Origin of the sequence: Streptomyces sp. NPDC001822 (assembly GCF_042892135.1) — a bacterium.
GTDB lineage: Bacteria > Actinomycetota > Actinomycetes > Streptomycetales > Streptomycetaceae > Streptomyces.
The window spans coordinates 56729-112697 of sequence record NZ_JBIATW010000016.1 but is presented as its reverse complement, the minus strand read 5'-3'; the positions used below and the strand labels follow the sequence as shown (position 1 = coordinate 112697).

Sequence of the window (55969 nt, the reverse complement as noted above, 5' to 3'; positions counted from 1 at the left end):
CCGGTGGCGAACACCACCACGTCGGCGTCCAGGACGGTCTCCTCGCCCGTGACGAGGGACTTCACGGTGGCCCGGGCCTTCTCCGGCGTCTCCTCGACGGCGACGAGCCGGGACACGTTGAGGAAGCGCAGCCGCTCGGTGCCGAGGACCTTCTCCTGGTACATCTGCCGGTAGAGGTCATCGATGAGATCGATGTCGACCACGGAGTAGTTGGTGTTGCCGTGGTAGTCCATCAGTCTGCGCTTGACGTCCTGGGGGGCCTCGTAGAACTCGTCGACGGCCCCCGGGTCGAAGATCCGGTTGGCGAAGCTGCTGTCGTCGGCGGGGCTGTAGCCGTACCGGCTGAAGACCGCGCAGACCTCGGCGTCGGGGAAGCGGCGGTGCAGGTACGCGACGTTCTCGGCGGCGCTCTGCCCCGCGCCCACGACGACGAACCGGGACGGTGAGGCCCCCTCCAGCTCGCCGACCCGCGTCAGGAGCTCGGAGTTGTGCCACACCCGGTCGCCGCGCTCGATGCCCCCGGGCACGAGCGGGCGCAGTCCGGTGCCGATGACGAGGTTGCGGGCCCGGTGGACGGCGAGCCCCTCCGCCGAGCGGACGGTCACGTCCAGGTACTCCACGGCCCCGTCCCGGACGAACGGCGTGACGCCGACGACCTCGTGGCCGTAGGAGACCATGTCGTCGACCTTGGCCGCGGCCCATTCGAGGTAGTCGTGGAACTCCACCCGCAGGGGGAAGAGGTTCTTGTGGTTGATGAAGTCGACCAGCCGGTCCTTGCTCTTCAGGTACGAGAGGAAGCTGAACTCGCTGGTCGGGTTCCTGAGTGTGACCAGGTCCTTGAGGAAGGACACCTGCATCGTCGCGTCGTCGATCAGCATGCCGCGGTGCCAGCCGAAGCGGGGCTGCTGTTCGAAGAAGTGGGCGGTGACCGTCTCGTGCGGGCCGGTGCGCGCGTTGTGCTCGTTGAGCGCGATGGCCATGGCCACATTGGACGGCCCGAAACCGATGCCGATGAGGTCGTGGACCGGTCGGATGTCGCCGGGCTGAACCTGTGACATGTCACTCCCATTCGTGCGGGGCAGGCGCCTGTCAGGCGTGGGGGATCGAGCAAGACCTGGGCGCGCCGATGGAGCGGCCCGCTGAAACTTAGGTGAGCCTAAGCTAATCTTGCGGAGCTGTCGATAGGGCGGCCGAAAGCGGGCGCCGCTCAACTGGGCGACATCGCGACCCCGTTGCAAAGTTAGGCAAGGCTCGCTTTACTGGGCACTGATCAGCCCCTGCTCTGAGGAGGAACCCCATGCGGGTCGTCATGTTCGGATACCAGACCTGGGGCCACCGCACCCTGCAAGCCCTCCTGGACTCCGAGCACGACGTGGTGATGGTCGTGACGCATCCCAAGAGCGAGCACGCGTACGAGAAGATCTGGAGCGACTCCGTCGCCGACCTCGCCGAGGAGCACGGCGTCCCGGTACTGATCCGCAACCGCCCCGACGACGAGGAGTTGTTCGAGCGCCTCCAGGAGGCGGACCCGGACATCATCGTGGCCAACAACTGGCGCACCTGGATCCCGCCGCGCATCTTCGCCCTCCCGCGCCACGGCACGCTGAACATCCACGACTCGCTGCTCCCGAAGTACGCCGGTTTCTCGCCGCTGATCTGGGCCCTGATCAACGGCGAGCCCGAGGTGGGCGTGACCGCGCACATGATGAACGACGAGCTCGACGCCGGCGACATCGTCCGGCAGGAGGCGGTGCGGGTCGGTCCGAAGGACACGACCACCGACCTGTTCCACAAGACGGTCGACCTGATCGGTCCCGTCACCACCGGCGCACTCGACCTGATCGCCTCGGGACGGACCGACTTCACCAAGCAGGACCGCTCCCGGGCGAGCTTCTTCCACAAGCGGTCCGACGAGGACATCCGCATCGACTGGAACTGGCCGGCCGAGGACCTCGAACGCCTGATCCGCGCGCAGTCCGAGCCGTACCCGAGCGCTTTCACCTTCCACCGCGGCAAGCGGCTCGAGGTGCTCGCCGCCGTGGTGTCCGAGGGGCGCTACGGCGGCACGCCCGGGCGCATCTTCTACCGCGAGGGTGAGGGTGTGGCGATCGTCGCGGGAGCGGACGCCCGCACCGGACGCAACCACGGCCTGGCCATCACGCGGGTGCGCACCGAGGACGGCCGGGAACTGGGCGCCACGGAGTACTTCACCTCCATGGGCGGCTACCTGACCGGCCGCCCCTGAACGAACGGCCGCGGTCCACCGTCCGGAGCGTGTCACGCCCCGGACCGGCGCGCGGAGACGGCCCCGGGGGGGGGGGGGGCCCGGGGGGGGGGGGGCCCCCGGGGGGGGGGGGGGCCCGCGCCGCGGGGGGCCGGGGCCACCGGGGGTCGAGCGCCCCGGCGGGGGGCGCCGCCCCCCCCGCCGCCCCGCGCCCCCCCCCCCCCCCGCCGCCCCCCCCCCCCCCCGCCCCCCCCGCCGCCGGCCCCCCCCCCCCCCCCGGGGCCCGCGGCGGTTCTCAGCCCGCGTACGCGGCGAGAACCCGGGTGAAGTCCCACGGCTGCTGGGAGACACCCGAGCAGGTGTCGGCCCCGCCGCCGGTGCAGGGCCGGTCCCGGTTGACGGACCAGAACGTCAGCCGAGCGATGTGGCGCTGCTGGGCGTAGGCGAGGATGGTGCGGAAGTCGGCCACGGTGACCGTCTCCCCGTTGTCCGTGATGCCGTTCATCGAGGAGATCCCGGTGTGCCGGTAGGCCTGGTCGTCCGAGTACCCGTAGGCGTTCTTGACCGCGGTCTTCAGGCCTTCGGCGGCACGGACGGTGAGGGTGCCCATGTTCTGGCCGGCGCCGCCGAAGTTGAACGGCATGATGGTCCAGCTGTCCACGGTGAGCCCGGAGGCCGCGGCCTTGCTGATGAGACTGTTGTCCGGGCCGTTCTGGCCCGTGCCGAAGGTCACGTACAGCTTGATTCCGGGGTTGTTGGCCCGGACGGTCTTCAGCGCGTCCACCGTGCGCTGCTGGACGACCGGACTGTCGTACGCCGCCGCCTCGATGTCGATGTCGATCGCCTTGAGACCGTAGGCGTTGATGACCTTCTGGTACGCCGAGGCCAGTTCACCGGCGCTGGAGCACGAGCTCTCCAGCTTGTTGCCGCTCCAGCCCCCGAAGGACGGGATGACGTCACCGCCCGCGGCGCGCACGGTGTTCACCGTCTGCTGGTCGACGCCGCCGGTCAGCGGCCGTCCCCCGTCCCACTGGGGGTTGCAGTAGCCGTTGCTGAGGACGAAGGCGAGGGTGAACCACTTGACGCCGGTCGCGTTCATGACGGTGGTGGGGCTGGGCGGGCTGCCCCAGCCGTTGTAGAGGTACGGTGCCACCGCCATGGCTCCGGGCCCCGGGGTCTCGCCGCCGCCGGCGGCGGGCGCCGTCCACTTCTGGTTGGCGGAGCCGGTGCAGGTCCAGATCTGCAGCCGCGTGCCGTTGGCGCTGCTTCCGCCCGTCACGTCCAGACACTTGTTCGCCTGCGGGTTCACGATGTCCCGGGCCGCCGGCGTCGCCCACTGCTGCGCCGCCGAACCATTGCAGTCCCACAACTGCACCTTCGTACCGTCCGCGGTGCCCGCCGACGCCACATCCAGACACTTGCCCAGCGCACGGATCGTCCCGTCGGCACCCACCGTCCACTGCTGCGCCGCCGAACCGTTGCAGTCGTACAACTGCACCGCGGTACCGTTCACCGCCGAACCGGCCGCCACATCCACACACTTGCCCGCCAGACCGGTGATCTGTCCGGTGGCCGCGGCGGCCCCGCTCGCGGGTGTGGCGGTCAGACCGGTCAGGATCGCCGCAGTCGCGGCCACCGTGCTCAGCAGGCCCCGCACCAGCGGTCTCGCGAAGGGTGTCGTGGTCATCGGGTCACCGTCCACTTCTGGTTGGCGGAGCCGGTGCAGGTCCAGATCTGCAGCCGCGTGCCGTTGGCGCTGCTTCCGCCCGTCACGTCCAGACACTTGTTCGCCTGCGGGTTCACGATGTCCCGGGCCGCCGGCGTCGCCCACTGCTGCGCCGCCGAACCATTGCAGTCCCACAACTGCACCTTCGTACCGTCCGCGGTGCCCGCCGACGCCACATCCAGACACTTGCCCAGCGCACGGATCGTCCCGTCGGCACCCACCGTCCACTGCTGCGCCGCCGAACCGTTGCAGTCGTACAACTGCACCGCGGTACCGTTCACCGCCGAACCGGCCGCCACATCCACACACTTGCCCGCCAGACCGGTGATGGGGCCGCCACCGCCCGGCTGTCCGCCGTCGGAGGTCACGCGGACGTAGTCGACGAGGAGCTGCTGCGGGAAGACGGTGCTTCCGTCGGGGTCGCCCGGCCAGTAGCCGCCGACGGCGAGGTTCAGGATGACGAAGAACGGCTTGTTGAAGACCCACTGCTTCCCGCCCAGGTCGGCGGGGGTGCGCCGCTGGTAGACGGTGCCGTCGACGGACCAGGTGATCGCGTTCGGGCTCCAGTCGACCGCGAAGGTGTGGAACGCGTCGGCGAAGGCCTGCCCGCCCGGCAGGGAGTACCCGGCGCCGATGCCCGCGCTTCCGGAGTAGCCGGGGCCGTGCAGGGTGCCGTGGACCGTGCCGGGTTCGTAGCCGACGTTCTCCATGATGTCGATCTCACCGCTGTTGGGCCAGCCCACGTCGCCGATGTCGCTGCCCAGCATCCAGAAGGCGGGCCAGATGCCCTGCCCGCGCGGGATCTTCATCCTGGCCTCGACGCGGCCGTAGGTGGTGGTGAACTTGCCGGACGTGTTCAGTCGGGCCGAGGTGTACTCGCACCGCCCGTACCAGCACTGGTAGTTGCCGGGGTTCTCCTTGCGTGCGGTGATGACGAGATTGCCCTGGCCGTCGAGCGTGGCGTTGCGGTTCCCGGCGGTGTAGTACTGCCGCTCGTGGTTGTTGACGTTGTCGCCGGTCTCGACCTGCCACTTGCCGCCGTCGACGGCCGATCCGGCGGGCCCGTCGAAGTCGTCGGAGAACGTGACGGCGGCCGCGGCGGCGGCGGCGGTGTCGGCGGTCTGCACGGCGGAGCTGGTCGCAGGGGCGGGCGCGCTCTGCGCCAGTCCGGTGGACAGGGTGGCGAGGCCGAGCGTCATGACGAGGGACAGGATCAGGTGCCGAGGCAAGCGTGGGGATCTCATGCCTCTCCCTTCGGGGGAGGTGACGTACTGACACGAACATGTCAGTTCCGGGCGGGCGGGAGGGTGCGGCCCTCCCGCCTGGACGGGGGGAGGGTGCGGGGAAGCACTTAGTTCACATCGTGATTTAAGAAATGAACGCTGCCCCTGTCAAGGCTTTGGTATAGACCGGAGAAGGGTGCACCTCGTGGAGTCGGGGCCGGTGGCTGAAAGGGCCGGGGCACCGGTCGGCCGCGCCTCGCCGTCGTGGAGGGCGGAGGGGCAACCGCCCTCTCGCCCTCGGGGGCGGGATACGGGCCCCGCACCGCGCCGGACCGCCCCCCGCACGGTTGGCTCATTCTCGACCCGCGTCGGACGCCCGCCCTCGCACGGGCTCCCGTGCCTCCCGCTACTGACCGCCGGGCACGGCCGTTCCGGCCCGCGTCGCGTCCGCGCCCCAGCTGGCCAGCAGGCGCAAGGCCTCCGCCGAGTCCGACTCCGGCTCGGCGTGATAGGTGACCATCGACTGTTCGGCGTCGTCGGGCAGCATGAACGTCTCGAACGAGAGTGACAGGTCGCCCACCAGCGGATGGCACAGCCGCTTCACGCCGTGGCTCTTCTCCTTGACGTCGTGCCGGGCCCACAGCCGCCGGAAGTCCTGGCTCTTCACGGACAGTTCACCGACCAGGGCGGAGAGCCGGGCGTCGTCGGGCCGGCAGCCCGCGTCCATGCGCAGATAGGCGACGATGTCCGACGCCTTCTGGTCCCATTCCACGAAGAGGTCGCGGTAGTCGGGCTTCAGGAACACCAGACGCGCCCAGTTGCGCTCCTGCGCGGGCAGTTCCGACCAGTCGCCGAAGACGGCGGCGGCCATCCGGTTCCAGGCGAGGATCTCCGCACGGCGCCCGACGACGTACGCCGGCACACCCTCCATGCTGTCGAGCAGCCGGCACAGGGCGCCGCGCGCACGCTGCTGCTGCCGCGCCGAGGGCTTCTTCCTGTGCCTCCTCGGCTCCGCGAGGTGCGACAGGTGCGCGCTCTCGGCGTCCGTCAGCCTCAGGGCGGACGCGATCGCGTCCAGGATCTCCGCGGAGACGTTCTGTCCGTTGCCCTGTTCGAGCCGCGTGTAGTACGCCACGGAGACACCGGCCAGCTGGGCCAGTTCCTCTCGGCGCAGCCCGGGAACCCTGCGGTGCCGCCCGAAGTCGGGGAGCCCCACGTCGTCCGGCTTCAGCCGGGCGCGGCGGCTGCGGAGGAATTCGCTGAGCTCGGCGCGCCGGTCGAGGGCGGGCCCCGCCCCTTCACCGGGAGCGCCGCCCTGGGGCCGCAGGTCGGATTCGGGCTGGTCGTCCATGCGTCCCAGTATCCACGGACGTACGACCGTCATCCTGACCCCGCCAGTAGTAGGACCACTGGTCGTACGCAGAACCGTGGGCTGGGTGAAGTGCGCGAGCCGGGGCAGGCTTGACCCGTGCCCGGACCCGAAGGCCGCCGGGCACAGGACCACTCCCTAGGAGAACTCCGGCATGACCACTGTCCCTGCGTACGCCGCCCCCTCCGCGAAGGCTCCGCTGGAGCGCACCACCATCGAGCGTCGCGCGGTCGGCGAGTTCGACGTCCTGATCGACATCAAGTTCGCCGGCATCTGCCACTCGGACATCCACCAGGCCCGCGACGGCTGGCACGAGGGCATCTTCCCGATGGTGCCGGGCCACGAGATCGCCGGCATCGTCACCGAGACCGGACCCGGCGTCACGAAGTTCGCCGTGGGCGACCGCGTCGGCGTCGGCTGCATGGTCGACTCCTGCCGCGAATGCGACAACTGCAAGGCCGGCCTGGAGCAGTACTGCCTCGAAGGCAACACGGGCACCTACAACGCCCTGGACAAGAACGGTGACCCCACCTACGGGGGCTACTCCACCCACATCGTCGTCGACGAGAACTACACCGTCCGCATCCCCGAGGGCCTGGCCCTGGACGAGGCCGCGCCGCTGCTGTGCGCGGGCATCACCACCTACTCCCCGCTGAAGCACTGGAAGGCGGGCCCGGGCAAGAAGGTCGCCGTCGTGGGCATGGGCGGCCTCGGGCACGTGGGTGTCAAGATCGCGCACGCGCTCGGCGCCGAGGTCACCGTGCTCTCACAGACCCTGAAGAAGCGGGACGACGGTCTGAAGCTGGGCGCGGACCACTACTACGCGACCGGCGACCCGAAGACCTTCGAGGACCTGGCCGGCACGTTCGACGTCATCCTGAACACGGTGTCGGCGCCGCTGAACATCGACGCCTACCTCTCCCTCCTGCGGACGGACGGCGCGCTGGTGAACGTCGGCGCTCCGGAGGAGCCGGTCTCCCTCAACGTGTTCTCGCTGCTCGGGGGCCGCAAGTCCTTCTCGGGCTCGGGCATCGGCGGCATCCGGGAGACGCAGGAGATGCTGGACTTCTGCGCCGAGCACGGATTCGGCGCGGAGATCGAGCTGATCGCCGCCTCGGAGATCAACGAGGCGTACGAGCGTGTGCTGAACAGTGATGTGCGGTACCGGTTCGTGATCGACACCGCCACGATCTGACGGACGGGCGGGCGAGCACGCACGGCCCGCACCGCGAAGCGCGGACGCCTCCCCGGCGGAGTCCCGCCGGGGAGGCGTCCGGCACTCACCCCGCGTCCGTGCGGGCGCCGTCCGCCTCCTCGATGGCCGCCGGGCGCAGCTGGGCCGCGCGGACGCGGCCGACGTCCAGCTTGGTGCCGCGGTCGAAGCGGTAGATGCCGTTCTGCTCCTGGAAGACGTCCGTCAGCTGGGTGTAGCAGTAGCCGAACATCGCGGGATCGCCGAGCAGCACACCGGTGAGCCCGCTGAAGCGGGCGTGGAACTCATCCTCGTCGCGGACGCGTTCCCCGTAGCCCCAGGAGGCGGTGCGGTCCTCGCCGGACTGGGCCGCGGCCGCCTCGGGGTCCCACCAGATCCCGCCGAACTCGCTGACGAAGTAGGGCTGTCCGCGGTACGGCTGCGAGTAGGCGTTGCCGTTCTCGTAGGCGTTGACGAAGGGCCGGTCCTCGGCCAGCCCCGCCATGAGCTTCCCGAAGGCGGCGGGGTCCTGCTCGTAGCTGTGGGAGTCGTAGACGTCGGTCTCGGCGACCCGGTGGGCGTAGCCGGACGCGTCGATCACCGGACGGGTGGTGTCCATCGCCTTGGTGGCGAGGAACATCGCCCGGGTGACGGCGTCGAGCTGGGTGATGCGGTCGTGCAGCTTCTGGTACGTCTCGTTGAGGGGGCACCAGCCGACGATCGAGGGGTGCGAGTAGTCGCGCTCCACGGCTTCGAGCCACTGCCCGACGTACGAGGCGTCCGGCTGCTGGTTGTCGCCCGACGAGCCCCCCGTCTCGCAGCCCCAGTCCCCGAACTCGCCCCACACGAGGTAGCCGAGCCGGTCCGCGTGGTAGAGGAAGCGCTCCTCGAAGACCTTCTGGTGCAGCCGGGCCCCGTTGAAGCCGGCCTCCATGGACAGCTCGATGTCACGCACCAGCGCCTCGTCGGTCGGGGCCGTCATCAGCCCGTCGGGGTACCACCCCTGGTCGAGCACGAGCCGCTGGAAGAGCGGGCGTCCGTTGAGGGTGACGGCCTTGCCGCGCATGCCGACCGCGCGCAGGCCCGCGTAGCTCTCCACCCGGTCGAGCACCTCGCCCGATGCGTCGACGAGTTCGAGGACCAGTCCGTAGAGGTGGGGGTCCTCCGGGCCCCACTCGCGGCGCCGGGCGGCCGGCACGGGGAGGTGCAGGCGGGGGGCGAGATCGAGGTCGGCCCGCACCTCGGCGCGTCCCACCTCCCCGTCGGCGTCGGTGAGGACGGCACGGACGAGGTGGCCCGGCCGGTTGCCGGAGAGGGGCAGCTCGACGTGGAACGCGGAGCCGGCGAGGTCGGGGGTGATCCGCGGGCGCCGGAGGTGCGTCTCGGACACCGGCTCGGCCCAGACGGTCTGCCAGATACCGGTCACACGCGTGTAGTTGCAGTCGTGGTTGGCGTACTGGACGGCCTGCTTGCCGCGCGCCTGCGGGCCGGAGCGGGGGTCTCGGGCCCTGACGGTGACGACCACGTCCTCGCCGCTGCCCGCGATGTCCCCGAGGTCCGCGGTGAACGGCGTGAAGCCGCCCCGGTGCCGCGCGACCTCGGTGCCGTCGGCCCACACGGTCGTGTCGTAGTCGACGGCGCCGAAGTGCAGGAGCACGCGCCGGCCCGCCCAGGACGGGGGCAGGGAGAGAGTCCGCCGGTACCACACGGCCTCCAGGAAGTCCGTCTCCCCGATGCCGGAGAGTTCGGACTCCGGCGGGAACGGGACGAGGATCTCCCGCTCCAGCTCACGCGTCAGCAGGCCGCGTTCCAGCCCGCTGTCCCCCTGGTCCGTCTCGAACTGCCAGACACCGTTCAGGTTCAGCCAGTCGCTGCGGACGAACTGCGGACGGGGGTACTCCGGGCGGGGTGCGGGGTGAGTGGACACACGTGCTCCAGTCGTTCGGCGGGGCGGCGGGGAGCCGCTCCCGGTGGTACGGAGGGGGTGGGGCGGGGTCGCGCGGTCAGGAACCGCCGAGACCCGTGGTGGCGACCGAGTCGACGATGCGCCGCTGGAAGAGGAGGAAGACCGCGATCAGCGGCAGAGCGGCCAGCAGGGCGGAGGCCATGCCCTGCGCGTACTGGATGCCGAAGGCGTCCTTGACGGTGGCCAGGCCGACCGGCAGCGTCATCAGGTCGGGGTCGTTGGTGACGATGAAGGGCCACATGAAGTTGTTCCAGGCCCCGATGAAGACGAAGATCGCCACGGCGGCCACGATCGGCCGGGACAGGGGCAGCACGATCGACGTGAAGACCCGGAGTTCGGACGCGCCGTCGATGCGGGCCGCGTCCTCCAGCTCGCGCGGGATGGCGTCGAAGAACCGCTTGAGGATGAACACCATCATCGGCGCGACGACCTGGGGCAGGATCACGGCCGCGTAGGTGTCCACGAGGTCGAAGAGGAGCATCTGCTTGAAGAGCGGCACCACGAGCAGCTGGGGCGGAACCATGATCGCGGCGACGGTGACCGCGAGGAGGACCTTCCTGCCGCGGAAGGTCCCACGGGCCAGCCCGTAGGCGGCCAGGGTGGAAACGCCCACGGTGAGGAGCGTGACGAGCCCCGCGATCAGGAAGCTGTTGAACGCCCAGAGCACGACGTTGCCACGCTCCAGGATCTGTTCGTACGACCCGAGGGTGAGTGCGCCCTTGAACGGTGACAGGCCGGGGGTGGAGACGTCCTGTTCGCTCTGCAGCGAGGTGGCGACCGCCCAGACGAACGGCACGAGCCAGACGGCGGCGAGGACGGCGAGCGCGGCCCCGGCCAGCACGCGCGGGGTGCGTCCGTGCCCCAGGAGCAGCGGTGAACCCGTCGCTCCGCGCGGTGGACGACGGCGCCGGCGGGGTGCGGTGGCGGCGACGGACATGGTCAGCCCTCCTTGCGGAAGAAGCGGAGCTGCGCGATGGAGACGATGATCACGAGCGCGAAGAAGAGGTAGGAGACCGCCGAGGCGTAGCCCAGCCGGTAGCCCGTGAACCCGATGTCGTAGACGTATTCGAGGACCGGCCTGGTGGATCCGTTGGGGCCGCCCTTGGTGAGGATGTAGATCTGGTCGAACACCTTGAGCGAGGCGAGGACCTGGAGCATGCCGACCAGCACGGTGGTCCGGCGCAGCTGGGGCAGGGTGATCGACCACAGGCGGCGCCAGGCGCCGGCGCCGTCGAGCGCCGCGGCCTCGTCGTAGGTCTCCGGCAGGGACTGCAGTGCGGCGAGGTAGAGCAGGAAGTTGAAGCCCACCGTCCACCAGACGGTGACGGCGGCGACGGACCACATGGCGACGGCTTCGTCGGACAGCCAGCCGACCGGCTCCATCCCGAGCCTGCCGAGCAGCTGGTTCCCCAGCCCCAGGTCCGGCTGGTAGAGCCAGGTCCAGATCAGGGTCACCACGGTGACGGGAAGCAGGTACGGCGCGAAGAAGGCCAGCCGCCAGACCCACTGCCCCGCCAGGCCGCTGTGCACCAGGAGCGCCATGGCCAGGGCCACCAGGACGAGCGGCACGGACGAGAGGGCGGTGAAGAGGGCCGTGTTGCCGAGACTGCTCCAGACGTCGGGGTCGCCGAACGCCTCGGTGTAGTTGTCGAACCCGACGAAGCTCGTGTCACGGAGTGCGAGCGAGGTGTCGGTGAAGCTCATCCAGAGGCCGTGCACGACCGGCCACACGAGGAAGAGCGCGAAGACGGTCAGGAAGGGCAGGACGAAGAGCAGTCCGTTGCCCGGCCGGCTGCCGCCCGGAGCCCCGGGGCCGTCGGGCCCGGGGGAGGACGTGCCGGCGGGCACGCCGGCACCTATGGGTGCGGTGGTGGTCACGGGATGACTCCTTCGGCTCTCGGTCAGGCCACCGGGTTGGGCTGCCGCAGCAGCGAGTCCGCTTCACGGACCATCTGGCGCACCGCCTTCTCGGCGGTGGTGTTGCCCAGCAGGGCCGCCTGGAGCGGCTGGCACATCCGGTTCTGGAAGTTCGATCCCGCGCCGACGAACCAGTTCGGCGGGTCGAGCACGGCGACCTCGCCGGCGTCGGCGTACGACGACTGCGGTTTCAGGGCGGCGTACTCCGGCTCGGCGAGCACCGGCTGGTACGCGGGGATGTGGCCGGCGCTCGCCCAGGTCAGGCTCTGCTTGACGATCTGCGCGATGTAGCGGTGTGCTTCGCGTCGCCGGTCCGGATCGGGATCCTTCTGGTGCGGGAGGACGAAGCTGTGCGAGTCCGTGTAGACGGCCGGACGCTCGAAGACCTGGGGGAAGGGCGCGGCGCCCAGCGGGACACCGGACTTCTTCAGGGTCGGCAGCTCCCATTCCCCGAGCATGACCATGCCGCCGCGGCCGGCCGCGAAGTTGGCGATCGCGCCGTTGTAGTCGAGGTTGTTGGGATTCGTCCTGCCGTCGAAGAGCTGCTGCATGAAGTCCACGACCCGCACGGCCGCGTCGACGTCGATCTGGGGCGGGCCGCCGTCCGGCAGGGTGAAGGCGGCCCCGGTCTGCGCGTAGAGAGCGGCGAACTGCCGCCAGTTCTGCGCCGTGTCGGTGACGTGGCCGAAGAGGATGCCCGCTTCGCCCGTGGCTTCGGCGAGCGCCTTGCCGGCGTCCAGCAGTGCCTGCGGCGAACCCATGGGCGCGAGGGCACCGTCCGAGTCGAGGAGTCCGGCCTTGTCCGCCGCCTCGCTGTCGTAGAAGACGATGAAGGGGTGCACGTCCAGCGGTATCGCGTACACCGTCCCCGCGTGCTGGGTCCTGGACCACACGGCGGGCGTGAAGTCCTTCTCCGCCACGCCGAACTCGGCGAGCTGGTCGAGGTCGAAGGGGTCGAGCAGTCCTCCGGGGGCGTAGCCGGCCAGCCGGGAGAGGTGCAGGACGGCGACGTCCGAGGCCCTGCCTCCGGCCGCCGACATGGCGAGCTTCGTGTAGTAGGACGGGCCCCAGTCGAGGATGGTCCGGTCGACCGAGAAGCCGTCGGGACCGGCGGACACGGCTTCGATCATCTCGTCCATCAGCATGCCGTCACCGCCCTGGAAGAGGTCCCAGACGCTCAGGTCGGAGGCACCGGACGCGGAGGCGGGCGAGGCGCAGCCCGCGAGCGGGCCCGTCGCCAGCAACGCGCCGGCGCCCGCGAGTCCGGAACGCAGGATCCCGCGTCGGGTGACACCGTGCGCCGGGCCCGGTGCGGTCGCGTGGCGCACCGGGCGGGCGGGGAACGAAGAACTCATCGCGGACCTTTCGACGGCCGGACGTCCATGCCGGACCGGCGGTGGACCCCCGGCTCAAGGGGCCCACCGCAGACGGCAGATGGTTGCCGCACCTGGCTGAAACAATGCGGTGGCATGTTTTTACATCGATGTACATTCGCTGTAAAGGGTTCGGTGCAGACCTCTGCTCCGCGGATCTCCGCCGCACCGGTCCCCCGGCACCCTCAGGAGCACGGCAGAAAGGCCGGGCATAGACTCGGCGGCGCGCGGGAGCAGGGGAGATGGCGATGGCACGGCCCAGGATCAAGGACGTCGCCCGGCACGCAGGCGTGTCGGAGAAGACGGTGTCCAACGTGATCAACGACTACACCCATGTCTCCGACCGCACCCGGCGGCTGGTCCAGGAGTCCATCGCGCATCTCGGGTACCGGGTGAACCTGGCGGGCCGCCACCTGCGCAAGGGCAGTACGGGCATCATCGCCCTGGTCGTACCGGAGTTGGACGTCCCGTACTTCGCGGAGCTCGCCCGCCACGTCGTGCGCGAGGCCGGGCAGCGCTCCCTCACCGTGCTCATCCACCAGTCGGGCGCGGACCGCGAGCACGAGCTGGCCGCGCTCGCCGGGTTCGGGTCCGACTTCGTCGACGGCATCATCCTCAGCCCCCTCGCCCTCACCGCCGACGACCTTCGCGAGCGTGCGGGCGCGCCGCCCACCGTCCTGCTCGGGGAACTGCTGGAGGAGGGAGCGGACCACGTCGCCATCGACAACGAACTGGCGGCGCGCGAGGCCACCGCCCATCTGATAGCCATGGGCCGGCGTTCCGTGCTGGCCGTCGGCGGGCGGGACGACGTCGGCCTCGGCACCGCCGAGGCACGCACCCGTGGCTACCGGGCGGCCCTGGACGAGGCGGGCATCGCCTACGACCCGTCCGCGCTGCTGCCCGTGGGGTCCTTCCGCATGTCCGACGGCGCCGCGGCGGTGACCGACGCGCTGGAGCGGGGTGCGCGACCCGACGCGCTGCTCTGCTTCAACGACCAGCTGGCCCTGGGCGCTCTGCGCGCACTGCACGAACACGGCGTGCGCGTGCCCGAGGAGGTCGCCGTGATCGGCTTCGACGACGTGGAGGGCGGACGGTTCAGCGTGCCGACCCTCAGCACGGTGGCGCCCGACAAGGCGGCGGTGGCCAGGACGGCGGTCCAGCTCCTCCAGCGCCGCATCGACGAGGCGTCGGGCTCACCGTCGGACGGTGCGGCGGTCCCGGGCGTCCTGTCCCCGCAGGACCGGGTGGTGGCGCACCGCCTGGTCCTGCGCGAGAGCACCGAGGGCCGCGCGGCCACGGCGTGACGGGCGGGACCGCGGGCAGGGACGCGGCCTCCATGCGGAGTCTCCCCCGATCGGGGGCCCGTCGCCGTACCGTCAGTCCCGGTCCTCCCGGATCATGTCGGCACACTTCTCGCCGATCATCATCGTGGTGATGCAGGGGTTGACGGCGGGGAGGAAGGGCATCACGGACGCGTCGGCCACCCGCAGACCCCGCACCCCTTTCACCCGCAGCCGGGGATCGAGGACGGCCTCGGGGTCGTCGACGGCGCCCATCCGCACGGTGCCTGCGGGGTGGTAGACCGTGTTGTGGGTCTTCCGGATGTAGTCGAGCAGCTCCTCGTCGGTGGTCGCTCCGGTCCCGGGTGCCAGCTCACGGCCCGCCCAGGACGCCATCGGCGCCCGCGAGACGATGTCGCGGGCGAGCCGCAGGCCGTAGGTCATCACCCGTACGTCGTGCTCGTCGGTGAAATAGCGCGGGTCGACCCGGGGCTTGTCCCGGAAGTCGCGGGTACGCAGCCGCACGGTGCCCGTCGAACGCGCGCGGGTGACGTTGGGCGTGAGGCAGAAGGCGTTCTCGGAGGTGGGGTATCCACGCCGGTAGGTGTTCATGTCGAACGGCACGGACCCGTAGTGGAACATGAGGTCCGGGCGGTCGAGGCCGCCTTCGGTGTCGGCGAAGATGCCGATCTCCCACCACTGGGTGGAGGTGGTCACCATGGGCTGCCGCGCCTCCCACATGATCACCCCCTCGGGGTGGTCCTGGAGATGGGCTCCGACGGCCGGCGAGTCGACCTCGACCTCGATCCCCGTCTCGCGCAGGTGTTCCGCGGGGCCGATCCCCGAGAGCATGAGCAGCTTCGGCCCGTCGATCGCACCGCAGGCCACCACGACCTCGCGGCGCGCACCGACGGTGCGCGAGTGGATGAGGTCGGGCGTCAGGTACTCGACCCCGGTGCAGCGCCGCCCGCCGTCGAGGACGAGGCGTTTGGCCTGCAGCCCCGTGCGCACCTCCAGGTTGGGCCGCTTCCCGATGACCGGATGGAGGTACGACACGGACGCGGACGAACGGGTGCCGTCGGCACGGGCGTTGATCTGGAACCAGTGCGCACCGCGGGTCACCGTCGTGCCGGTGTTGAAGGGGGTGGTGGGGATTCCGGCGTCCGCACAGGCCTCCAGCAGGGCCGCGCCGCACGGGTCGTTCGGCGGGATCGTGCGGATCGTCACCGGACCGCCGCGGCCGTGGTGGTCGCCGGGCGCGTCGTTGGTCTCCAGCCGCTTGTAGAGGGGGAAGCAGTCCGCGGCGCTCCAGCCCTCGCACCCCAGGGCGCCCCATTCGTCGAGGTCCTCGGCGGGCGCCCAGAAGGCGATGCAGGAGTTGTGGGACGAGCAGCCGCCGAGGACCTTCGCCCGGGCGTGCCGCATGAAGCTGTTGCCGTTGTCCTGAGGCTCGACCGGATAGTCCCAGTCGTAGCCGGACTCCAGGAGCCCCATCCACCGGTCGAGCCTCAGGACGTTCTCGTCACCGACGTCGGAGGGACCGGCCTCCAGCACGCACACGGTGACGGAGGGGTCCTCGGACAGCCGGGCGGCGACGACCGCGCCGGCCGTGCCCCCGCCCACCACCACGTAGTCGAATTCGTCCCTCTGCGGGCTCTCAGCGGACATCGGTGTCTCTCCAGGGATCAGGGGGGTACGGGCAGGGTCAGGCGGACGGCGGTGCGGGCTCCGCCGGGTCCTTCACCTCGGAGCGGTGGCTCTCCAGCACCCCGGTCCTGTGCCGCTGGACGAACCAGTAGTAGGTGAACCCGCCGAGACCGACGATGCCGACGAAGACGAAGGCACCCCAGCGCAGGTACCAGTGCTGCGGCCCCGTCGCGTTGTAGACCTCGGCGCGTGGCCACGCGAGGTTGAGTGCCATCCCCGCGCCCCACAGCACGGCGAGGATGTTGACCGGCAGCCCGAAGCGCCCCAGGGTGAAGTTGCCCTCGGCGCACCGCCAGTCGCCCTTCAGCCGGCGGACCAGCATGGGTGTCGTGACCAGCAGGTAGGCCACGTAGATCATGATGACGGCGATGCTGGTGATCACCGAGAAGATCTGCGGCTGGTTGATGTTGATCACCAGGATGACGACGCCCACCACACCGATCAGGACGGCGGGGACGACGGGCGTCTTGAAGCGGGGGCTGACCCGGGCCAGGACGGAGCCGGCGGGCAGGTTGTTGTCCCGCGCCATGGCGAACATCAGCCGGATCCCGGCGGCCTGCACGGCGAGCACGCACACCGTGATCGCGACGACGACGCACCACAGGAAGATCTCGCCGATGGTCGAGCCGAGCGTCTGCAGCACGACGTACTGCAGACCGCCCGTGGACAGTTCCTTCGCGGCCAGGTCGGGGACCGCCAGCAGCGCGAAGAGCAGGATCAGACCGCCGATGAGGAACGAGGCGATGAGTGCCCGCAGGATCGCGCGCGGTGCGTTCCGGCTCGGGTGGTGCGACTCCTCACCGAGCGACGACGCCGTGTCGAAGCCGTACATCACGTACGCGGACGCGAGTGACGCGGTGAGGAATGCGCCGAAGTAGCCGAGGGTGCGCCCCTCACCGAGTCCGTACGTGTCCGTCAGGACGCTGCTGGGGCCACGGGTGATGTGCGCGGCCAGGAAGATGATCAGCGCGACGGCGGCGATCAGCTCGATGAACACGCCCGCGGAGTTGATCCGCGCCATCAGCTTGACGCCGAACGCGTTGATGAGCGTGGAGAACAGGATCAGTACCGTGCCCAGGAGCACCGCGTTCTTCGCCGCGTCGTTCTTGCCGCTGCCGTCACCGACGAACTGGAACCAGTCGTCGATCTGCGGAAGCGTGATCTGGTAGGCGAGGGCCACCGCGGACAGCGACACCATGGTGGCGGTCATCATCATCCAGCCGCCGAGCCAGCCTACGTGCGGACCGCCCATGGTCTTGGCCCAGTTGTAGACCGAGCCGGCCACGGGGTAGCGGGCCGCGAGTTCGCAGAAGCAGAGGGCGACCATCAGCTGGCCGACGAACACCATGGGCCAGGACCACCAGTAGGCCGGTCCTCCGAAGCTCACGCCGAAGTAGAACAGCTGGAAGGTGCCCGTCAGGATCGAGATGTAGCTGATGCCCGCGGCGAACGTGTGGAAGTTTCCCAGGGTCCGCTTGAGTTCGGGCTTGTACCCGAGTTCGGCGAGCGAGTCGTCGTCGTGCGTGCCGTCGGCCCGGGTGCCGGGGGGAGGCGCGCCCGCCGGTTCGGGGCTCGTGGGGCCGGACGCGCTCATTCGAACCACCTCTGGGGACGGGCCGCGGTGTTGCGCCAGATGTGCTTGGCCTCCTGGTACTCGGCGAGCCCGGCCGGTCCCAGCTCACGTCCCACGCCCGACTGCTTCATGCCGCCCCATTCGGCCTGCGGCACGTAGGGGTGGAAGTCGTTGATCCACACCGTGCCCGCGCGCAGCCCCGAGGCCACGCGGTGGGCGCGCTCGCCGTCCTGCGTCCAGACGGCCCCTGCCAGCCCGTAGACGGTGTCGTTGGCCAGGGCGACGGCCTCGGCCTCCTCCCTGAACCGCTCGACGGTGAGGACGGGCCCGAAGGACTCGTCCCTCACGACGGACATGTCCGGGGTGCACTCGTCCAGGACGGTCGGCAGGTAGTAGAAGCCCCGCTGCAGCGCCGGATCGTCCGGACGGGCGCCGCCGCAGCGCAGCACCGCGCCCTCCGCGAGGCCGGCGGCCACGTAGGTCTCCACCTTGTCGCGGTGGGCGGCCGAGATCAGCGGCCCGCTGCGCGACTGCTCGTCGAAGGGCCCGCCGAGCCGGATGTCGCGGGCGCGGCGTACGAGCTCGTCGACGAAGTCGTCGTGCAACCCGTCCTGGACGAGGAGCCGGGCACCGGCCGAGCAGACCTGTCCCGCGTGCAGGAAGACGGCCATCAGCGCGTAGTCGACCGCGGTGTCGAACTCGGCGTCGGCGAAGACGATGTTGGGGTTCTTGCCGCCCAGCTCCAGTGCGATCTTCTTCACGGTGGGTGCGGCGGCCGCCATGATGAGCCGTCCGGTGGCCAGGCCGCCGGTGAAGGAGACCATGTCCACCCGCGGGTCCGAGGTCAGGGGCTCCCCCACGGCCGCTCCGGACCCGAGCACCAGATTCGCGGCCCCGGGCGGCAGTCCGGCCTCGGTGAGCGTCTTCATCAGGAGGATGGCGGTGTGCGGGGTCAGCTCGCTCGGCTTGAGGACGAAGGTGTTGCCCGCTGCGAGCGCGGGGGCGACCTTCCAGGCGGTCTGCAGCAGCGGGTAGTTCCACGGTGTGATCAGTGAGCACACGCCCACCGGTTCGTGCACCACCCGGCTGTCGATGGCGGGGTCACCCGTGTCCACGACCCGGTCGGTGCCCCCGGCCGCGGCGAGATTCCCGAAGTACCGGAAGCAGTTGGCGATGTCGTCCATGTCGTACTCGCTCTCCACGAGCCGCTTCCCCGTGTCCAGGGTCTCGGCTCTGGCGAACGCGTCCTTGTCCCGTTCCAGCAGATCGGCGACGCGCAGCAGCAGCCGGCCGCGCTCCGCGACCGGTGTGCGCGGCCAGTCCCCTCCGTCGAACGCCTCGCGCGCCGCGGCCACCGCGGCGGCGGCGTCCCGCGGTCCCGCCTCGTCGACGGCGCCGACCAGTTCGCCGTCGGCCGGGCAGCGGATCTCCCGCGTCCCGCCCGCGACGGCGGCGCTCCATCGGCCACCGATGAACAGCTCAGGCATGGATTCCTCCGGGCTCGGTCCGGGCTCGCACGGATGGGTGGAGGCCGAAGCCGAACGTGCCGAGCCCGCCACCCAAAGTAAGCGCCCGGCGGTGGCCCCGCGCGCCGAGCGACAGGTCCGCCCGACGCACCCGCCGTTCCGGAATCACCCGCTCCCTCCGGGCAGGGACGGCGAGCCCCGGTGGCGGAGAGGCCGGGCGGTGGAGAGGTCGGGTGACGGAGAGGTCGGAGGCGCCGGTTTCCGGCCGAAGACATGATTCTCTTGCGGGAACCAATTCGACATCCCGGCAGGTCAGACGGTAGTTCTGGGTTGTACTATTGCAATTCGTCCACATGCCGGACAGGTGTCACCCGGTCGGCGCACCGCGTCCGAGCTGGCCGAACGGCCATTCGGTCGGCCCGTCACACGGGGGCTGGGCCGGAAAACACTGATCGATGTGCGCTCACTGCCCGCAGGCGCAAGACTCCCGACCGCAATCACGCCCCCAAGTGAAGGAGTTTCACCAATGCGTCACAACCTCGGCAGGATCGGCGTCATCATCACGGCTTCCGCACTCGCCGTGGGCGGCTCCGCGGCCATGAGCGTGGCGGAGGCCGGGCCCGTCCGGTCCGCCGGCCTCTACGCCCCGTCGGCCCTCGTCCTCTCGGTCGGCAAGGGAGACGCCCCCTCGGTCACCGTCCAGCGGGCGGTCACGCTGAGCTGCGCACCGCGCCCCGGCGGCACGCACCCCGCTCCGGCGGCCGCCTGTTCGGAGCTGCGCGCCGTCGAGGGCGAGTTCGCGCAGCTGGCCGGGCCGCAGTCGCAGGGCAACTGCACGCGCCAGTGGGACCCCCTCGTGCTCGGCGCGACCGGAGTGTGGCAGGGCCGCAACGTCTCCTGGTCCGCCACCTTCGCCAACGAGTGCGAGATGCGGGCGAGCCTGGCCGAGGGCGCGGTCTTCTCGTTCTGACCGGCGCACGGCTGCCGCAGCACGGCGTGAACGCCCCCGGTACGACGGACGGCCGTCGTACCGGGGGCGTTCCGCTCACGAGCCGGTGACCCGCGGGCCCGGAGCGCACCGTGCGCGGCCTCCGGCCGGGGGCCGCCCCGTTCGGCCTGATCCGTTACGGCGGCGGTGCGGGGCCGCGTGACCGGGCCGGGGTCCAGGCCGCCCGCGGACCTCGGACGGCGAGGCGTCGGACGCACTCAGCCCGTGGCGGCGTTGAGGAGGTCCAGGACGCTCTGCTGGCAGCCGTAGCCGGTCGTGCCGCCGCCTCCGCTCCAGTGCGGGCCGTACTGGTCGAGCGCGTTGCGGTCGCGGTCGTAGGCACTGTTCGCCCAGCGGGTCAGGGCCGGTGCGTAAGGGTGGTCGGACAGCCGGCGGTTGAGGGCGCCGAGCCCGCGTACGTAGGCGCCCTTGAAGCTCGGGCCGTCCCCCGTGCAGCCGTCGCCCTCGCCGGGTTCGCGCAGGACACCGCCCACCTGCAGCCGGACGGTGGACGCGTCGGCCAGGCCGCGTGCGGTCGTCAGGAGCCCGGAGTCTCCGGTCGCCCTGTGGAACTCGGTCAACGCGCCCAGGATGACACCCTGGTTGTAGGTCCATGCCGTCTGACCGTTGTTGACGCACGCGTCGTCGAGGCCGTCGTTGATCATGCGGTCGCCGTTGATCATGCCGCTGCCCTGGAACCAGCGCCATTCGCTCTTCGCACGGTCCAGGTAGACGGTGTCACCCGGAATGCGGTTGTGCAGGGCTGAAGTGAGCTGGAGGAAGAGCTCGTTGGTGATGGCGTTCTTGTAGTTGCCGTTGGTGCTCCAGCGGACGCCGCCACCGCAGGTGCTGTTCCAGTTCGCGTACATGTGGTCCGCGTCCGCCCGGGCGGTGTCGAGGTACCTGCGGTCACCGGTCAGGTCGTACGCGGCGATCCAGGCCAGGCCCCACCACCCGGTGTCGTCGAGGTACTCGTTGCGGAACTGGCCTCCCTGCGCGCCGAGGTTCTTCTCGTACGTCTCGGCGATGGCATAGGTGTAGCTGCCCATGCCGCTGATCCGGATGTTGTCGATGACGGCGGTCAGCGCGTTGGCGCCGGTCCACCAGCCGTTGCCGCCGAAGAGTTTGGTGCCTCGGTCGAACGACATCATCAGCGCCGTGGCGGCGGCCGTGCTCCTGCTGCCGGCGTTCCAGGTGGTGCGCGCCCAGGACGTACACGCGATGGAGCCTCCGGCCGGCTGGCCGCAGGCCCGGAGTGCGCCGACGCCCCGGGCGTTCCAGTCGTCGACGTTGTACATCTGGGTGCGCCACCCCCGGCCCCCGGAGGGCACCGAGGTGTCGCCGAGCCGGCTGCCCGAGTCCCAGGTCCGGCCGCCGTCCATGGAACGGTCCAGCCAGACGCGGTCGCCGGGTCCACCGTTGTCGATGGACGCCCAGCCCATCGCGTCGGCGTCGTCGAAGTGCAGGGCTATCGACCGCGAGGAGACCGCGGCGGTGACGGGGACGCGGTCCTGGGGACTCAGCCCCGGATCCCGGGCGTCGCAGTACGCGTTGCACACGACCGCCGGCGCTGCGGCGGCGGGGGACGACGCCCCGCCCGCCACCAAAGTCGACAACGTTGTCATCATGGCGAGGAATGTGAGGGATGAGGATCTCAGTGGCTTCACGGAGGAGACTCCCGAAACGTCTGGTCACGGTGCCGGATGCGCCGCCCGCTGCACGAGAGTGCACGAGAGCGCTCTCCGACGCTAGCTTGAGGTCATGTACGCGTCAATAGTCGGAATCGATCGGGCGGGTTGGACGGGTGCCGCGACTGCCGTGACAGCCCGCGGCGCCCCGCGAACACCATGAACTGCGGTCCGGGCCGAAGCCGCTGACGAGCACGCCAGATACACCCGCACCCTGGCCCGGATCCCAGCCCGGCACCACCACCAGGGAACGGACCTGCCAGATCACTTCGTCGCCCCCGAGCGGCCAGGAATGAAGTCGGTGGATCTTCGCCTCGCCGTCGGCCGGCGGCCTCTCGACAAGCAGTGTGCCGATGTCGGCCTCGGGCACGCCCGGGAGCTTCGTGACCACTTCAACCGCCGGCGGATGCGCTGCCGTGCCCCGAGGCACCGAGCCCGTGGACACGATCGCGGGGCGTTGATAGCGGCCGGAGGTTCAGGAACCAGCCACGTCTGTGGGCGCGGTCCAGCCCGTAGCTCGGATCCACCCGACCAGGTCCAGGGTGGCCGGCTCGATCGAGCGCGCCACCGCGAGGTCCGAAGTGTTTTCCGCCGCCTTCGCGAACTCGCGGAACATCGCCTGGTCGAGGTCGTTGGGAAGCACGCTCAACGGGAGAACCTCGTAGCGTGCCGGGAGCCCGGCGCGCGCGCCGAACGCCGCGGCGATCCGGGGGCCCGTCAGCTCGTCGCCGACGAGCTCGACGACTCCACCGGGCGCCTCCGCGGTGTCGAGCAGGAGCGCGGCGGCGACCCGGCCGATGTCCCTGACCGAGATCATCTTCAGGGCGACGTCCTCCGGCAGCGGCAGCCTCAGCACGATCTCCCCATGCTCCAGGCTCGGTGCCATCACGCTCGCGAAGTTCTCCATGAAGGCGGTCGCGCGCACCATCGTGGCCCTGAGGCCGGACTTCCTCAGGTGCTCCTCGATCCAGTGCTTCGAGTCGTGGTGCGGCACACCCGACTCCCGGTCCGCCCCGAAGACCGAGTTGAACACGACGTGTGGGACGCCCGCCTCGACCGCCGCGTCGACGAGCGCGGTACCGATGCGGATCTCCGCCTCGACCTCTTCGAGGCTGTTCGCCTCCGGGGTCATGAAGTAGAACCCCTCGACCGTCGCCAGCGCGGCGGCCAGCGACGCCGGGTCGTCGGCCCGGATGGCCGCCAGCTCGACGCCGCGAGCGGCCAGCGCCTGAGCCCGGTCGGACTGCGGGTCGCGGACCAGGGCCCGCACCCGCGCCTTGTGGTCCAGCAGCGCGTCGACCACCGCCCCACCCTGTCGCCCCGTCGCGCCGAAGACCGCGATCGTGCCGGTCGTCTGTGTGCTCATCACTGCCACCCTTCACTAGTTCACGGCGTGAACAAAACTAGTTCACGGCATGAACTACGTCAAGGCATGGGTGTAGCGGGACCTCAGGGCGTGATGGGTCAGTCCGAGGTGGGCGAAGAGAGGTCCGAGGTGTCCACGATGGCGGTGGCCACACGCTCGAAGGTGCTCTGGTCGTCGACGTCGAGGTTCCTCGCGATCTCGGGCAGGCGCTTCGCGACCTCGGCGTACAGGGCCTCGGCGAGCACCTTCCCCGTGGGCGTCACACTGAGCATGACGACCCGTCGGTCCTGCTCCGAACCCTCCCGGCCGACCAGCTCGCGCCGCGCGGTGCGATCGACCAGCTGGCTCAATGCGTTCTTGGTCATGCCCAACGACGCCGCGAGGTCAGCCATCCGCCGCGGCTCGTTCCTGATTGCGCAGAGCAGCGTGGCCTGCGAGGGGGTCAGGTCGAACTCGGCGCAGATCTGCGCGTACTTGCGTTGAATCACGACCGAGAGCCAGAAGAGCTTGTCGCCATAGTCCACGCCGACCTCCCCGGTCCGATGAAACGATCAGCCTACTCGTCGCGGGCCGGCAGCCTGCACCGGGCGGCCTTCCGGCTCGGCCATTGGTATTCGGCCCACCATGTGGATGATGACGGTACCGCTAACCTCGAATCACGCCCGAACAACGCAACTCGGACAGCGTCCGGCCTGGCCTCGTCGAGGCTCCTCCGCAGACCCCGGCGCCGGCTCCATGGTGGGCGCGCGCACTCCCGCACCTGGAACTGTGGTGTCCCACCACATACGCCCCTGATCTGCACCTTCCTACGGTATGGCGACACGGAAACGTCCCCGCCAACTGTCCGGAAGTGGTATCCATGGCCGCCCCAGCAACCGCTCCCCCGCCGCCGTCCAACCTCCGCCGCATCGTCGCCGCGAGCCTCGTCGGGACGACGGTGGAGTGGTACGACTTCTTCCTCTACGGATCGGCCGCAGCGCTGGTCTTCAACAAGCTGTTCTTCCCCGAATCCGACCCGCTCGTCGGCACCCTTCTCTCCTTCCTCACCTACGCGGTGGGCTTCGCCGCCCGCCCGATCGGCGCCCTGGTGTTCGGGCACTACGGGGACCGGCTGGGGCGCAAGAAGCTCCTGGTCCTGAGCCTGCTGATGATGGGCGGCGCCACCTTCGCCATCGGCCTCCTGCCGACCCACGCCACGATCGGATCCGCCGCGCCGGTCCTGCTGACCGTCCTGCGCCTCGTGCAGGGTTTCGCTCTCGGCGGTGAGTGGGGCGGCGCGGTCCTGCTCGTCTCGGAACACGGCGACGCGAAGCGGCGGGGCTTCTGGGCCTCGTGGCCCCAGACGGGAGCGCCTGCGGGCCAGTTGCTCGCCACCGGTGTGCTCTCCGCCCTGACGGCCCTCATGTCGGATTCGGCGTTCGAGTCCTGGGGCTGGCGCATACCCTTCCTGCTCTCGGGGGTTCTCGTGATCCTCGGTCTGTGGATCCGCCTCTCAGTCGACGAGTCGCCGGTCTTCAAGGAGGCGCTGCTCCAGGCCGAGCGGCGCAAGGCCGCCGCCGGGGCCGCGGAGAAGATGCCCCTCGTCGCCGTGCTCCGGCACCACTGGCGCGACGTGATCATCGCGATGGGTGCGCGGATGGCCGAGAACATCAGCTACTACGTGATCACCGCGTTCATCCTCGTGTACGCGACGACCGCCGTGGACCTGAGCAAGCAGACGGCGCTCAACGCCGTACTCGTCGCCTCCGCCGTGCACTTCGCCGTGATCCCCCTGTGGGGCGCGCTGTCCGACCGGATCGGGCGCAGGCCGGTCTACCTGATCGGTGCCATCGGTGTGGGACTGTGGATGTTCCCGTTCTTCGCGCTGATCGACAGCCGGAGCTTCGGGAGCCTGCTGCTGGCCGTCACGGTCGGTCTGATCTTCCACGGTGCGATGTACGCGCCCCAGGCCGCCTTCTTCGCGGAGATGTTCGCGACCCGGATGCGCTACTCGGGGGCGTCGATCGGCGCCCAGTTCTCGTCGGTCGCCGCGGGGGCCCCCGCCCCGCTCATCGCCACGGCGCTGCTCGCCGACTTCGGCACCTCGACCCCGATCTCCCTGTACGTCATCGCGGCAGCTCTGATCACCGTGCTTGCCATCGTCTGCGCCAAGGAGACCAGGAGCAGGGACCTCGCGGACATCGAGCCGGGGGCCGGGCAGCAGGCCACGGACGCCGAGGAGCTTCCCGCAGACGCGCGTACCGCCTGAAGCGCCGGTCCCCGAGGGGGACGCGAGACCCGTCCCCGTCACCGCCCTGCGGTGCGGGGCGGGCCTCGGGGTGCTTCCGGCCCGTCACCGCGCCGTGCCCGACGGACGGGGAGCCGGCCCGCGGAAACCCGTGTCCGCCGGCTTCCCGTCGCGATCCGTCGGCATTCCCGCTGCCGGTCCGGTTTGGTTCCGGGATTCCGGGTGAGACGCATCTACGGTCGCACCACGGCGCGTGAGCTCCTGCCGACGCCACGGAAAGCGGTCGTCCCATGGACCTGGGGAGGTCACCGGGACACCGCCGCCCGTGTCACCGGCATGCCGCGTGCCGCTCCGTCGGCGACGGGTCAGGCCCCGGGGGTCGGTTCGAACCAGGTGGGGCCGTCCGTGAGGGCCTGCTTGATACGGAACAGCGAGAACTCGCTCAGCGGCGGCAGAGCGTCCACGTCGAACCACGCGACTTCGAGCGACTCGTCGTCGTTCACGCGTGCCTCCCCTCCGGTGGCACGGCAGCGGAAGGTGATGTCGAGGTACTGGCAGCGGTCGCCGTTGGCGTACTGCACGGGCTTGAGGGCCTGGGTGAGCACCACTCGTTCCGCGACGCAGCGCACGGCCGTCTCCTCGTACACCTCGCGCTCCGCCGTCGCCGCCGGCTCCTCGCCGGGCTCGCAGATGCCGCCGACGACCGACCAGTCACCCGTGTCGGACCGTCGGCCGAGCAGCAGCCTGCCCTCGTCGTCGAAGACGACGGCGGTGACTCCGGGCAGCAGGAGCAGTTGGTGGCCTGCGGTCGCACGGATGTCACGGATGAAGTCAGGAGTAGCCATGGAGCGAGCCTACGTGGCGGCTCCCGCGGTCTCCCGGCCGGCCGAGGCGTCCTTCCGGGCCGCCCTCGTGCGCGCGGAGCGGACCGCGGCCCAGCCGAGGCCGGCGACGGCGAGCAGTGCGAGGATGCCCTCCGGGAGCGCCCCCATGCGCGTGGCCGGTGTGAGCGAGGATCGCAGGGGCACCTCGTCGACCAGGGCGTCCGGGGTGAACATCTTCGTCTTCTTCACGACGGTGCCGTCCGGCCGGATCACCGCGCTGACGCCGCTGGTGACCGGCACGACGACGGACCGGCCGTGCTCGACCGCCCGCACCTGGCTCATCGCGAGCTGCTGGTAGGTCATCTCGCTGCGTCCGAACGTCGCGTTGTTGCTCGGTACGGCGATGAGCCGGCCGCCGTGCTTCACGGTGTCCCGCACGGCGTCGTCGAACGCGGCCTCGTAGCAGGTCACGAGCCCCACCCGCGTGCCCGCCAGATCGAACACCCCGACCTTCGTGCCGGGGCCGAAGTCACGCTGCACCCGGTCGACGTCCTTGCTGAAGAGGCGTACGAAGGACCGCATCGGCATGTACTCACCGAACGGCTGGATGTGCCGCTTGTCGTAGGTGGCGACGGGTCCGCTCTTCGGGTCCCACTGGATCAGGGTGTTGCGGAGCGGACCGGTGTCGGGCTCGACGACCGCACCGACGACCGTGGGGGCTCCGATGGCCCGCACGGCCTCGTCGATGACCTGACGGGCGTCGGGGTTGCGGTACGGGTCGAGGTCGGAGGAGTTCTCGGGCCAGAGGACGAAGTCGGGCTGCGGCACCTTGCCCGACTTCACGTCTCGGGCGAGCTGCTCCGTGCGGGCGGCGTGGTTGTCGAGGACCGCACGGCGCTGCGCGTTGAAGTCGAGCCCCAGTCGCGGCACGTTGCCCTGGATCGCGGCGACCGTGGCCGTGCCGGCCTCGGGCGAGTCGTCGACGAGCGGGAGGGTGGCGAGCGCGGCGGCGACGGGAGTCGCGACGGCGACCGCCGCGGCCACCACCGCGGCGCGGGGCACGGTGCCGGTGGCACGGTACCGGCGTACCTGGCGGGCGGCGTCGAGCAATCCGAAGCCGCAGAGCACGACCGCGAAGGACAGCAGCGGGGTGCCGCCCAGCGCGGCGAGCGGCAGGAACGCGCCGTCGGCCTGGCCGAAGGCGATCCTGCCCCAGGGGAAGCCCCCGAACGGGACCCGCGCCCGGAGCGCCTCGTCCAGGGTCCAGACGGCCGCTCCCCACACGGGCGCGTACGGCAGCCGGGAGACCGCGGCGATTCCCATGCAGCCGACGGCGATGAACAGCGCCTCGGCGAACGCGAGGGCGAGCCACGGGACGGGGCCGACCTCCTCACCCGTCCAGTGCAGCAGGGGAAGCATGAAGCCCAGTCCCGCGAGGAGACCGAGTCCGAACGCGGCGCGCGGCCGGCGGGCGGTCAGGACCCATCCCAGCAGGGCGAAGCCGGGAAGTACCAGCCACCAGAGGGGCCGGGGCGGGAAGCTCGCGTAGAGCAGCGCACCGGACAGCACGGCGGCGGCCGGCCGGACGAGCCGCGGCCACGGCTTCCTGCTGCGGGACACGGGGACGGGCGGTTCGGCGGTGGTGATGGTGGCGCTCACCCGGCGGAGTCTACGGTGGACGGCCGTGCGACCGGCAGCCGCTCCGGCAGTGGGTCACGCGGGCCGGCGACCGGGGCCCGACGGACGCGTGCCGGGGCCGGTGGAGCGGGCGCGACCCGGCGGCGCGAGGTGACCGGGACGGGCTCAGGAGCCCGAGCGGCCGGTGACCTTTCCGGCGGACGCGAGGTGCAGCCGGTCGCGGATGAAGCACACGGCTGCCTCCGCGTTGTCCACGGTGACGGTGAAGGTCCTGCCGTCCCCCAGCCGGAGCACCAGTGCCTCGCCCCGGCGCACGACCACGGCGGTGCCCTTCTCGGGTCGCCAGCGGTAGCCCCAGCCGCCCCACTGACGCGGGGTGACCTTGGGTGCGAAGTCGGCACCCACCACGTGGGTGAGCAGGATCCGGCGCCTGGGCAGTCCGGCGTGCCCGCAGCGTACTTCCAGCGCGTCCCCGTCGACCTTGACGGCAACGTGGACGAAGGCGAGGGTCCCGAAGAGGATCAGCAGCCCCGCGAGGACGCATCCGATGACGGACATGAGCAGGGGGACGATCCCGGCGCTCCAGGCCGAGCCGACGGCGAGCTGGACGCCGAGCGCCAGGAAACCGGCGCCCACGGCCGCGAGCAGCCACTGGAAGCGGTTGGTGGCCCGTCCCGTCCAGACCATGGTCGGGGCCTGGCTGGAACCGTGCCTCGCGTTGGCGGGGTGGTCCGTCATGCCGAGCAGCGTACCCACGATCCGCACGCCGGGGAGAGGCCCCGCGAGCCCTCCGGAGCGACGAATCGGTCACACGGCGGGGCTGACCGCCTTTAGCAGCAGGCCCTCGGCGTAGGCCAGAGCGGGTTCGGGCAGCGCCGCGGCGCGTCCGGCGAGGAGCACGGTGAGGATTCCGGCCGGTTCGGCCGACGGAGCGGGCGTCGCTCCGATCCGTCGCAGTGCCTGTGCGGCCACCGCCTCGGCGGAGCCGTGCAGCACGAGGGGCGGACGTCCGGGCCGCTTGCGCTCCACGGCGGCACGGATGCGGTCGGCCACCAGCTCGTAGTGGGTGCAGCCGAGCACGACGTCCGTCACGTCGGCCGGGGTGAGTGCGGCGGCAGCCGCGACCGCCCTGTCGATGGACTCATCGTCGGCGTGCTCCACCGCGTCGGCGAGACCCGGGCAGGGCACCTCGGTCACGTCCGCCGTCCGGGCGAAGTCGTTGATCAGACCCCGCTGGTAGGGGCTGCCGGTGGTGGCGGGGGTGGCCCAGATGGCGAATGGGCCGCCGCCCGCGGCGGCGGGCTTGATCGCGGGCACGGTGCCGATGACCGGGAGTGCGGGTTCCAGCTCGGCTCGGAGCGCCGGGAGTGCGTGGACGGAGGCGGTGTTGCAGGCGACGATCAGGGCGTCCGGACGGTGGGCCGCGGCCGCTCGCGCGACGGCGAGCGCGCGCTGGGTCACGTCCTCCGGCGTACGGGGCCCCCAGGGCATGGAGCCGGGGTCGGAGGACAGCACCAGATCGGCGTCCGGCCGTAGCCGGCGTACCGCGGTCGCTGCCGCGAGCAGGCCGATTCCCGAGTCCATGAGTGCGATCTTCACCCGGTCACCATAGTCGACAGCCCCTGCGGCACCGCGGGAGTGGGGCACACTTCGCGGATGAGCGCCGTTGCCTGGATCGCCGTGGGTTCACTGACCGTGTGGGTCTGGCTGCTGCTGGGCCAGGGTTTCTTCTGGAGGACCGACCAGCGGCTCCCCGCCCGCAAGGACCCCGCGCGCTGGCCTTCGGTGGCCGTGGTCGTGCCCGCGAGGGACGAGGCGGAGGTCCTGCCGGTGAGTCTGACGTCGCTGCTCGCCCAGGACTACCCGGGGGAAGCGGAGATCTTCCTGGTCGACGACTGCAGCGAGGACGGCACCGGCGAACTGGCGCGTGCGCTGTCCGTCCGGTGCGGAGGGCTGCCGCTCACCGTGGTGACACCGGGTGAACCGGAGCGGGGCTGGACCGGAAAGCTGTGGGCCCTGCGGCACGGGATGGCGATGGCCAGGCAGCGCAAAGCGGAGTTCCTGCTCCTCACGGACGCCGACATCGCCCACGAGCCGGACAGCCTCCGTGAACTCGTCGCCGCGGCCGGGCCGGAGGGAGAGGACGGCTTCGACCTGGTCTCGCAGATGGCACGACTGCGGGTGACGAGCGTGTGGGAGCGCCTGGTGGTGCCCGCCTTCGTCTATTTCTTCGCGCAGCTCTATCCCTTCCGCCGGGTGAACCGGAAGGGCGGGCGTACCGCCGCCGCGGCGGGAGGATGCGTCCTGTTGCGGGCCGGCGCCGTCGAGCGGGCCGGTGTCCCGGACTCCATCCGCCAGGCGGTGATCGACGACGTGTCGCTGGCGCGCGCGGTGCGCCGGACCGGCGGCAGGATCTGGCTGGGGCTCGCCGAGCGGGTGGACAGTGTGCGGCCGTATCCGCAGCTGGCGGACCTGTGGCGGATGGTCTCGCGCAGCGCGTACACGCAGCTGCGCCACAGTCCGGTCCTGCTGGCGGGCACGGTCCTCGGGCTCGTCCTGGTCTACGTCGTGCCGCCGGTCACGCTGTGCGCGGGCGTGGCGGCGGGCGACGTGGTGGCCGCGGTGGCCGGGGGAACCGCCTGGGCGGTGATGGCCGGGACGTATCTGCCGATGCTCGGGTACTACCGGCAGTCCTTCTGGCTGGCGCCTCTGCTTCCCTTCACCGCCGTCCTGTACCTGCTGATGACGCTCGATTCCGCGGTGCGGCACCACCGGGGGGCCGGTGCGGCCTGGAAGGGGCGGACGTACGCCCGTCCCGAGGCCGCGCCGGAACCCTGAGCCCGGCGGGCGGCGCCCCGCCGCCGGGGCGCCTGCCGTGGCGTCACTTGCGGCCAGGGGTCCAGTTCATGCCCCAGCCGTAGGCGGCGTCTATGGTCCGCTGCGGACTCACCCCGCGCTGCGGGACGAGATAGCGGGCCTCGCGCTGGACCGTGAGGTCTCCCCCGCCGCCGGTGATCAGTGCGAGCGCGCAGACGGTGGACGGCACGGTGCACTCGTCGAGGGAGAAGTCGATCGCGGCGCCGTTCTGCGGCTGGAGGGTGACCGTGGCGTGCAGATCGGCGAAGCTCCGGGCGCCCTCGTAGATGGTGACGAAGATGAGGACGCGGCGGAGCCGGTCCTTGTGGTCGAGGTTGACCGTGAGGTTCTCACCCGTGGAGACCGCGCCGGTGCGGTCGTCGCCGTCGAGGTGGATGTACGGCGGCTGCCGGAGGGATCCGAAGGCGTTGCCGAGCGCCTGCACGACGCCCTTGCTCCCGTCGGTGAGTTCGTAGAGTGCGCAGAGGTCGAGGTCGAGGTCGGCGTGGTTGGCCACGGCCCTGCCCAGTTTCGCCCCCCAGCCCTTGAACTGTTTGCGCACCTCCCAGTTGAGATTGACGCGGAGCACTCCGGACGTGCCGCCCTGCTTCGCGAGGGAGACCGTCGGCGCCTCCTTCGTCAGGGTGACCTTGGTCAGACGGACGGGCTGCGCGGCGGGCGGTGCGGCGGGGGGCGCGGGTGGCCGGACGGGGGCGGGGCGGTGGGTGGCGGGAGGCGCCGGGGGCTGCGGGGCCGTCGCGGGCCGCTGCGGCTCGTCGACCGAGATGCCGAAGTCCGTGGCGAGGCCCGCGAGCCCGGTGTCGTAGCCCTGCCCCACGGCCCTGAACTTCCAGGCTCCCTGCCGCAGGTAGAGCTCGCCGAGGATGAAGGCGGTCTCCACCGTGGCGTCCGCGGTGTCGAAGCGGGCGATCTCGGAGCCGTCGGCCCGGTCCACGATCCTGACGTGGAGCCCGGCCACCCGCCCGAAGGTGCCGCCGTCCGCCGAGGCGGCCACGACGACGCGGTCGATGGCCGGCTCCATCCGCCCGAAGTCGACCGTGAGGCTGTCGGTGACGACGTCCCCCGCCGTGCGCTTGCCTTCGTGGCGGACCGCGCCCGATCCGTGCACCGGCTGGTTGTAGAAGACGAAGTCGGCGTCGCCGCGCACCTTCCCGGACACCGTCAGGAGTGCCGAACCGTCCACGTCGGGTGTCCCGGGAGACGTGCGCCAGCCCAGTTCGACCCGCACGGCCCGCGCCGGCACCACGACGTTGGTTCCCTTTTGCATGGTCATGCTCGCCCCCATCACGAGTCCGGCTGCCCGGAGCGTTTCCGCCAACCTAATTCCCCGGCACCCCGGCAGCCCACACTCACGGCGCGACGACAGCCGGCAATCTCCCGGCGGCGCCCGTGACCTCTCCGCGGCCAGGGGTACGGCTCCTCAGTCCCGCTCCACCGCGTAGGCGAAGGCCGTCCGGTGCTCCTGATGGCTCTCACGGCCGTCCCGTGCCCTCAGCGCCAGGTCCGACCCGAGTCTCCGCGCCAGTTCCCGGGCCTCGGGCCGGGGCGCCGCGCCCTCGGCGAACTCCAGGAACCGCACCAGGGACTCGATCTCCCCGGTGTGCAGCACGACCTCGACGAGGTCCTGCTCCGGCTCGGTGAGGGCCGCGAGGACCCGCTCCTGGCAGGCCTCCGTCCTCACGCTCGCGAACCTCTGGTCGAAGTACCCCTCCTCCGCCGCCGTTCCGCCCCCGACCTCACGGAGCCTCGCGAGCAGTGCCCGCGGTTCTGCGCGTGGGGCGCGGTAGAACGGCCGCTCGGCGCTGCCCGCTGCCGAGGGGTCCATCCGCACCTCGGACAGGAACGCCGCGACCCGCGCGGGAGCGGGCAGGAGGCCCGCACCCATCCAGCGGGCCGAGTGCATGAGCCCCCGTCCGGAGCCGTGAGGGGTGCGGAAGAAGCACCATCCCGAGACGCCGCACCACAGGAGGCCCGCACCGCCCTCCTCGGCGGACAGCCGTCGCTGGAACGCCTGCGTGAATTCCACGCTGCCTTCGACGTCCCCGTCGAAGTCCGCCTGACTCGGGTCGTCGTACGAGCCGAAGGCCGAGACGCCGGCCACCGGCAGCCCCTCGTCGAGGAGTACGGCAGACACCGCCACCATGTAGTGGCCTATCGCGTCGTCGAGTTCCTCCCGAAGCCGCTGAACGCCGTCCTGGTCATACGTCACGATGGTTCTCCGAATCCGGGCGGGCGACGGGCTCGCCTTTCCCGCTGTTTCCCGGAAGTTGCCTGCTCACACAAGGTTCACCGGGCTGTAACACCCGAGGGGACGGGCTGCGATTGCGGTGATCCGCCTTCTCCGCATGCCTTGATCCCATCGGCTGCGTGTGCGCCTTTGAATGACCGGTCGTCAGTCGGCGTGACGGCAGCCGGTGCGGCGGGAGCGGGCAGGGGAACGACGGGGTTACGGCCGCCTCCGGGCGGACCCCGCCGCGGCGCTGTCTCCCGGGCGCACCGTCGATGCCCGGGGCTCGGTGAGCGGACGCCGTCCCCCGTGCGGCACCCCTCGTGACCACGGGAAGGGCGGGCCGGACGCCCGTACCACCGGTGGGGCCGGGCACCCCGGCCCCCGCTGTTCACCGCCGCCCGCCCGCTTTTGGAGAAGCCGGGCAGCACGAACGGCGCGGGCGATCTCCCACGGGAGGCCGGGGCGGGTAACGCGGCCCGGCCGATGCCGGGCGACTTCCGGATGTCGCCCTTTGTAGCCTGCCCGACACGATTTGTTAGCCCGCGCTCCCACGGAAAAGCCCGGCCGTTTACGGGGGCTTTAACGATGCTCTGACAGGTCGGACCGACAAAAGCAGCGTAAAACGGATAACCCCAAGATTGGGGCTCCCCAACCGGCACATCGTGGGCTTAACTTATGTGTCATGACCTCCCCCCGCTCCACCTACGGCAGCGGCTACTACGCCGCGCCGTCGTTCCCCGACACCCCGATCTACGACTCCCTGGTCGCAGAGCGGGGAACCCCTCAGATCGCACCGATCCGGGTCCCCGCCGCCTACGACACCGGGAACAGCTACCTGCCGGCCCTGCCGTCGGCGCTCCCGGCGCTGCCCGCCGCCCCGTCCCAGCACAACGGGTCGTACGGCTACCCGCAGCAGACCTCGCAGCCGCAGTACCAGAACGCCGGGATGCAGCAGGCGCCGATGATGCAGCCCGCGCAGCTGCAGCACGCGCCCGCTCCGTACATCCCCCAGCAGCCTTCCGCGCCCCGCGGCTACCAGCAGCAGCCGCAACAGCCGCAGCGCCCCGGCACGGGATACGAGGCCATGCGCCCCGCCTCCCCGCGGCCGGCGCCCGCGCAGTCTCCGTACGAGGACCCGTACAACCGTCCGTACCAGGGTGGCCGGGGGTACTGACCGGGCATAGCGGGTCGAGACTGGCAAAATGGAGGCATGCCTTCTCCCTCACTCGGTGCTGTATTCATTCATCCGGTCAAGTCGCTGGCCGCGCGGGCGAGCGACGAGGCGGTCGTCGAGCCATGGGGACTCGACGGTGACCGCCGGTGGATGCTGATCGACGGCGACGACAAGGTCGTCACCCAGCGTCAGCAGCCCCGTCTGGCACAGCTGTCCGCGACGGCGCTGCCCGGGGGCGGCGTGTCCCTGTCGGCGCCCGGGAGCGCGCCGCTGGACGTGGAGGTGCCCGGAGCGGGTCCCACGGTCGTGGCGGAGCTGTTCCGCAGCAAGATCGAAGTGGTGGACGGCGGCGCCGCCGCACATGACTGGTTCAGCGCGCGCCTCGGTACGGAGGTCCGGCTCGTGCACCTCGACGAGCCGTCGTACCGCAGGCCCGTGGACCCGGAGTTCGGCCGGCCGGGCGAAACGGTGTCCCTCGCCGACGGATTCCCCCTGCTGCTCACGTCCCGTGCCTCGCTGGACGCGCTGAACGACCTGATCGGCCAGGGGGACCACGCGCACGAGGGCCCGCTGCCGATGAACCGGTTCCGGCCGAACATCGTGGTGGACGGCGTGGAGCCCTGGGACGAGGACGGCTGGCGGAGGATCTCCGTCGGGGAGGTCGTCTTCCGCGTGGCGAAGCCGTGCGGACGCTGTGTCGTGACCACCACCGACCAGCGGACGGCGGAGCGCGGCAAGGAGCCGCTGCGGACCCTCGCCCGCCATCGCCGGTCCGGGAGGGATCTGCTCTTCGGCCAGAACCTGGTTCCCGAGGGCACGGGCGTCATCAGGGTGGGCGACCCGGTGCGGGTGCTCGGCTGACGCGCAGCTCGCGCGATGTCCCGGGAACTCCCGGGTACACGAGGTGTGTTGGCGTAGTGAGCTTGCTCTCTCTTCGGCGTCGGCGGACTTTTCCGGGGCTCCGCGGGGTTATCACGGACGGGAAGGGGGTGATGGCGGTGCAGGCGCTTCTGGGAATCCGGCGGTGGCGGGGCAATCCGGTGTGCCGGCCCACCGATCGTCGTGAGGCGTGGGTCGCACTGGCCGCGCTGCTGCTGATGGCCCTGGGGGCTCCGGTGTTCGGCTGGCTGAGCGGTTCGCTCACCGACGACGCGCTCCAGCAGTCGGTGCGGATCCAGCAGGCGCAGCGCCATCTCACGCCTGCCGTCGTGGTCCGCAAGGCGTCCGGCAGGTCACGGTTCGCCCAGGACCCCGAGTCCGCCGCCGTCACGGAGGACTCCGGCCGCACGTCCGTGGTGGCCGGTTGGCGCGCCCCCGACGGCACCCCGCGTACGGGCAAGGTGTCGACGACGTCCGCCGTCACCGCGCCCGGGACCGGGATCCGGATCTGGACGGACGAGCGAGGGCTCCCCGCGACGCGCCCCATGGACTCCGCCACGGCCCGCACCCATGCCGTGCTGGCCGGAGTCGGGACGGCGCTGGTCGCCGCGGGTCTCACGGAAACGGCCCGGCGGCTCGTCGTATGGCGCATGATGCAACGGCGGTACACCAGGCTGGACCGCGCCTGGGCCGAAGTCGGCCCCGACTGGGGCAGGACCGGCACGGGCAGCTGATCCCCGGGGCGGACGCCGCCCCGCACACGCTCGAACAGGACCCCTCGGCGGCCGACCAGTCAACTCGCGCCCGTCACGCGCGCTACGGTGGACCGGCCCGCCCGACTCCTCGGCAGGCGGGCCGGAGAGCCGGTTCCGTCACGGGTGGCTCGGGCGGACGGCACGAGGCAGCGCACACGGCACGAGGTGGGGGCACAGCAGCACCATGGCACAGGGCACGGTCCAGGTGACGCACACCGGCACATCGCGATGGCGCCGCCGCACGGGCGAATACGCTTCCCTCAACGCCGCCCTGGAGGCCGCAGCGGACGGTGACGTCCTCACCGTCGCCCCCGGAACCTACCGGGAGAACCTCGTCGTCTCCCGTGCGGTGACCCTGCGCGGCCCCGAGGGGTCCGTCGGTTCCGTGCGCATCGCCCCGGCGGACGGCGTCCCCCTGACCGTCCGCGCGTCCGCCGTCATCCAGGATCTGCACGTGGAGGGCCAGGACTCGGCCGCCCCCGCGCTGCTCGTGGAGGAAGGCACGCCGGAACTGTCCGATCTGCGCATCGTGACCAGGTCGGCCGCCGGCCTGGAGGTGCGGGGGGCGGCCAGGCCCACGGTACGGCGTTGCACGGTCGACAACCCGGCCGGCGTGGGCATCGCCGTACTCGACGGCGCCGGGGGCGTGTTCGAGGAGTGCGAGATCGTCTCGGCGGGACAGTCGGGCGTCTCGGTGCGCGACGGCGCCCATCCGCGGTTCGAGCGCTGCCGCGTGCACCACTCCAGCGGCGCGGGACTGAGCGTGACCGGGGAGGGCAGCGCGCTGGAGGCGGTGGGCTGCGAGGTCTACGAGATCAAGGGCAGCGGGGTGCAGGTCACCTCGCGCGGGACGGCGCACCTCACGGACTGCACGGTGCACCGCACGTCCGCCGACGGCGTCACGCTGGACACCGACGCGGTCCTCACGCTCGCCGACTGCGACATCCACGACATCCCGGAGAACGCGGTCGATCTGCGGTCCCGTTCGGTCCTGACCCTGACCCGCTCCACCGTGCGCAGGTTCGGCCGCAACGGTCTGTCGGTGTGGGATCCGGGAACCCGTGTCGACGCCAACCAGTGCGAGATCCACGACAGTACGGGCGACTACCCGGCGGTCTGGGTGAGCGACGGGGCGACGGTCATACTCGACTCGTGCCGCGTCCACGACGTGCCCGACGCCCTCTTCGTCCTGGACCGGGGCTCGCGCGCCGACGTCGTGGACAGCGATCTGTCCCAGATCCGCAACACCGCCGTCTCCGTGAGCGACGGAGCGACCGCGCAACTCGACGACTGCCGCATCCGCGAGGCGTCCACCGGAGCGTGGTTCCGGGATCACGGCAGCGGCGGCACCCTGAACAACTGCACCATCGACGCGGCCCAGACCGGTGTCATCGTCACCAAGGGCGCCGACCCCACGATCGAGCGGTGCACGGTCACCTCACCCGTCGAGGCCGGCTTCTACGTGTCCGCGGAGGGCCGGGGCACCTTCGACAGCTGCCGGGTCACGGGCAGCGAGGGCTACGGCTTCCACGTGATGGACGGCTGCCGCTCGACCCTGACACGGTGCCGCACCGAACGGTGTGCGCGGGGCGGTTACGAGTTCCCCGAGACCCCGGCCCACGGGGACGGTGGCCCGGTCGCTCAGGACTGCACCAGCGACGAGAGCGGCGTGCGCACCGCCACCGCTCCCCCGGTCCCGGCCGTCCTGACGGCGACCCGTACGACACCGGGGCTGCTCGACGCGATGCCGGGGCAGCGGAGCACCGAGCCCGAACCCGTCCCCGCCCCGCCCGCCGAACCGGTGCGCGACTCCGGCGCGGTCCTCGGCGAACTCGACGCGCTGGTCGGCCTGGACAGTGTGAAGCGGGAGGTGCGGGCCCTGACGGACATGATCGAGGTGGGCCGGCGCCGCCGGCTGGCCGGCCTGAAGGCGGCCTCGGTGCGCCGGCACCTGGTATTCACCGGCTCCCCGGGTACGGGCAAGACCACGGTGGCCCGGCTCTACGGCGAGATCCTGGCCTCGCTCGGCGTCCTGGAGCACGGTCATCTGGTGGAGGTGTCGCGCGTCGACCTGGTCGGGGAGCACATCGGCTCCACGGCCATCCGCACGCAGGAGGCGTTCGACCGGGCGCGCGGCGGGGTCCTGTTCGTGGACGAGGCGTACGCGCTGTCGCCCGAGGACTCGGGCCGCGACTTCGGGCGGGAGGCCATCGACACCCTGGTGAAGCTGATGGAGGACCACCGCGACGCCGTGGTGGTGATCGTGGCCGGCTACACCCACGAGATGGAGCGTTTCCTCACCGTCAACCCCGGTGTGGCGTCCCGTTTCTCACGGACCATCACCTTCAGCGACTACGTGCCGGAGGAACTGCTGCGGATCGTCGGACAGCAGGCCGAGGAGCACGAGTACAGCTTGGCGGACGGTACGGGGGAGGCGCTGCTGAAGTACTTCACAGCGCTTCCCAAGGGGCCGGCGTTCGGCAACGGGCGCACGGCCCGTCAGACCTTCGAGTCGATGGTCGAGCGGCACGCGGGCCGGGTGGCCCAGCTCTCGGAGCCCAGCACCGACGACCTGACCATGCTCTACCCCGAGGACCTGCCCGAGCTGCCCTGAACGTCCGCGCCGGCGTCCCGGGCGCCCGTCTGGTGCGGTACCACGGGCCCCAGGCGTTCCAGGAGTGCGGCGCGCTCGACGGCGAACACCGGGTCGGCCTGGTAGTCCGAGTGCCCCAGGACCGGTTCGGGAAGCGGGTGTTCGGGCGTACGGCCGTGGACCAGCGGGTCTCGCAGCGGGCCGAGGTCCACCTCGTGGCCGCCCTGCCCCTCGTCGACGCGGACCGGGCCGCCGATCGGGTCCGTGGCGCGCCAGAGGTTGCGCCAGCAGTGCACGGAGCCGCGCAGCCCTTCCAGGGGCACGCGCCCGAAGTAGGCCGGGAACCAGCGCCCGTACAGGCGCTCGATCGGTGAGCCGTAGGTCAGCAGCGCCACCCGGTGGCGGGCCGTGTCGGGAAGCTGCCACACCGCCGCCGCGGCCAGCACACTGCCCTGCGAGTGGCCCGAGATGACGAGCCTGCCCCGGGTGCTGCCGGTCCACGCGCACATCCGGGACGAGAGGTCCGGGACGGCACGCTCGGCGTAGCAGGGCGGCGCGAAGGGGTGCGCGGCGCGGGGCCAGAAGGTGCCGACGTCCCAGAGGATGCCGATGGTGCGCCGGGCCGCGACGTCGCGGTACGCGCGACGGCCCCAGGTGACGAACAGTATGGCGCCGAAGCCGATCAGCCAGGAGCCGGTGGCCTGGGCGGCCTCGGCCAGGGATTCGAGGAAGGGACCCGCGTCGTCCATGGCCAGACCGGGAACCCGGCCGGTGAGCCACGAGCCGGCCACCGCTCCGACGCCCAGCAGCAGCGTGGCCGCGGAGAGCAGTCCCAGGATCCCGGGGGCGGAGTCCGTGAGGGCCGCCGTGGCCCTGATCCGCGCGATCCGCCGGGTCCTGCCCGGGTCGGGGCACGGCTCGCCGTACTCGGCCTCGATCTCGGGTCCCATGCGGCGGGCGTGCCGCAGGGTGCGGACGGCCAGCCAGGTGAGGGGGACGAGCAGGAGCAGCAGGAGGACCGGGATGACCGACGCCTGCCAGCTCAGGAGCACGGGCGGTCCCACTATCGCCGAGCCCGCGCCCATCCCCGGAGTACCGGGGCCGTCGAGCCAGTCGGCGACGCGCTGGGAGACCCCGCCGGTCATCACCCCGCCCAGCGCGCAGGCCAGCATGGCGACGGCCGGCCCGCCCAGGCCCCGCAGCGTGGTCCTCGGCTCGGGCCTGCGCCGGTGGAGCCGCAGGGCCACCGCCGCGAGTACGACGACGAGAAGCCCCTGGCCGAGGGTGAGGGCGCGGAAGGCCCACTCCCCGGGAAGCGTGCCGGAGGACACCCAGTCGGGGCGCGACCAGCCGGCGTAGACCACCGAGGCCGCCAGCAGGGCCAGCGCGGCGCCGGGCAGGAAGGTGGTGAGCGCCCGGTCCAGCCGGTTGTCGAGGCGCCTCTCGCTGCGCCCCCGGTGGCAGACCACCGCGATCACGGTGAGCCCGCACAGGACGAGACCGGTCCGGAACAGCGCCCCGATCACCTCGGGCACGGGGCTGCCCGGGTCACGGTCGTAGCGGGCGGCGGCCGTGCCGACGGTCGCCGCGACCGTGAGGAACCCGGCCGCGGTGTGGGCTGCGCGGAGCCGGGCCACGAGGCGGCGGCCGTACCAGAAGCCGGGCCTGCCGAGAGCCGGGCGCACCAGGGCGACGCCGGGGCCGGGGACCTCCACGGCGTCCTCGGTCCCGTGCTCGTCCACGCCCTCGTCCACGTCAACGTCAACGTCGGAGGACGCGCCGAAGGACGCGCCGGAGGACGCCTCGGTGCGGCCGGACGCGTCCTGGAGGATCGGGCGCTGTGATTCGTAGGCGCTCCAGGTGCGGTTGGACAGGTACCAGAGCAGGCCGACCAGGGCCGCGGGCACGGCCGCGGCGACGGCGAGCCTGCGGCCGGGCTGGGAGAACCAGCCGTCCCGCCGGGTGGACAGGAAGCCGAGCCAGGAGCGCTGCCCTGAGCATCCGGGTGTCCCCGCGCACTGCCACGCCACCAGATCGAGGGCGACCTCGCAGGCCGCGGCGGTCAGCAGCACGGTGAGACTGAGCGCCACCAGGCGCACGACGAGCCCGTACAGCCGGACCGTCCGGGGGCTCCCCTGCGAGGACGGACGCATCCAGTGGGCGAGGTTGACCACCATGAACGGGAGGAGCAGCAGCCACAGGGCCCGGGAACCGTTGCCCGACGTGAGGTTGGACCAGCAGTAGGCCTCGGCGACGGGTCCTTCCCGGTGGCGCTCGGGGTGCTGCTCGGCAGCGACGTCCTCGGTGCGCCGGTAGATCGCCGCCGTGGCGTCACCGGTGATCCGGGTCGTGCGCGGGTCGCCGAGCATCTCCTGCGGGGTGGCTCCGCCGACGCCGTGGACGAGCAGTTCCAGTGCGGCGGCCCCGCTCGGGGCGGTCTGGGGGACAGGGGGCAATTTCGATGACTCGCTCTCTGGCTCCGGACGCCTCGTGGCGGCGGGAAGGGAAAGGGCGGCTGTGCCCTGATGCGCAGTCACCACCATCCCGGATGCGCGGGGCCCGCCGCACCGGTCTCACCGAATCTCCCCAGTGCCCCGCCCCGCACGTCTGCGTGGCAGGATGAGTGCGTCCCGCAGGCCGCTGCCGGACCGTGCGGACAGAGGGAAGGACCGGGCCCGGCGTTGAGCGAGAATCAGAACCTGCTCGCGGAGCAGCGGCGTGCGCTCATCCTCGACGACGTGCGCAAGCGCGGCGGGGTCCGGGTCAACGAGCTGACGCGCAAGCTGAGTGTCTCCGACATGACCATCCGCCGGGACCTGGACGCGCTGGCGCGTCAGGGGGTCATCGAGAAGGTGCACGGCGGTGCCGTGCCGGTCGTCGAGGCGAGCACGCACGAACCGGGTTTCGAGGCGAAGTCGACGCTGGAGCTCAGCGCCAAGGAGGACATCGCCCGCGCGGCCGCGGCCATGGCCGTGCCGGGCAGCGCGATCGCGCTCTCCGGCGGTACGACCACGTTCGCGCTGGCCGCTCGTCTCGTGGACGTGCCGGGCCTGACCGTCGTGACGAACTCGGTCCGGGTCGCCGACGTGTTCCACAGCGCGCAGCGGCCGACCGCGGCGGGGGGTGCGCGGGCCGGTGCGGCCACGGTGGTGCTGACCGGCGGGGTGCGTACGCCCTCGGACTCGCTGGTCGGGCCGGTCGCCGACCGGGCGATCGGCTCGCTGCACTTCGACGTCCTGTTCCTCGGCGTGCACGGGATCTCCGTCGAGGCGGGTCTCTCGACGCCGAACCTCGCCGAGGCCGAGACGAACCGGCGTTTCGTGCGCGCCGCCCGGCGGGTCGTGGTCGTGGCCGACCACACCAAGTGGGGGACGGTGGGGCTGAGTTCCTTCGCGGCGCTCGACGAGGTGGACGCGTTCGTCACGGACGCGGGCCTGCCGGACGGTCTCCGCCGGGAGATCGAGGAGCACCTTCCGGGACTCGTGGTGGCGGGCGAGCCGGCGGACGGGGAGTAGTCCCGCCGCGACGGGCCGGGATCCTCCGCTCGCCGCCTCCCGGGCGCCGGACGTCCTGGATCCACCGGGGATGACGGCACAGCCCTTAGGATCGGGACGTGGCCGTATTCCGCATCGAGCGTTCCTCGCCCCTCTCCGCCGCCGAGGCGTGGCGGCGGGTGACGGACTGGGAGCGGCACGGCGACACGGTTCCGCTCACCTCGGTGACCGTCCCGACGGGGCCGCACACACGGGCCGGTACGGTCTTCGTCGCCCGCACCGGACTGGGGCCGCTGGGTTTCGACGATCCGATGGAAGTGGTCCGGTGGACCCCTCCGGCGTCCGGGCGCGCGGGCCTGTGCCGGCTGGAGAAGCGGGGTTCCCTGGTACGCGGCCAGGCCTCGATCGACGTCTATCCGACGGGCTCGGGCTCCCATGTGATCTGGGTCGAGGAACTGCGTGTGCGGCTGCTGCCCCGTTGGGCGGACCCGGTCCTGGCCGGAGCGGGCCGCCGGGTCTTCGGGCGGGCCCTGCGCATGCTGCTCGACGACTGACCGCTCACCCGGCGCCCCTGCCGGGCCGGCGGGAGCGGGAAGGCGGGTGCGGCGCCCCCTCGGCGCCCGTCCACAAGGGGCGGCGCACCGGCCGGTGAGGTATCCCGGACTCATGGACTTGCGGCAGTGGATCGACGGCCTGCGGGACGGCGAACGGCCGGGCATGGCGCTCGTCGCGATGCCGTTCGTCCTGATCGCCGTGGTGACCGTGGTCGACGTCAACGCTCCGCCGGAGGTGCATCTCGGGCCGTTCCTGGTGGCGGCACCGGCCCTCACAGCGTCGTTCGCCGGCCCGCGGCTCACGGCCTTCGTCGGCGCGGTCGCGGTGCTGGCCCAGGCGGTCGTGGCCGTCAGCCGCACCAGCATCACCGACCTGAATCACATGTACCAGATCGTCGCCCTGTTCCTGATCTCGGCGATCGTCACCTTCTTCGCGCATCTCCGGGTCCGCGACGCCGCGGAGACGGTGCGGCTGCGGACCGTGGCCGAGGCGGCTCAGCGCAGTGTGCTGCGGCCTCTTCCCTCGCACAGCGGCCCGTTGCGCCTCGCCTCCCTCTATCTGGCGGCCGAGGAGGGGGCCGAGCTCGGGGGCGATCTCTACGCCGCCGCGCGGACGGAGCGGGGGACGCGTCTGATCATCGGCGACGTCCGCGGCAAGGGCCTCGACGCGATCAGCGGAGCCGCGGGGGTGCTGGGTGCCTTCCGGGCGCTGGCCCGCCAGGAGGACCACCTGGCCGACCTCGTCGCCCGCCTGGAGACCGGTGTCGCGGCCCACCGGATCGACTCGCTGAACGAGAGCGACGACGGGTCCGAGAAGCACGACATCGCCGAGTCCTTCGTCACGGCGGCGGTGCTCGACGTATCCGACGAGGACCACCGGCTGCGGCTCGTCAGCTGCGGGCACCCGCCGCCCCTGCTGCTGCGGCAGGGCCGGGTGCGTGCGCTGCACGCGACGGAGCCGGGGCCGCCGCTCGGAGTCGGGCCCCTGGCGGGAGCCCGCCCCACGGAGGACGTGTTCGCGTTCCGCCCCGGCGACACGCTCCTGCTGTACACCGACGGGGTCACCGAGGCGCGGGACTCCTCGGGGCGTTTCTACCCGCTCGCCGAGCGCGCCGCCTCGTGGACCGGCCTCGGCCCCGGGCACCTGCTGGAGCGGGTCCACGCGGATCTGCTGCGGTATGCGGGCGGCCACCTGGGCGACGACGCGGCCGTCGTCGCCGTCCAGCGGCTCCCCGGCCCCGGCTGACCGCAACCCCGCGACGGGCTTGGCGCGGGGGGCCCGCACGCCGGATCAGGCGGGCCAGCTGCCGGTGGCCAGGAAGTGCTCGATCGTCGCCGTGTACGGGCGGATGTCCATGTCCTGGTCGTCGAGCCACGCATCGGAGTAGTACTTGTCGAGGTAGCGGTCGCCCGGGTCGCAGAACAGGGTGACGACGCTTCCGGTGGTACCCCGTTCGACCATCTCGGCCACCAGCCTGAACGCGCTCCACAACCCGGTTCCCGTGGAGCCCCCGGCCTTGCGTCCGATGGCGCGCTCCAGCACCCGGACGGCGGCGACGCTCGCCGCGTCGGGCACCTTCATCATGCGGTCGATGGCACCGGGCACGAAGCTCGGTTCCATCCGGGGACGGCCGATGCCCTCGATGCGCGAACCCCGGTCGCTCGTCGCCGCCTGGTCGTGCCGGGTCCAGCCGTCGAAGAAACAGGAGTTCTCCGGATCGGGCACGCAGATACGTGTGTCGTGCTGCATGTAACGGACGTAGCGCCCGATGGTCGCGGACGTGCCGCCGGTCCCGGCGGTGGCGACGATCCAGGCGGGCTCCGGATAGCGTTCCATCCGCAGCTGCTGGTAGATGGACTCGGCGATGTTGTTGTTGCCCCGCCAGTCGGTGGCGCGCTCGGCGTAGGTGAACTGGTCCATGTAGTGCCCGCCGGTCTCGGCGGCGAGGGCCGCCGACTCCTCGTACAGCCGGCGGGCGTCGTCGACGAAGTGGCACTGCCCGCCGTGGAATTCGATGAGGCGGCACTTCTCCGGGCTGGTGGTGCGCGGCATCACCGCGACGAAGGGCACGCCGATCAGCTTGGCGAAGTACGCCTCCGAGACGGCGGTCGAGCCGCTGGACGCCTCGATGACCGGCTTCCCCCTGCGGATCCAGCCGTTGCAGAGTCCGTAGAGGAACAGCGACCTGGCCAGCCGGTGCTTGAGGCTGCCGGTGGGGTGCGTCGACTCGTCCTTCAGGTAGAGGTCGATGTTCCAGTGCTCGGGCAACGGGAAGCGCAGGAGGTGGGTGTCCGCCGAACGGTTGGCGTCGGCCTGGACCTTGCGTACGGCTTCCTTGAGCCAGGCCCGGTAGTCGGGGTCACTGCGGTCGGTGTCCACGGTCGCCATGACGCCACCGTCCGTTCTCGGCTCACTGGTGTCCATCAGCGGGGTCTCCTTCGAGTACCTGAGGTGCTCCGGGGCTCCCACGATATGCCCCCCACCTGCACAAACGTTTACTTTGACAGCCCATAGCCCTCCCTTGGCCCACGCGCCCCGGAGTGCCGCCGTCCGGTCCTCGGAACGGCCTCGTCGCGGTCTGGTGCGCACGCGCCCGGCCGGGCAGACTTACAGAAGCCGGTACAAGGGGGGCGAAGTCGTCATGGCCGAAACGGAATTCAGCGCGGCGGAGTTCGGCACAGCCGAGTTCGTCGCGAACGACGTCAGGATCCAGCGGTGGGCGCGGTCGCTCACCCGGGCGGGGCAAGTGATCGTCAAGGACGGGCGGCTGGCGCTGCTCACGAGTAACGGACGGGAGATCGACAGTGCGCCGCTCTCGGCGGTGAGCGCCGGGAAGGCCTGGTTCCTGTCGGCCGACTCCGCGATCGCGCGGCTCAACGGGGTCCGCTACCGGCTGACGATGGGGCAGCGCAACCGCAGGCCCGGCGGGGCCCTTCCGGTCCGCAGGTTCCTGGAGGCGCTGCGGAGTGCCGCGGGACGGCGGTCCTGACTCCGGGAGCCGTCCCGGCGTGAACACCGCGGGCCGGCGCCGGTGCGGCGTGCGGCCCCGGTGCCGTACCGCGACCGCGAGTTGCCCGGCCGCAGCGGACGCTGCGGCACACCGCGGGCACCGCGAGTTGCGGAGCCCAATCCCCTGAGTCACGCTGGTCACACGTCACTGATGGTGCACCGGCGGTGACAGCCAAAGCCGCACCGCCGGGAGCCGCTCAGGGCGGACCACGCACGACCAGACACAGCAGTCAGCCATCTGCTGGATCCGCTTCTTCGTCTTCTTCCGGACCTATTTCGGGGAGTCGCAGCCGTGATCAGCGAGCCAAGCAGGCACTGCGCGGTGGAGCTCCAGGCCCTGCCGTCGCGGATCGGTCAGGTCCGCAGAATCATTTCGGCGCAACTGCGCTACTGGCATCTCGATCCTCTGATCGACCATGCCGCGCTGGGTGTCACCGAACTGCTGACCAACGTCCACCGGCATGCACAGCCGGACAAATCGTGCACCGTCGAGATCGAGCTGCTGCTCGACCGGCTGACGGTCTCCGTCCACGACCACGACCCCCGGCTGCCGACCGTGTGCGACGCCGATTCGTCCGCCACCTCCGGGCGCGGGCTGGCGATGATCGCCGCGGTCAGCGAGAGCTGGGGCATACGCCCGAGCGCCGAGGCGGGGAAGGTCATCTGGTTCACCCTGCCCGCCCCGTCCTTCACCAGCGCCCTGCCCAGTCTCCCGGTGTACGGGTCGACGACCGACGGCCCCTTCGCCTCGGACCTCGCAGGCCTTCTGGAGCCGACGACGGCACGAAAACGGGCCCGGTCGACCGTCGTCGGCTGACGAGCCCGCGGCACGCTCCACAGGCACCCGACGGAGCGCATCGCCACGAGCGCACGGGAGCGCGCCGGTCCCCGGACCGGCGCGCTCCCCCGCGTCGCCCCCACCCTCCAGCCGGTCACCCCGCGCCGTCCCTCTCGTAACGGCCGTAGGGCTCGTCGAGCACGGAGAGCCTGCGCCAGTACTCCTCCTCGTCGATCTCACCGGCGGCGAAGCGCCGCCCCAGGAGGGCGACCGGCGCGCGCTCACCGAGCGTCGCCCGATGTCCGGCAGGCGTCCGCCATGGGCCGCGACGACCCCGCCACACGGTGCGGCGCAGCACCGTGACGACGCCGACGACGACGGCCGCCCAGACGACGGGGAAGAGGAGGATCCAGGGCCCGGGGCCTCCTGAGTACGCAAGGGTGTTCATCTCGGTCAGCTCCTCGGTGACGACATCGTCGGGTTTTCCCGTCACGTACGAGCCTGTCGCCGGACGGCCGCGGGGGCGTCGTACGGGCGGCGGCAGTGCGCGTACGCCTCCGGGAGCAGACGGCCGGCCCCTGCCTGCTCCTCGCGGGTCCACCGAAGTCCGCACTTCTGTACCTACTGGTATGTACAGTGGCCGCATGAGCACTCCGGACCGGTTGATCGAGGCCACCCAGGAACTCTTGTGGGAGCGGGGCTACGTCGGCACGAGCCCCAAGGCGATCCAGCAGCGGGCGGGCGCCGGTCAGGGCAGCATGTACCACCACTTCGCGGGCAAGCCCGACCTGGCGCTGGCGGCCGTGCTGCGCACCTCGGCCCGGATGCGGGAGAGCGCCGGACGCATCCTCGACGGCCCCGGTTCGGCCCGCGAGCGGATCTCGGCCTATCTCCTGCGCGAGCGTGAGGTGTTGCGCGGCTGCCCGGTGGGACGGCTGACGATGGATCCCGACGTGGTGGCGAGCGACGAACTCCGCGCCCCTGTGGACGAGACGATCGCCTGGCTGCGGGGGCGACTGGCGGAGATCGTCCAGGAGGGGCTGGACAGCGGGGAGTTCGCCGCGGGCCTCGCACCCGAGGACATCGCCGCCTCCATCGTGGCCACGGTCCAGGGCGGCTACGTCCTGGCCCGGGCCTCGGGCTCGGCGGGCGCCTTCGACGCCGCGGTCCGGGGTCTGCTCTCCCTGCTCACCCCGCCCCCGGCCTGAGGAGCACACCGTGCACGTCATGCAGTACGAGGTCACACTGCCCGCCGACTACGACATGGGGATCATCCGCGAACGCGTCGCGACGAGGGGGCATCTCCTGGACGACTTCCCCGGGCTGGGCCTCAAGGCCTACCTGATGCGCGAGCGCGGCCGGAACTCCGCGGTCAACCAGTACGCTCCGCTGTATCTGTGGTCGGCGCCGGAGGGCATGAACGCGTTCCTCTGGGGTCCCGGATTCCAGGGCGTCGTCGACGACTTCGGCCGTCCCTCGGTGCAGCACTGGACGGGGCTCTCCTACCAGGAGGGCTCCGCGCCGACGGCGCTCCCCCGCACCGCCGTCCGCCACCGTGAGACGGTCCCCGGCACGGTCGCGCCGGCGCGGGCCGTCCAGGCCGCGATCGAGGAGGGCGCGCGGACGGCCGCACGGCCGGGGGCCGTCGCCACCGCGGTCGCCGTCGACCCGCGCCACTGGGAGCTGCTGCACTTCTCCCTCTGGGAGCACGAGCCGCCCGGACCGCTCCCCGGCGACCGCTGCGAGGTGCTGCACCTGTCGGCGCCCGACCGCGACCGGCTCGCCCGCGGCAGGCAATGGTGAGCCGGGTCCGTACGGGAGGGGGAGGCCGCCCGAGGACCTGGTGACCCTGTCCCGGGAGGCCGGCACCAGGATCGCCGTCGCGACCGGACCACACCAAGCCGCTCCTTGTCGGAGGAGTACGGCATCGACGAGCACGGCGGGCGGGTCGTGCGGGCTCACCACCGCGCCGGGCACCCGCGCCGGGCGGTCAGGCCAGCGCGGCGAGCGGGTCGTCGAGCACGGGCTGCCAGGCCAGTTCGGCGGCGCCCACCAGGCTGTTGTGGTCGAGCGTGCACGCGAGGATCGGCACACTGCCGCTGCGGCCCCAGAGGCTGCGGTCGGCGACGACGGCCCGCAGCCTCTCCGGGTCGGCCTCCAGAAGGTCGCGGTGCAGCCCGCCCAGGATGATCCGGTCGGGGTTGAGGATGTTGACCAGGCCGGCGAGTCCGAGGCCGAGGCGGTCGATCAGCTCCTCGGAGGCAGCCCGCACGTCCGGGTCGTCGTACTCCGCGCGCAGGAGGTCCCCGGACTGCTTGAGCAGGGACTCCTCGGGGCCCGGTTCCCGGCGGGCGGCGGTGAGGAAGGCCAGCGGGTCCGTCTCGACGTCGAGGCAGCCGCGTCCGCCGCAGTGGCAGGGGCGCCCCTCGGGGTTCACCGTGAGGTGCCCGACCTCCAGGGCGAGCCCCGAACTCCCGGTGTGCAGGCGGCCGTCCAGGACGAGCGCGCCGCCCACACCGCGGTGGCCGGTGGCAACGCACAGCAGGTGCTGCGCCCCGAGTCCCGCACCGTGCCGGTGCTCGGCGAGGGCGGCGAGGTTGACGTCGTTCCCCGTGAAGGCGGGTTCGGTGATGCCGGCCTCGCGCACGCACGCGGCGAAGATGTCCCGGACGGGAGCGCCCGCGGGCCAGGCGAGGTGCAGCGGGTTCAGCGCCGTACCCTCGGGTTCGGCCACCGCGGAGGGCACGGCGAGCCCCGCTCCGACGCAGCGCAGCCCGCTCTCGCGCAGCAGCCGGGCCCCGGCCTCGACGACCTCGCCGAGCACCTGGGCGGGGTCGGCCATGACGGCGACGCAGCCCGGGGCGGTGGCCACGATCCTGCCTCCGAGCCCCACGAGCGCGGCCCGGAAACCGTCGGAGTGCACCTGGGCGGCGAGCGCAACCGGGCCGCTGTCCAGCACGGAGAGCCGGTGGGAGGGCCGCCCCTGCGATCCGGCCGCGGAGCCCGGGCTGGAGTCGACCTTGATGAGCCCGAGCGCCTCCAGCTCGGCGGCCACCGCGCCGGCGGTGGCACGGGTGACGCCGAGTTCCGAGGTCAGCACGGCACGCGTGGGGGCGCGCCCGGTGTGGACCAGCTCCAGGGCGGGCCCGAGCGCGCTGCGGCCCCTCTCCAACTTCGTCCGCGTGGTGGTCGACTTGCCGTTCATGGGGGCGAGTCTCCCATGATCCCGAGCCGCCGCCGACGCTGCGGCATCCCTCGGCGTTCACCGGCAGATCACCGTGACGGCTGTCTTGCACGCGCCTCGGGCGGGCCTCTATGCTCATTTTGTGCCGCAACGAAACAAAATGCGGACGGCTCTGCCGGGGGGATCCGGCGGAAACACCGCCACACCTTCCTTCACCCGCCTCCGTACCGCGCTGACCGTGTTCTTCGCCCTCGACGGCTTCCTGTTCGCGGGATGGGTGGTCCGGATCCCCGCCGTCAAGCACCGGACCGGGGCGACGGCGTCCACGCTCGGACTGGCCCTGCTCGGCGTCTCCGCGGGCGCGGTGATCACCATGATGCTCACGGGCGTCCTCTGCCGGCGCTACGGCGGCCACGCCGTCACCGTGGCCTGCGGCCTACTGCTGTCGCTGAGCATCGCCCTGCCCGCGCGGACGGGTTCGGCCCTCACGCTCGGCCTCGTCCTGCTGGTCTTCGGGGCGGCGTACGGCGGCATGAACGTGGCGATGAACAGCGTGGCGGTCGACCTGGTCCGCGCCATGCGCCGCCCGGTCATGCCGAGCTTCCACGCCGCGTACAGCTTCGGAGGCATGGCGGGCGCGGGGCTCGGCGGCCTGGTCGCCTCCCGGCTGTCACCCGGGAGCCACCTCCTGGCCCTCACCGGTGTGGGGCTCCTCGTCACCGCGATCACCGGTCCGGTGCTCCTCGGCGGCCGGACGACGGCCGCGGCGCCGACGGAAGAGCGGGACCGCGGGGCGGGCGAACCGGACGAACAGCCGCACAGGATGGGCCCGCACACCCGCCGGGTCGTGGTCCTGTTCGGTGTCATCGCCCTCTGCACGGCGTACGGCGAGGGCGCGCTGGCCGAGTGGGGCGCACTGCACCTCAGTCAGGACCTGCGGGCGGGTCCCGGCCTCGCCGCGGCCGGTTACTCGGTGTTCGCGCTCACGATGGCCATCGGCCGGCTCACCGGCACCACGCTGCTCGAACGGTTCGGGCAGACGCGGACGCTCGTGGCGGGAGGGCTGACGGCCGCAGCCGGGATGATGTTCGGCGCACTCGCCCCGACCGTGTGGCTCACCCTCCTCGGTTTCGCCGTGGCGGGTCTGGGCCTGGCGAACATCTTCCCGGTGGCGGTCGGCCGGGCGGGGGCGCTCGCCGGCCCGGGCGGAGTGGCCGCCGCCTCGACCCTCGGCTACGGCGGGATGCTCCTGGGTCCGCCGGTGATCGGATTCCTCGCCGACTGGGTCTCCCTGCCGGCCGCCCTCACGACGGTGGCGCTCCTTGCCGCCACCGCGGCGGTTCTGGGATTCGCCGCCCGCAACGCGGGAACGCCTGAACGATTTGAGTAGTCGTACTCAGGCATCCGCCCCCGCCCCGGCCGACGATGGAGGAACCACCTACCGACGGGGAGCGGAACATGAGTCACCGAATGATCGACAAGCAGCGGCTCGGCACACTGGCGCGGCTGACCTTCGGCAACACGGCCTCGCGGATCTACCTGGGTCTCGTCCTCGCGGTCACGGTGTTCGTCGCCGTCGACACACTGTTCGTGACACACGAGGACGCCTCGTTCGCCGGCGTCTGGCTCTTCCTCCTCGCCGCACCGACCGTCTTCGCCTTCTTCCTCGGCAGCTCGATGGCAGGGGCCGGCACAGCGGGCCCCGCCTGGTTCGTCTATCTCGCCCTGGTCGTGTCCGTGCTCGTCCAGGCCTGCGCGCTGGGCTGGTTCTCGCGCCTGGTGCGCCGGGCCGGCGGAGGGCACCCGGCACACCCGCAGGGCGCCTGACGCTCTGGCACAGTCACCACCGTGGAGATATCGGACCGGCCGGCGTGCCTTTCGGCGGACGGCCATGCGCTCGCCGTGGCCGCCGGGCAGGCCGGGCCGACGCCCGTGGCCCCGTCGCTCGCCGTCGACGGCATCGGCGAACTACCGGCCGGTTTCCACGCGCGCGCCAACAGCCGGGTCCGCTCCGGCAGTCCGCGCACACTGCTCGTGAACACCGGGAACGCCGCGAACGCCGGGAACGCCGGGAACACGGAGACGGCCTGGACCGTGCGGCTCTCCGCCGACCCGCCCCGCACGCAGCATGGCGGCGACGCCGCGGAACCGGCCGACTGCACCCTGAGCGGGACGGCCGGGGCGCTGTACCCGGCCCTGCGGTACCGCGCGCCCCTGTCGCCGGTCGAGGCCACCGGGGACGTGGGCGTCGCCCCGCTCCGGGCGGAGAACTCCGCGGTGATCCGGTAGTGGCCGGGCACCGGCCCTGCGGCGAGGGTCCGACGACCCGGCGGCCATACCGCCGGGCCGGAAGCCACCGCACGCGTACGGGTGGCCGGACGAGGCGGACGCGCGACGACGGACGGGCGGCAGCGGCAGGACTCCTTGCCGTAGGCCACCGCGCCTGTGACACTCCGGTCATGCAACGTCGCACTCAGGCAGATCGGGACGCCGCGACCATCGAGACCGGCTACGCACTGGCGAGCGGAGCCTTCGTGGCGGTCGCCACCTTCATCGGGGTGTCGCTTCCCGCTCTGCTCCTCGAACTGCCGGACACGGTCGAGCGTCTGCTGTTCGGCGGCGGAGCGGCACTGGGCGCGCTGGCGTTCGTCGTACGCGTGGTGCACGTGCTCCGGCGGTTCCAGCAGAGGCGGGGACCCCGGGGCGAGCAGCCGGTTCAGTCGAGCCAGCCGGGACGCACGAGTCCCGACTCGTAGGCGAGCACGACCAGTTGGGCGCGGTCCCGCACGCCCAGCTTGACCATGGCCCGGCTGACGTGCGTCTTGGCGGTGAGTGGGCTGACGACGAGCCGGCGTGCGATCTCCGCATTGGAGAGCCCGATGCCGACCAGAGCCATGACCTCCCGTTCACGATCGGTCAGTTCGTCGAGGACCGTGGCCGACGCGGGCCGCTTGGAACGGGCGGCGAACTCGGCGATCAGGCGGCGGGTGACTCCCGGCGACAGGAGCGCGTCCCCGCCCACCACGGCACGCACGGCTCTCAGCAACTCCTCCGGCTCGGTGTCCTTGACCAGGAAGCCGGAGGCGCCCGAGCGGATGGCCTCGAACACGTACTCGTCCAGCTCGAAGGTGGTCAGCATCACCACCCTCACGCCGCGCAGCGTCCCGTCCCCGGTGATCGTCCGGGTGGCGGCCAAGCCGTCCGCGTTCGGCATCCGGATGTCCATGAGCACGACGTCCGGCCGCAGTTCGCGCACCAGCCGCACGGCCTCCACACCGTCGGCGGCCTCACCGGCCACCTCGATGTCCGGCTGGGCGTCCAGCAGCGCCCGGAACCCGGCGCGGACCAGCGACTGATCGTCGGCGAGCAGCACACGGATCACGTCGTACCCTCCCTGGCGGCGCCGGCCGGAGGGGCGGCGGCTTCCCGGCCGGGGGACAGCGGGATCTCCGCCGCGACCCGGAAGCCGCCGCCCGCACGCGGTCCCGCGTCGAGGGTCCCCCCGAGGGCAGCCGCCCGCTCCCGCATCCCGGCGAGCCCGTTGCCGCTGCCGCCGGCATCACCCGCGGTCGCGGGCCCCTCGTCGTCCACCAGGAGGCGGAGACGTGCTCCCCCGCGCACCACCCTGACGTCCGCGGTGCGCGAACCGGAGTGCCGCACCACGTTGGTCAGGGCCTCCTGCACGATGCGGAAGGCCGCGAGGTCGGCCCCAGGCGGGACCTGTTCCCGCGCGCCTGTCGTCCGGACGGTCACGGCGAGACCGGCCGCGGCCGCCTGCTCGACCAGCTCGGGCAGGCGGCCGAGCCCGGGGGCGGGGGCAAGGGGTGCCTCGCCGGGGGTACGCAGGCTCTGCAGCACCTGGCGTACTTCGCCGAGCGCCTCCTTGCTGGCCGATTTGATCGTGGTGAGTGCGGTGCGGGCCTGTTCGGGATCGGAGTCGAGCAGGGCAAGGCCCACTCCCGCCTGGACGTTGATGACGGAGATACTGTGGGCGAGGACGTCATGGAGTTCGCGGGCCATGCGCAGCCGTTCCTCGTCGGCCCGCCTCTGCTCCGCGGCCTCGCGCTCCGCCCGGGCGGCCGCCCACTGCTCGCGGCGTACCCTCAGCAGTTCCGCCGCCGCGATGATCGCCACGACCCACGCGGAGACGAAGGCCTCCTGGGCCCACGGCGCCGGGCCGTCGCCGTCCGGCGGCAGCCACCGGTAGAGCCAGTGGGCCGCGAGCAGATGGCCGGCCCACAAGAGGCCGAGCGACCACCAGGCCGCCCTGCGGTGCCCCGAGACGATGGCGCTGAAGCATCCGACGGCGACCGCGACGAAGACCGGGCCGTACGGATAGCCCAGGCAGAGGTAGGCGAGCGTCACGGCACACGTGCCGCTGACGGCGAGCACGGGGTGGCGGTGGCGTACGAGCAGGACGGCCACCGCGGCGACCAGCAGCAGCCGGCCGACGACGCCGAGCTGCTCCCTGCCCTGTCCGTGGGCCGCGACGTTCGTCCCCAGCAGCACGATCACGGCGAGCACGGCGGTCGAGAGCCAGGGCAGGCGACCTCGTGACCCCCGGCCGCCCATGCTCCGGAGCCACGGCGGACCCTGGCCCGCCGCGCGCCGGGGTCTCTCCGGGTGAGGGACGGAGCCCGGGTGGGCTCGTTGATCGTGCATACCCGCAACGCTAGACGCGCGGACGCCCGGCGCGCGTCGGCCGGACGTGGTGGACGCGCGTACTCCCCGCGGAGTAGCGGCCGGGAGCACGCCGCGTGCGGTACGTGCGGTGCATGCGGTACGTCCGGCGACTGCGGTACGTCCGGGCGCGTGCGGTACGTCCGGGCGCGGCATGTGCGGTGGTACGGAACATCCACGCCGCGCCGCCGATCCGTGCGGCACGTGAGCCTGTGTGGCACGGCGACCCGTGCGGCACATCCTTCCGGTGCGGCACGGGTCCCGTGCGGCGGCGGACCCGGTTGCCGGTAGGCCGGCCTGCCGTGTGCGGCGGCGCCGGCGGAAGCCGCCCGGCCGCGCCCCTCGCTCGCGTACCCCTGCCGCGTCAGACTCGTGCGCCGCCGGTCCCCGCGCCCCTTCCGCGCAGGAGTCCGACCGCGTGTCCGAGCTCCTCGGCGGCCCGCCGGAAGAACGGCTCACGATCCTCCACCACCCGTTGGAACTGGCCGAACAGCTCGAAGGAGATCAGGCCGAAGAGCTGGGCCCATGAGGCGACGAGGGCCGTCAGCACGGCGGGAGGGAGGTCTGCGGCCAGATCGGACGCCATGCGCTCGGCCTCGGGGCGCAGATCTGCGGCGAGCGGGGGCGTCGCGAGTCCGTCGGTGCCGTGGGCCTCGCGCACCACCCCGATGAGGACCAGTCCGACACGGGACGCGGGACCGACCGTGGCCTGGGGCGCGATGTAACCGGGGACGGGCGAGCCGTAGATCAGCGCGTACTCGTGCGGATGCGCGAGGGCCCAGTCGCGCACGGCACAGGCGACGGCGGTCCACCGGGCGGGGTGGCCGGCCGACGCGTCACGGGCCGCCTGCCACGCGGCCTCCGCCGTTTCACCCAGCGCGTCGTAGGCATCGATGATCAGTGCGGTCAGCAGGTCGTCACGGCTGGGGAAGTAGCGGTAGAGGGCGGAGGAGACCATGCCGAGCTCGCGGGCGACCGCGCGCAGGGAGAGCTTCGCGGCACCCTCCGCGGCGAGCTGTCTCCGCGCCTCGTCCTTGATCGCCGCGGTGACTTCGATACGGGCACGTTCTCTGGCTCCTCGGATGGCGCTCATGGAGTCAGCCTGCCACGAAAGCAGAGCACCAGACAATAAAGAGAGCAGTGCTCTTGCTCCAGCGCGCCGAACCGGTGCACACTGATCTCAAGCGAGAGCAGTGCTCTCGAAAGAGCAGAGCAGCGCTCTCCGAGTGGAGCACCGCTTCCTCGATCGTCTCTCCGACCAGCCAGGAGCCCACCGATGTCGCAGCAGCCGTACTACCTTCAGGCCGACGCCTTCGCCCAGCGAATGAACAACGTCGTCGGCTGGCTCGCCCGCCACGGCGTGAGCCTCCTCGGATCCGCCGAGATGTCCGTACGCGGCCGCACGAGCGGACGGATGCAGCGCATCCCCGTCAACCCCCACGTCCACGAGGGCGTCCAGTACCTGGTCTCCGCCCGCGGCCACTCGCAGTGGGTGCGCAACATGCGCGTGGCCGGCGGCGGCGAGCTCAAGGTGGGCCGGAAGGTCCGCGTGTTCACCGCCGTCGAGATCGCGGACGACGAGCAGAAGGCGCGGATCGTCCGCGCCTATCTGCGACGCTGGGGCTGGGAGGTCGACCGGTACTTCCAGGGCGTCACGGCGAAGTCGACGGACGCCGAACTCCTGGCCGCCTGCCCGGACCACCCGGTCTTCCGGATCACGGTCGCGAGCTGACCTCGTCCGCTCCCCGTCGGTCCATCAGGTGCAGGGCGCGCTGGGCAAGCGGATGCGAACGGACCAGCTCCGCCAGCGAGGTCGTGCCGCGGGTGATCCCGGCGAAGGCGTTCCAGGCGGGGCGGAAGCTCGTGAGCACCGCGTGCAGGAGACCCGGACGCCGCTCGAACAGCCGGAGCATCCGGCGTCCGACACTCATCTCCACACCGAGGCCGGCCTTGATGGCGAACGCGTAGTTGAGCGCCTGCCGTCGGGCGTCCACCGCGTCGTGCGCCTCCGCGA

General features: G+C 71.8%; 51 protein-coding genes (2 of these 51 cut by a window edge). 22 read left to right on the top strand and 29 right to left on the bottom strand.

Annotated elements, in window-relative coordinates:
- On the bottom strand, positions 1-1058 hold the 5' portion of the coding sequence (locus ACFYY2_RS29420; protein ID WP_388748559.1) for a lysine N(6)-hydroxylase/L-ornithine N(5)-oxygenase family protein. The gene continues 289 nt to the left of window position 1, outside the view; 1058 of the gene's 1347 nt are visible here — the first part of the coding sequence; it begins with the start codon at positions 1056-1058; its stop codon lies off the left edge, out of view.
- 239 nt (positions 1059-1297) lie between these two features.
- Between ACFYY2_RS29420 and ACFYY2_RS29415 the strand changes: the two genes are divergently transcribed.
- Positions 1298-2245: a methionyl-tRNA formyltransferase gene (locus ACFYY2_RS29415; protein ID WP_388748557.1), complete on the top strand. Its 948-nt coding sequence runs from the start codon at positions 1298-1300 to the stop codon at positions 2243-2245.
- Between the two features lie 274 nt (positions 2246-2519).
- Here ACFYY2_RS29415 and ACFYY2_RS29410 read toward each other — a convergent pair whose 3' ends face one another.
- The 3 genes from ACFYY2_RS29410 to ACFYY2_RS29400 form a co-directional block, all read right to left on the bottom strand.
- Complete coding sequence (locus tag ACFYY2_RS29410; protein ID WP_388748555.1) at positions 2520-3911, bottom strand: lectin; 1392 nt, start codon at positions 3909-3911, stop codon at positions 2520-2522.
- Positions 3908-5194 (bottom strand): lectin, encoded by a 1287-nt coding sequence (locus ACFYY2_RS29405; protein ID WP_388748553.1) that lies wholly within the window; start codon positions 5192-5194, stop codon positions 3908-3910. The genes ACFYY2_RS29410 and ACFYY2_RS29405 overlap by 4 nt, the downstream gene beginning before the upstream one ends.
- 385 nt (positions 5195-5579) lie before the next feature.
- Entirely contained in the window at positions 5580-6524 is a 945-nt protein-coding gene (locus ACFYY2_RS29400; protein WP_388748551.1) for a helix-turn-helix domain-containing protein, read from the bottom strand.
- Positions 6525-6696: 172 nt separating this feature from the next.
- Here ACFYY2_RS29400 and ACFYY2_RS29395 point away from each other — a divergent pair, with 172 nt between their 5' ends.
- On the top strand, positions 6697-7737 hold the full coding sequence (locus tag ACFYY2_RS29395; protein WP_388748549.1) for an NAD(P)-dependent alcohol dehydrogenase: 1041 nt from the start codon (positions 6697-6699) through the stop codon (positions 7735-7737).
- An 85-nt stretch (positions 7738-7822) separates the two neighbouring features.
- Here the strand turns inward: ACFYY2_RS29395 and ACFYY2_RS29390 are convergent, their stop codons facing one another.
- From ACFYY2_RS29390 to ACFYY2_RS29375, 4 genes are all read right to left on the bottom strand, one after another.
- On the bottom strand, positions 7823-9661 hold the full coding sequence (locus ACFYY2_RS29390; RefSeq protein WP_388748547.1) for a glycoside hydrolase family 2 protein: 1839 nt from the start codon (positions 9659-9661) through the stop codon (positions 7823-7825).
- Positions 9662-9737: 76 nt separating this feature from the next.
- Positions 9738-10637: a carbohydrate ABC transporter permease gene (locus ACFYY2_RS29385; RefSeq protein WP_388748545.1), complete on the bottom strand. Its 900-nt coding sequence runs from the start codon at positions 10635-10637 to the stop codon at positions 9738-9740.
- A gap of 2 nt (positions 10638-10639) precedes the next feature.
- The gene (locus tag ACFYY2_RS29380) at positions 10640-11578 is read right to left on the bottom strand and encodes a carbohydrate ABC transporter permease (protein WP_388748543.1); all 939 of its coding nucleotides are present in this window, start codon (positions 11576-11578) and stop codon (positions 10640-10642) included.
- Positions 11579-11601: 23 nt separating this feature from the next.
- Complete coding sequence (locus ACFYY2_RS29375) at positions 11602-12972, bottom strand: extracellular solute-binding protein (protein ID WP_388748541.1); 1371 nt, start codon at positions 12970-12972, stop codon at positions 11602-11604.
- Positions 12973-13238: 266 nt separating this feature from the next.
- Between ACFYY2_RS29375 and ACFYY2_RS29370 the strand changes: the two genes are divergently transcribed.
- Positions 13239-14294 carry a LacI family DNA-binding transcriptional regulator gene (locus ACFYY2_RS29370; protein WP_388748539.1) on the top strand — a complete coding sequence of 352 codons (1056 nt, stop codon included), beginning with the start codon at positions 13239-13241 and terminating at the stop codon, positions 14292-14294.
- A gap of 72 nt (positions 14295-14366) precedes the next feature.
- Here the strand turns inward: ACFYY2_RS29370 and ACFYY2_RS29365 are convergent, their stop codons facing one another.
- The 3 genes from ACFYY2_RS29365 to ACFYY2_RS29355 are packed head-to-tail and all read right to left on the bottom strand — an operon-like array spanning position 14367 to position 19037.
- The gene (locus ACFYY2_RS29365; protein WP_388748537.1) at positions 14367-15938 is read right to left on the bottom strand and encodes a GMC family oxidoreductase; all 1572 of its coding nucleotides are present in this window, start codon (positions 15936-15938) and stop codon (positions 14367-14369) included.
- 37 nt (positions 15939-15975) lie between these two features.
- Entirely contained in the window at positions 15976-17571 is a 1596-nt protein-coding gene (locus ACFYY2_RS29360) for an APC family permease (protein ID WP_388748535.1), read from the bottom strand.
- Positions 17568-19037: an aldehyde dehydrogenase family protein gene (locus tag ACFYY2_RS29355; RefSeq protein WP_388748533.1), complete on the bottom strand. Its 1470-nt coding sequence runs from the start codon at positions 19035-19037 to the stop codon at positions 17568-17570. The genes ACFYY2_RS29360 and ACFYY2_RS29355 overlap by 4 nt, the downstream gene beginning before the upstream one ends.
- A 505-nt stretch (positions 19038-19542) precedes the next feature.
- On the opposite strand from ACFYY2_RS29355, the gene ACFYY2_RS29350 reads away from it, so the two are divergent.
- Positions 19543-19986: a subtilase-type protease inhibitor gene (locus ACFYY2_RS29350; RefSeq protein WP_388748531.1), complete on the top strand. Its 444-nt coding sequence runs from the start codon at positions 19543-19545 to the stop codon at positions 19984-19986.
- A gap of 236 nt (positions 19987-20222) precedes the next feature.
- Here the strand turns inward: ACFYY2_RS29350 and ACFYY2_RS29345 are convergent, their stop codons facing one another.
- The 4 genes from ACFYY2_RS29345 to ACFYY2_RS29330 all read right to left on the bottom strand — a co-directional run bounded on the left by ACFYY2_RS29345 (position 20223) and on the right by ACFYY2_RS29330 (position 23582).
- Positions 20223-21632 (bottom strand): glycoside hydrolase family 76 protein, encoded by a 1410-nt coding sequence (locus ACFYY2_RS29345; protein ID WP_388748529.1) that lies wholly within the window; start codon positions 21630-21632, stop codon positions 20223-20225.
- A gap of 142 nt (positions 21633-21774) precedes the next feature.
- A complete protein-coding gene (locus tag ACFYY2_RS29340; protein ID WP_388748527.1) occupies positions 21775-22062 on the bottom strand; it encodes a hypothetical protein in 288 nt (95 codons plus the stop codon).
- Positions 22063-22167: 105 nt separating this feature from the next.
- Complete coding sequence (locus tag ACFYY2_RS29335; RefSeq protein ID WP_388748525.1) at positions 22168-23058, bottom strand: NmrA family NAD(P)-binding protein; 891 nt, start codon at positions 23056-23058, stop codon at positions 22168-22170.
- A 98-nt stretch (positions 23059-23156) separates the two neighbouring features.
- Entirely contained in the window at positions 23157-23582 is a 426-nt protein-coding gene (locus ACFYY2_RS29330; RefSeq protein WP_388748523.1) for a MarR family winged helix-turn-helix transcriptional regulator, read from the bottom strand.
- Between the two features lie 335 nt (positions 23583-23917).
- Here ACFYY2_RS29330 and ACFYY2_RS29325 point away from each other — a divergent pair, with 335 nt between their 5' ends.
- Entirely contained in the window at positions 23918-25306 is a 1389-nt protein-coding gene (locus ACFYY2_RS29325) for an MFS transporter (RefSeq protein ID WP_388748521.1), read from the top strand.
- 344 nt (positions 25307-25650) lie between these two features.
- Here the strand turns inward: ACFYY2_RS29325 and ACFYY2_RS29320 are convergent, their stop codons facing one another.
- The 4 genes from ACFYY2_RS29320 to ACFYY2_RS29305 all read right to left on the bottom strand — a co-directional run bounded on the left by ACFYY2_RS29320 (position 25651) and on the right by ACFYY2_RS29305 (position 29346).
- A complete protein-coding gene (locus ACFYY2_RS29320) occupies positions 25651-26130 on the bottom strand; it encodes an NUDIX domain-containing protein (protein ID WP_388748519.1) in 480 nt (159 codons plus the stop codon).
- 9 nt (positions 26131-26139) lie between these two features.
- A complete protein-coding gene (gene lnt / locus ACFYY2_RS29315; RefSeq protein WP_388748517.1) occupies positions 26140-27768 on the bottom strand; it encodes an apolipoprotein N-acyltransferase in 1629 nt (542 codons plus the stop codon).
- 144 nt (positions 27769-27912) lie between these two features.
- Positions 27913-28485 (bottom strand): hypothetical protein, encoded by a 573-nt coding sequence (locus ACFYY2_RS29310; protein WP_388748515.1) that lies wholly within the window; start codon positions 28483-28485, stop codon positions 27913-27915.
- Between the two features lie 69 nt (positions 28486-28554).
- Positions 28555-29346, bottom strand: a complete 792-nt coding sequence (locus ACFYY2_RS29305) for a glutamate racemase (protein WP_388748513.1) — start codon at positions 29344-29346, stop codon at positions 28555-28557.
- 57 nt (positions 29347-29403) lie between these two features.
- Between ACFYY2_RS29305 and ACFYY2_RS29300 the strand changes: the two genes are divergently transcribed.
- Complete coding sequence (locus ACFYY2_RS29300; RefSeq protein WP_388748511.1) at positions 29404-30585, top strand: glycosyltransferase; 1182 nt, start codon at positions 29404-29406, stop codon at positions 30583-30585.
- 43 nt (positions 30586-30628) lie between these two features.
- Here the strand turns inward: ACFYY2_RS29300 and ACFYY2_RS29295 are convergent, their stop codons facing one another.
- Together ACFYY2_RS29295 and ACFYY2_RS29290 are read right to left on the bottom strand one after the other, a co-directional pair.
- Positions 30629-31909: a TerD family protein gene (locus tag ACFYY2_RS29295; RefSeq protein WP_388748654.1), complete on the bottom strand. Its 1281-nt coding sequence runs from the start codon at positions 31907-31909 to the stop codon at positions 30629-30631.
- A gap of 135 nt (positions 31910-32044) precedes the next feature.
- Positions 32045-32833 (bottom strand): hypothetical protein, encoded by a 789-nt coding sequence (locus ACFYY2_RS29290; protein WP_388748509.1) that lies wholly within the window; start codon positions 32831-32833, stop codon positions 32045-32047.
- Between the two features lie 703 nt (positions 32834-33536).
- Here ACFYY2_RS29290 and ACFYY2_RS29285 point away from each other — a divergent pair.
- The 4 genes from ACFYY2_RS29285 (at position 33537) to ACFYY2_RS29270 (ending at position 38276) form a co-directional block, all read left to right on the top strand.
- Positions 33537-34028 carry a DUF6643 family protein gene (locus ACFYY2_RS29285; RefSeq protein ID WP_388748507.1) on the top strand — a complete coding sequence of 164 codons (492 nt, stop codon included), beginning with the start codon at positions 33537-33539 and terminating at the stop codon, positions 34026-34028.
- A 36-nt stretch (positions 34029-34064) separates the two neighbouring features.
- Positions 34065-34889, top strand: coding sequence for an MOSC domain-containing protein (locus ACFYY2_RS29280; protein ID WP_388748505.1), 825 nt, complete (start codon positions 34065-34067; stop codon positions 34887-34889).
- 131 nt (positions 34890-35020) lie between these two features.
- Positions 35021-35641 carry a hypothetical protein gene (locus ACFYY2_RS29275; protein WP_388748503.1) on the top strand — a complete coding sequence of 207 codons (621 nt, stop codon included), beginning with the start codon at positions 35021-35023 and terminating at the stop codon, positions 35639-35641.
- 205 nt (positions 35642-35846) lie between these two features.
- Positions 35847-38276 carry a right-handed parallel beta-helix repeat-containing protein gene (locus tag ACFYY2_RS29270; protein WP_388748501.1) on the top strand — a complete coding sequence of 810 codons (2430 nt, stop codon included), beginning with the start codon at positions 35847-35849 and terminating at the stop codon, positions 38274-38276.
- Here the strand turns inward: ACFYY2_RS29270 and ACFYY2_RS29265 are convergent.
- Positions 38246-40624, bottom strand: a complete 2379-nt coding sequence (locus tag ACFYY2_RS29265) for a hypothetical protein (RefSeq protein ID WP_388748652.1) — start codon at positions 40622-40624, stop codon at positions 38246-38248. The genes ACFYY2_RS29270 and ACFYY2_RS29265 overlap by 31 nt on opposite strands.
- 312 nt (positions 40625-40936) lie before the next feature.
- On the opposite strand from ACFYY2_RS29265, the gene ACFYY2_RS29260 reads away from it, so the two are divergent.
- The 3 genes from ACFYY2_RS29260 (at position 40937) to ACFYY2_RS29250 (ending at position 43549) form a co-directional block, all read left to right on the top strand.
- The gene (locus ACFYY2_RS29260; protein ID WP_388748499.1) at positions 40937-41770 is read left to right on the top strand and encodes a DeoR/GlpR family DNA-binding transcription regulator; all 834 of its coding nucleotides are present in this window, start codon (positions 40937-40939) and stop codon (positions 41768-41770) included.
- Between the two features lie 98 nt (positions 41771-41868).
- Entirely contained in the window at positions 41869-42303 is a 435-nt protein-coding gene (locus tag ACFYY2_RS29255; protein ID WP_388748497.1) for an SRPBCC family protein, read from the top strand.
- Between the two features lie 112 nt (positions 42304-42415).
- The gene (locus tag ACFYY2_RS29250; RefSeq protein ID WP_388748495.1) at positions 42416-43549 is read left to right on the top strand and encodes a PP2C family protein-serine/threonine phosphatase; all 1134 of its coding nucleotides are present in this window, start codon (positions 42416-42418) and stop codon (positions 43547-43549) included.
- 45 nt (positions 43550-43594) lie between these two features.
- Here ACFYY2_RS29250 and ACFYY2_RS29245 read toward each other — a convergent pair whose 3' ends face one another.
- On the bottom strand, positions 43595-44728 hold the full coding sequence (locus tag ACFYY2_RS29245) for a PLP-dependent cysteine synthase family protein (RefSeq protein ID WP_388748493.1): 1134 nt from the start codon (positions 44726-44728) through the stop codon (positions 43595-43597).
- Positions 44729-44945: 217 nt separating this feature from the next.
- Between ACFYY2_RS29245 and ACFYY2_RS29240 the strand changes: the two genes are divergently transcribed.
- Positions 44946-45293: a hypothetical protein gene (locus ACFYY2_RS29240; protein WP_388748491.1), complete on the top strand. Its 348-nt coding sequence runs from the start codon at positions 44946-44948 to the stop codon at positions 45291-45293.
- Between the two features lie 312 nt (positions 45294-45605).
- Positions 45606-46130, top strand: a complete 525-nt coding sequence (locus tag ACFYY2_RS29235) for an ATP-binding protein (RefSeq protein ID WP_388748489.1) — start codon at positions 45606-45608, stop codon at positions 46128-46130.
- 115 nt (positions 46131-46245) lie between these two features.
- On the opposite strand, the gene ACFYY2_RS29230 is transcribed toward ACFYY2_RS29235, so the two are convergent.
- Positions 46246-46539, bottom strand: a complete 294-nt coding sequence (locus ACFYY2_RS29230; RefSeq protein WP_388748649.1) for an SHOCT domain-containing protein — start codon at positions 46537-46539, stop codon at positions 46246-46248.
- Positions 46540-46720: 181 nt separating this feature from the next.
- On the opposite strand from ACFYY2_RS29230, the gene ACFYY2_RS29225 reads away from it, so the two are divergent.
- On the top strand, positions 46721-47299 hold the full coding sequence (locus ACFYY2_RS29225; protein ID WP_388748487.1) for a TetR/AcrR family transcriptional regulator: 579 nt from the start codon (positions 46721-46723) through the stop codon (positions 47297-47299).
- A 10-nt stretch (positions 47300-47309) separates the two neighbouring features.
- The gene (locus ACFYY2_RS29220) at positions 47310-47894 is read left to right on the top strand and encodes a DUF4865 family protein (RefSeq protein WP_388748485.1); all 585 of its coding nucleotides are present in this window, start codon (positions 47310-47312) and stop codon (positions 47892-47894) included.
- A gap of 187 nt (positions 47895-48081) precedes the next feature.
- Here ACFYY2_RS29220 and ACFYY2_RS29215 read toward each other — a convergent pair whose 3' ends face one another.
- Positions 48082-49296, bottom strand: a complete 1215-nt coding sequence (locus ACFYY2_RS29215) for an ROK family protein (protein WP_388748483.1) — start codon at positions 49294-49296, stop codon at positions 48082-48084.
- Positions 49297-49417: 121 nt separating this feature from the next.
- Here ACFYY2_RS29215 and ACFYY2_RS29210 point away from each other — a divergent pair, with 121 nt between their 5' ends.
- The 4 genes from ACFYY2_RS29210 (at position 49418) to ACFYY2_RS29195 (ending at position 52031) form a co-directional block, all read left to right on the top strand.
- Positions 49418-50665, top strand: a complete 1248-nt coding sequence (locus tag ACFYY2_RS29210; RefSeq protein ID WP_388748481.1) for an MFS transporter — start codon at positions 49418-49420, stop codon at positions 50663-50665.
- 68 nt (positions 50666-50733) lie between these two features.
- Positions 50734-51102 carry an SCO4225 family membrane protein gene (locus ACFYY2_RS29205; protein WP_388748479.1) on the top strand — a complete coding sequence of 123 codons (369 nt, stop codon included), beginning with the start codon at positions 50734-50736 and terminating at the stop codon, positions 51100-51102.
- A gap of 21 nt (positions 51103-51123) precedes the next feature.
- Positions 51124-51564 (top strand): hypothetical protein, encoded by a 441-nt coding sequence (locus ACFYY2_RS29200; RefSeq protein WP_388748477.1) that lies wholly within the window; start codon positions 51124-51126, stop codon positions 51562-51564.
- Positions 51565-51734: 170 nt separating this feature from the next.
- Positions 51735-52031: a DUF6332 family protein gene (locus ACFYY2_RS29195; protein WP_388748475.1), complete on the top strand. Its 297-nt coding sequence runs from the start codon at positions 51735-51737 to the stop codon at positions 52029-52031.
- Here the strand turns inward: ACFYY2_RS29195 and ACFYY2_RS29190 are convergent.
- The 3 genes from ACFYY2_RS29190 to ACFYY2_RS29180 form a co-directional block, all read right to left on the bottom strand.
- On the bottom strand, positions 51992-52657 hold the full coding sequence (locus tag ACFYY2_RS29190; protein ID WP_388748473.1) for a response regulator: 666 nt from the start codon (positions 52655-52657) through the stop codon (positions 51992-51994). The genes ACFYY2_RS29195 and ACFYY2_RS29190 overlap by 40 nt on opposite strands.
- On the bottom strand, positions 52654-53937 hold the full coding sequence (locus ACFYY2_RS29185) for a sensor histidine kinase (protein ID WP_388748471.1): 1284 nt from the start codon (positions 53935-53937) through the stop codon (positions 52654-52656). Before ACFYY2_RS29185 ends, ACFYY2_RS29190 begins: the two co-directional genes overlap by 4 nt.
- Positions 53938-54319: 382 nt before the next feature.
- The gene (locus ACFYY2_RS29180; RefSeq protein WP_388748469.1) at positions 54320-55048 is read right to left on the bottom strand and encodes a TetR/AcrR family transcriptional regulator; all 729 of its coding nucleotides are present in this window, start codon (positions 55046-55048) and stop codon (positions 54320-54322) included.
- A 183-nt stretch (positions 55049-55231) separates the two neighbouring features.
- Here ACFYY2_RS29180 and ACFYY2_RS29175 point away from each other — a divergent pair, with 183 nt between their 5' ends.
- The gene (locus tag ACFYY2_RS29175; RefSeq protein WP_388748467.1) at positions 55232-55687 is read left to right on the top strand and encodes a nitroreductase/quinone reductase family protein; all 456 of its coding nucleotides are present in this window, start codon (positions 55232-55234) and stop codon (positions 55685-55687) included.
- Here ACFYY2_RS29175 and ACFYY2_RS29170 read toward each other — a convergent pair.
- Positions 55671-55969, bottom strand: the end of a protein-coding gene (locus tag ACFYY2_RS29170; protein WP_388748465.1) for a geranylgeranyl reductase family protein. 985 nt of this gene lie beyond the right edge of the window; only the last 299 of its 1284 coding nucleotides appear in the window; its start codon lies off the right edge, out of view; its stop codon occupies positions 55671-55673. The two genes, ACFYY2_RS29175 and ACFYY2_RS29170, sit on opposite strands and share 17 nt — an antisense overlap.

Excerpts from the sequence above, each read along its gene's own strand:
- ACFYY2_RS29415 (WP_388748557.1), top strand. The coding sequence starts at position 1,298 with ATGCGGGTCGTCATGTTCGGATACCAGACCTGGGGCCACCGCACCCTG.
- ACFYY2_RS29410 (WP_388748555.1), bottom strand. The coding sequence starts at position 3,911 with ATGACCACGACACCCTTCGCGAGACCGCTGGTGCGGGGCCTGCTGAGC.
- ACFYY2_RS29405 (WP_388748553.1), bottom strand. The coding sequence starts at position 5,194 with ATGAGATCCCCACGCTTGCCTCGGCACCTGATCCTGTCCCTCGTCATG.
- ACFYY2_RS29400 (WP_388748551.1), bottom strand. The coding sequence starts at position 6,524 with ATGGACGACCAGCCCGAATCCGACCTGCGGCCCCAGGGCGGCGCTCCC.
- ACFYY2_RS29395 (WP_388748549.1), top strand. The coding sequence starts at position 6,697 with ATGACCACTGTCCCTGCGTACGCCGCCCCCTCCGCGAAGGCTCCGCTG.
- ACFYY2_RS29385 (WP_388748545.1), bottom strand. The coding sequence starts at position 10,637 with ATGTCCGTCGCCGCCACCGCACCCCGCCGGCGCCGTCGTCCACCGCGC.
- ACFYY2_RS29375 (WP_388748541.1), bottom strand. The coding sequence starts at position 12,972 with ATGAGTTCTTCGTTCCCCGCCCGCCCGGTGCGCCACGCGACCGCACCG.
- ACFYY2_RS29370 (WP_388748539.1), top strand. The coding sequence starts at position 13,239 with ATGGCACGGCCCAGGATCAAGGACGTCGCCCGGCACGCAGGCGTGTCG.
- ACFYY2_RS29365 (WP_388748537.1), bottom strand. The coding sequence starts at position 15,938 with ATGTCCGCTGAGAGCCCGCAGAGGGACGAATTCGACTACGTGGTGGTG.
- ACFYY2_RS29360 (WP_388748535.1), bottom strand. The coding sequence starts at position 17,571 with ATGAGCGCGTCCGGCCCCACGAGCCCCGAACCGGCGGGCGCGCCTCCC.
- ACFYY2_RS29355 (WP_388748533.1), bottom strand. The coding sequence starts at position 19,037 with ATGCCTGAGCTGTTCATCGGTGGCCGATGGAGCGCCGCCGTCGCGGGC.
- ACFYY2_RS29350 (WP_388748531.1), top strand. The coding sequence starts at position 19,543 with ATGCGTCACAACCTCGGCAGGATCGGCGTCATCATCACGGCTTCCGCA.
- ACFYY2_RS29345 (WP_388748529.1), bottom strand. The coding sequence starts at position 21,632 with ATGATGACAACGTTGTCGACTTTGGTGGCGGGCGGGGCGTCGTCCCCC.
- ACFYY2_RS29335 (WP_388748525.1), bottom strand. The coding sequence starts at position 23,058 with ATGAGCACACAGACGACCGGCACGATCGCGGTCTTCGGCGCGACGGGG.
- ACFYY2_RS29325 (WP_388748521.1), top strand. The coding sequence starts at position 23,918 with ATGGCCGCCCCAGCAACCGCTCCCCCGCCGCCGTCCAACCTCCGCCGC.
- ACFYY2_RS29320 (WP_388748519.1), bottom strand. The coding sequence starts at position 26,130 with ATGGCTACTCCTGACTTCATCCGTGACATCCGTGCGACCGCAGGCCAC.
- ACFYY2_RS29310 (WP_388748515.1), bottom strand. The coding sequence starts at position 28,485 with ATGACGGACCACCCCGCCAACGCGAGGCACGGTTCCAGCCAGGCCCCG.
- ACFYY2_RS29300 (WP_388748511.1), top strand. The coding sequence starts at position 29,404 with ATGAGCGCCGTTGCCTGGATCGCCGTGGGTTCACTGACCGTGTGGGTC.
- ACFYY2_RS29295 (WP_388748654.1), bottom strand. The coding sequence starts at position 31,909 with ATGGGGGCGAGCATGACCATGCAAAAGGGAACCAACGTCGTGGTGCCG.
- ACFYY2_RS29285 (WP_388748507.1), top strand. The coding sequence starts at position 33,537 with ATGACCTCCCCCCGCTCCACCTACGGCAGCGGCTACTACGCCGCGCCG.
- ACFYY2_RS29280 (WP_388748505.1), top strand. The coding sequence starts at position 34,065 with ATGCCTTCTCCCTCACTCGGTGCTGTATTCATTCATCCGGTCAAGTCG.
- ACFYY2_RS29275 (WP_388748503.1), top strand. The coding sequence starts at position 35,021 with ATGGCGGTGCAGGCGCTTCTGGGAATCCGGCGGTGGCGGGGCAATCCG.
- ACFYY2_RS29270 (WP_388748501.1), top strand. The coding sequence starts at position 35,847 with ATGGCACAGGGCACGGTCCAGGTGACGCACACCGGCACATCGCGATGG.
- ACFYY2_RS29265 (WP_388748652.1), bottom strand. The coding sequence starts at position 40,624 with ATGCTCGGCGACCCGCGCACGACCCGGATCACCGGTGACGCCACGGCG.
- ACFYY2_RS29250 (WP_388748495.1), top strand. The coding sequence starts at position 42,416 with ATGGACTTGCGGCAGTGGATCGACGGCCTGCGGGACGGCGAACGGCCG.
- ACFYY2_RS29245 (WP_388748493.1), bottom strand. The coding sequence starts at position 44,728 with ATGGACACCAGTGAGCCGAGAACGGACGGTGGCGTCATGGCGACCGTG.
- ACFYY2_RS29240 (WP_388748491.1), top strand. The coding sequence starts at position 44,946 with ATGGCCGAAACGGAATTCAGCGCGGCGGAGTTCGGCACAGCCGAGTTC.
- ACFYY2_RS29230 (WP_388748649.1), bottom strand. The coding sequence starts at position 46,539 with ATGAACACCCTTGCGTACTCAGGAGGCCCCGGGCCCTGGATCCTCCTC.
- ACFYY2_RS29225 (WP_388748487.1), top strand. The coding sequence starts at position 46,721 with ATGTACAGTGGCCGCATGAGCACTCCGGACCGGTTGATCGAGGCCACC.
- ACFYY2_RS29215 (WP_388748483.1), bottom strand. The coding sequence starts at position 49,296 with ATGAACGGCAAGTCGACCACCACGCGGACGAAGTTGGAGAGGGGCCGC.
- ACFYY2_RS29205 (WP_388748479.1), top strand. The coding sequence starts at position 50,734 with ATGAGTCACCGAATGATCGACAAGCAGCGGCTCGGCACACTGGCGCGG.
- ACFYY2_RS29195 (WP_388748475.1), top strand. The coding sequence starts at position 51,735 with ATGCAACGTCGCACTCAGGCAGATCGGGACGCCGCGACCATCGAGACC.
- ACFYY2_RS29185 (WP_388748471.1), bottom strand. The coding sequence starts at position 53,937 with ATGCACGATCAACGAGCCCACCCGGGCTCCGTCCCTCACCCGGAGAGA.
- ACFYY2_RS29180 (WP_388748469.1), bottom strand. The coding sequence starts at position 55,048 with ATGAGCGCCATCCGAGGAGCCAGAGAACGTGCCCGTATCGAAGTCACC.
- ACFYY2_RS29175 (WP_388748467.1), top strand. The coding sequence starts at position 55,232 with ATGTCGCAGCAGCCGTACTACCTTCAGGCCGACGCCTTCGCCCAGCGA.